The following is a 57671-nucleotide window of genomic DNA, read 5'->3' as shown; positions in this document are numbered from 1 at the left end:
CCTTCTAGATCTATGACATGTATTTCTTCAGCTTTATCTGCATCTAACTTTTGTACAGTTATATCTCTGATTTTTTCAGCTGTATACATGGTATTTGAAGTAGCTTTTGTATCCATCTTATTTAATCTATTACTCTCTATACTATATTCTATTGAATGATTTTACACAAATTTATATGGTATATGCAAAATACAAAAACGGTCGCGATGAATTGCAGACTGTTAAACAAAAATTTATAAATATGAATGCAAATTTTTTTCTAGAAAAAGCAATTAGTGAATACCAAACAAATGCATTTGAAATATTTTACTTCAATCTTTTTGAAAAAGAAGAACTCGAATACGTCACTAGTTCTATAATCTAATTTAAGTTACTTGACACTATATAGGCATGTTTCTTATCTATAATCCTGTAACCAAAAGTCATTATGTAAGCCTTTTTAGTCTAATATTCCATATTACTTCCCGGATTTCTTTACAAATATGCAAAAGTATTAGGCGCAGAAATTAACTTGTACTATCAAAAATCATGCAATCAAAATCCGTGCGCGCGCTTGCTTAAGGTAGCGCCATATCAAAATACTTTTTAGTATTCACAATCTTTGAGTTTTAACTGCGTCAGTTCTTATAAATGAGACCAATTGTATACCAAAGCGTGCCATACTTCAAGTGCCGCGTTATATTGAAATCCAAATAGCTTTTATAGCATAAATCTTAGGATTTATATGGATTGCATGCAAGCATTAGACGGCGCGTACTACTTGTACTCTCAAAAATCATGCCATGAAAATCCATAAGATTTTTGGCAATGTTGCCACACATAAATCATGCGCTTTTTAGAGCTATGATGCAGGCAACTACCTAATGTTTTTCGATATTCTGATTGCGCAACTAAGGCACTTATTGGATTTAGCACTGCTTCATCTACTCATGTTCTAGCTCTTCATTTAATAATATAATACATAAAATTGAAGGAACTGATAGCATGCTAGAAAATACAAAAAAATACGTCCATCCAACATTAGAAGCTATAACACCAGAAAATGAACAAAATATCGCTCTTGACATGCCAGATAGCGCTATAAGGATAGAATAATGTGTAGCAAAAAATCTTGAATCGCGACAAAGGAAGCACATGTAATGTATTAATGTGACATTACAAATGCTGCTGCAAAAACTTTCTGCTATGGAGACAGATGCCATCAAAAAGTCGTTTTTGACGCTGTTTACAAGAATTATGAATAATAGATTAGTAACTGCAGCCATAACCTCAGCTACAAGTAACACCTTCCAAAGCTTTGCAATTTTTAACAAATAAGCACCGGCAACTGTTCCAAAAGCAACTCCTATAACACTACTAACTTGTGAAAAACCAGCTATCTCTGGCTTAGAAAAGCCTATCTCTGTCAAAAATGGGATCAGCATTACATCTATAAATCCATCACTTAGCTTATAAAACGATACAACCGGTATGATATAATGTAAGCGAGGGATTTGAGAAACTGTGGAAAATGCATTATATACATTAGTGCGGAACCAACCGCCAAATGATGATATACAATGATCACCTCTTACTCTTTTATCATCTCTTGAAAAGAAAAGAGTCACCATACATACTAAAATTGGTATGATCATCACTAGAAAAACCAACCGCCAAGATATAAAAGAAGCAAGATATAAGCAAAAACCTCCAGCAAATAAAAACCCAACTCTAAAACCCCAAATTACAACTGGATTTCCAATAATCAACTTTTCTCTGGAAAATAGCTCCATCTTATATGCTTCAAGACATATATCATAGGTAGCACCAAAAAGTGATATTAGAAGAGTAAGTACAAACAGGCTCTTAATGTTACTCACGTCAAAAAAAGCTACAAATACCATACAGATGATCAATAGCACCTGCATAGATATCATCCATTCTTTTCTAGCACCAAAGTTTTCGGGAAATACTTTAATTCGACAAGAATCTACTAAATATGCCCAAACATATTTGAACGAATACGGCAACATTCTTAAAGAAAGAAGGCCTATAACTTCCAGAGAAACAGCGTGATCATTCAATAATGCAGTCACTGTAAGCACAAGCAACCCATATACAACACCACTACTTACGCTCATTAAAAAGCCGGTGATATAGCGATTTATAAACGCTCCGTTAAAGATAATACTCATAAGCTGATTTAATGAGCTAAGCTTAACATCTCTCGACTAACATCTCTTTAATCGATGCAATCGCCTTTGCAGGATTTAAATGTTTAGGACATGTCTTAGCACAATTCATTATTGTGTGGCAACGATAAAGACGCATAGAATCATCAAGAAAATCCAACCTTTCATCTCTAGCCTCATCTCTACTATCAACAAGCCATCTATAGGCTTGTAATAGTACAGCAGGCCCAAGGTATTTATCCCCATTCCACCAGTAACTCGGGCAACTAGTTGAACAACATGCGCATAGGATGCACTCATATAGACCATCCAACTTCGCTCTATCAGACTCAGACTGCAGCAGTTCAACACCTGAATGCGCTTCACTTTTATTTTGCATCCAAGGCTTTACTGACGTTAATTGTTTATAAAAATTTGATAAATCTGGTACCAAATCCTTTACAACAGGCATATGTGGAAGTGGATAAACTTTTACATCACCTTTTATCTCATCTATATGCTTAATACACGCAAGTGTATTAGTTCCATCTATATTCATTGCACAACTACCACACACTCCTTCTCTGCAAGAGCGCCTAAAAGTTAATGTGCTGTCTATTTCATTTTTTATATATATGAGCGCATCCAATACCATAGGACCATACTTTGTAGGGTCTATTACATAAGTATCTAATGTAGGATTCTCTCCCTCATTCCCAGCATATCTGTATATTTTAAATGTTCTAGAAACAGCACTATCTGAGCAAGAATATTCTTTACCCTTCAGAACTTTAGAATTTTTTGGCAATGTAAAATGAACCATAGACTACCCTAAAAACACTAGATGATATAAAAACATACACCATATATAGCGGATAGTATAACTTTTACGGGAAATGAGCAAATATTTTATGGCAATTGATAAATTTTGTCACCTTACACTAGCTCAGGAAATGAACCGGTAATTATACGCTGTATACTTAGATCATATAGAGTAATAGCTCTTCTGATATGGCCAAATTCCTCTAATGCCAACCTCTCAGATGACAAAAATCTCTCAGTATCAACTCCTCTATAGATAGCAGTATTAAAATACCTAGCTTTTAATGCAATTTTTTTTAAATAATCAGGTGTTGCAAGCAATCTTTTATCGCTTTGACTCAAATTATATAAGTCAATACCTCTAAAATTACGAGCTGATATGCAAAGATCCGCACTGTCTTTCACAATATATTGTAAACTATCCATCCATATCCTGAATCCCAAATACTTGAAAATTTCTATTTCCCACTGATTAGGTAATAGTAATATTTCCTTTCCATCCACATACCAATATTTCTTAGTTTGCAATACATCCTCTTTTTTACCTATAAAATGTATTACACATTCATCAGAAGAAATATTGATATCCTGCAATAATTTGATAAGAGTCGAAGCCCAAAGTAACGTGTCAGGAAAATCTTTTAACGCAATGAATATCGGATTTTCTTTAGGGAATACTAGTTTAAATTGCTGGATCTGCTGCTCTAAATTTAATGGATTATTAATTGGATCAAATAACAAATCCCCAAATAAATTCATAGAGCCAATAACATATATCAGTTTTGCATTTTCTATACTCAAGATTCTTTTGATGCCCATAATATGACCTATATGCATGGGCTGTCTTCTACCTATTGATATTATATATTTAGGTGAAACTAAACTGACATCACCTACATTATAAATATATTCCACAAGCAAGAACTGTAATGATTAAACAATTCGCTCTACTGCTATATTAATATAACATTAGCATTAGATTTTTGCGGCAAAATATACACAAAACACACATTATACTTAAATACACTTTAAAACACAAAATTCAACCAAATAACATAGCAGCTTGATAAAATGACACAGCAATTATATATGCTATTGCAGTCGACCACACACTGCTTAATATTGCCCACTTTAACCCTATTTCATTTGCTATGACAGCAAATACAGAAACACATGGAAAATATAATAATATGAATAACATGTATGCAAAAGCTGTTGCTTTACTACCAAAAGCTTCTCTTATTTTCTTGATTGTTGAGTTTTCAACACTCATCTCGTTTAAAAATTCTTGAGAACGAGAGTTATAATCATAGTCAAATTTAAAAATGGAAAAGGCACTTGCAAATGCACCTTTAATATTTTCTATAGTATCTGTAAATGCATCATGAAATAATTCCAAAAAGTTGCGACTCTCGTCGCTAATTACATTTTGGCTACTTGAGTATAAAGAATTCAGTGTACCAACCACTACTTCCTTTGCAAGTAACCCTGTTATAACACCAACTGTTGCTTGCCAATTCTCACGTGCAAGACCCATAGGCTCAAATACTGGAGCTATTATTTTGCTTGATGCAATTAATATACTATCGCAGCGTTTTTCTTCACCTTTTTCAATATTTTGCATGCAACTACTGACTTTCTCGCCACGCAGAGTAAAAATATTCAGCAAGTTTAATACAAAACAAATCAACACTATCAGCTTACCAGCACCAAATACAAAATCCTTGGCTCTCATATATGTTTTATCTAGCAAGCTTCGCATGCTTGGCAACTGATAATTTGGTAGTATCATTAAGAAATGTACGTCTGGAGTATTTTTTATCATCTTGCTGGTAATATGAGCTGTAATTAGCCCAGTTATTAAGCCAATGAAATATAACAACAAAATTATAATAGGACCGCTTGATGAAAAGAACGTCATATAAAATAGCACAAAAACAGAGAGCCTAGCACTACATGACATAAACGGCATCATCATAATAGAAACAATTCTTTTTTCTCTTGCACTTAAGGACCTGGTCGCAACTATTGCGGGAACATTGCAGCCAAAACCTAGTATAAGAGGAATAAATGCATGTCCGGAAAGCCCAACTTTATTCATTAATCTGTTCATAAGTAAAGCAGCTCTTGCAAAATAACCAAATTCCTCAAGCGCAGAAAAAATAAAATACAACGCAGCTATTAACGGAACAAAAGAAGCTACTACAACAATTCCAGAACCAATTCCATATGCAAGAAGTAAAATAGTCTCATCAGGCGCATCTAGCATATGCAACACTTTTGATGTACCATGCACAAATATAATTTCAGCAATAGATTGAAAAAATGACTGAAATGCTCCACCAAACAATATGCTAAAGCTGAAAATAAAATACATAACAAATGCAAAGATGACGATACCACAAAATCTATTAAGTAGTATCGCGTCTAACTTCTGCATAAACTGTGGCTTTTCACTCTCTTCCGTCTTAGCCATGACTTGTTCTAATATCGCATCTACACATTTATACCTAGAATCTGAGATTAAACTCTTCAGATCACTAGAAGCAGCAGTAATACCTGGAAAATAGCTTGCAACAATTGAATCTAAGTGTTCGGCTGAAAAATCACATGTTAGATTAATCCCTAATTTTTCAATTACTCCATAACCTTCTTCAACTAGTTTCAACGCAACCCAATGCTTTGAATAACCTATATTCTCATATGAAATAGAGCTGGAAACAGCATTAACAAGCGCTACCAAATTTTTATCGTAGTTTTTTATACTGTAGATATTATCACTACCTGCAACTACTTCTGACTTTTTTGCAATTAGCGCACATAAATTCAAAATTCCATTATCTTGTTTTGCAGAAATCTTCACAGTTGGAACACCAAGCAATTTGCTTAACTTATCAGCGTCAAGCAAATTGTAGTTAGAAACCAAATCAGCCATGTTTAACGCTAACACATGACACATACCCATCTCAATTAGCTGCATAGTAAGATAAAGCGAATAACGCATATTGCTGCTATCAACAACGTTAATCACAATATTTTTTTGATTTGTTTCTTTATCTTGCTCTACTTTATAAAAATTGGAAGACTCAATTTTCGCGAGTAATGCATCAATTGCAACCCTTTCATCTTGATTAGCTTGACTAGAAACAATAGAGATAGAAGATACACCAGGTAAATCAACAAGGTTAATTATATAACTGTCTATTATGAAATGCCCATGATGCTCCTGTACAGTTACACCAGACCAATTCCCTGTTTTCTCGCTTTTACCTGTAAGCAAATTAAAAAGCGTGGATTTACCTGAATTTGGAGCCCCGACTAAAAGAGCGCTAACACTATCGCTCATCGCTAAGCACCAATATGTGTTTAGCAACCTCATCATTTATAGCAAGCTTCATGTTATCAAGCTTCACTATTAGATTACTATAGTATCTATGTAAAACTTGTACAGATGAACCTGGAATAATACCTAAACGTATGCATTTCTCTAAAAGAGGTCCGCTGAGATCAATATATTCAACTCTAGCAACCTCACCTTTTTTAATTGAAGAAAGATTTACAGCAGAGCCAGCACAATGATCGCTCTCATTCTTCATAAAAAATTTCCTGAAAAAACTTAATAACTGCATAAGAACCTATAGCAATCTAGTAGTTTATAAGAACCAAGCCTGCATTTAGCAAAGGCTTAAGTTATACTAGGCTAATCCATATATAAAAAACCATTTTACAGTCGCAAAACAGCTCATATAAAGGGTGCCATCAAGTGCATTATACACCTATCGCAAATGATTTGCAATTGCAATTGCTATACAATATATAAGTCTGAAGCCAGATTAAATGCCATATGCTACAGAATCATTAACACTATTACCTCTTAAAGTCTCTTTAATTTTCAATATATCTTGAGCAACACTAGAATTATCGCTAATTTTACGTTCAATCTGCTTTATTGAATATATTACAGTTGCATGATCTCTTCCGCCTAATTTTTTTCCTATTTCCTGAAGAGAACAACTCGTCATATCTTTAGCCAAATAAGCAACAACTTGCCTAGCAAGCACAGACTTCCCAAAACGATGCTTTGTTAATATATCTGACTTATTCATATTATAAAAATCTGCCACTGCGTCCAGTATTGCAGTAATAGAAGGTTGCGATACAGAAAATGCAACAATAGCATCTCTAAGCAATGACTTAACATTTTCAAGCGTGATAGCAATACCCGCAAAACTACAATGCGAAAGAACTCTATATAGAGCTCCTTCCAATTCTCTTATACTGGTAGAGATTTTGTCTGCTATGAAATTCATTATTTTCGGATCTATCTCTGTATTCAATAACTTGGCTTTACTCTGCAGTATCTTTAATCTCAAATCAAAATCAGGATTTTGTATCTCAACAGATATAGAACTCACCAATCTAGATTTGATCCTAGCTTCCAGAGGCAATTGATAAGGCGGTCTATCAGATGCAATCACAATCATTTTATTAGCTTCAACTATTGCATCAAATGTCTGCGTAAATTCTTTCTGAGTACTATTTTTATCACATATGAATTGCAAGTCATCCAAGAGTAGTATATCTGAGGATCTTAGGTGTTCTCGAAACGCAAGCAGCTGATTTGCTCTAACAGCGTTTATATAGTTATTCATAAAACGCTCGACTCCAAGATATGATACTTTCTTCTCGGGATGATGAGAAACCATGTAGTTTGCTATAGCTTGCAACATATGTGTTTTTCCCATGCCAACATTGCCATGTATGTATAAGCAACGAGGCATATGTTTAGCCTGCAAAATTTCACTACATTGTATCAAGTTATATGCTGCATTGTACGCGATTTGATTACTACTTCCGCATACAAAATTCTCAAACGTAAAATGTGAATTTAGCTTAGAAGCTTGGGTAAAATTACATATTACTTTTGCAGAATCACTACCTGTGAAATAAGGATTAGACTCAACAATGTCACGCTTCACAACATCACTACATACTTGAATATCGAGACGCTCTATGCTCTTGTCTAGAGTTGTGATAAATTTTCGAATCTTCGCTAAATAATTAGTAACAACCCACTCGCGAACAAATTTAGTCTTAACCGTAACTATCAATATACCATCTTTCAGCTCTTTAAAAGCCATATCTTTGAACCAATGCTCAAAGATTGACTCTCCATATTCAGGCAAAAGCTGCTCAAGCACCTGATTCCAAATCTCTTGTCCATGAGACTCAACATCAACTATTTGCACTGCGTTACGGTTCATACGACCTTCCCTTTTTGATGCTTAAGAAATTTAAGAATACTCTCAATCAAGCTGCTTTACCTTCGCAAAGCAGAATTACACTTTCTGTGTGAAATGCTAACCGCAAATTTAATACGGTCAGGACTCAGTACACATAACAATCTTGATTAAAGATAAAACTTGATGTAGCTATTTACAAAGCCTCTACATATAAAACTAACTAAGTCATACTCAACTATTTCAATGAACAAATAACTTAAGTTAGTACTGTATTATTAGAACGCTAAGTCTGTCTCCATGGAAGAGCAGAAGCTTTCCAACCATTTATAAAACCTCTTTGATAATTCATATCCAACTCTCCTTCAAAACCATATTCAATATTATAACATCTGGTATAACCATTTCTCATCAAATAGACACCAGCTTCCATAGACCTAGCACCAGATCTGCACATCAGAATAATAGGTACGTTTAAATCAGTAATTCGACTCCTCACATCTTGCAGAAAATTCTCATTTTGCTGCATATCAGGCAAAGTCCTCCAGGATACGAAGTGAACTCTATTTTCACCAAATTGTACCAATGGAATACCTACAAATTTCCACTCCTCTTTTGTGCGTACATCCAACAAAACAACGTCGCTGTTTAACATCAACATATCCCAGGCTTCACTAGCAGAGACAGACTCAACTGAACCATCAGGTCTTGAAGATACAAACTTCGACAATCCATCTAAAATTCCCATAAACAAAGTATCTATCAAAAAATTATCGCACCTCAACACCGAGACACGAAACCCCTCTGGGCGACGGAGGGTAACATGCTTCAGTAATTATATCAAGAATTCATACGCTAAAATATATAACTTTAACATACCATTTCCAACCACAAACTAATGTTACAAATTTGGCAAGATTGCTTCTTATTTAATGAATCACCGATACACAGATCTATAGCTATGAAATAGTATGACAAACAGCTACTAATAGTTTAGCATCAAATAGCAATCGTTCATTTTTGTCGCACAATTAGATTTGGCTATTGCATCACAAGCTACATGTTAGATGCCCCTAGATATCATAAAACCTACAAACCTTAACAGATAACAGGACACAGTCTGCGGAATTGATACTATTTCAGCGGCAGTAAATTCAATCAAAAACAAACAAATTTATAATGACATATTTGCCTAACATATCATCAATCGTAAAGCCATTTTATATATCTTTTTCAAAATAAATGTATTGACTTGAGTCTCTACCAGGATGCTACTTGGTTCTAAACGAATTATGAATTTTCACATATATAAATGCAGCATTTTTCCAGGTTCTGTCGCATCTATTGATAAGTTCAGTGATATATAGTATAAGAAGTGCAAAATTAAAAATATGCCATTCCATATATCGCCAAAACTCTTGAGATATTTCAAAGGATTTTGTTCATCACCTGAAATAATAATGCTATTTGTGTATATGAGGTGTAGATTTTCGTTAAGTTATAGAGAACTTGAAGAGATGGCAAGTATTAGAGGGGCTAAAATAGATCATGCAACTCTTCAAAGATGGTTAATTAAGTTTTCTCCTTTGATAGATCAAAAGGTTAGACAACGTAAGAAAGCGGTTGGAAATAGCTGGAGAATGGATGAAACATATATTAAGGTCAATGGTAAATTGGTATATCTATATAGAGCAGTTGACTCCTGTGGCAATACTATCGAATTCTTACTAAGAAAACATAGAGATGCTACAGCTGCTAAGGCATTTTTTAAGAAAGCTTTTAAGAATAATGATCGTCCTGCAAAAATAGTGATAGATAAGAGTAGTAGTAATACTTCTGCTCTCACTGACTTTAATAAAAACTTACCTAAGAAACAAAAGATAAAAATATTCCAAAATAAATATCTGAACAATCTTGTAGAGCAAGATCATAGATTTATTAAAAAACGAGTCAAGCCAATGCTTGGTTTTAAGAGTTTTCGTAGTGCTAAGATTACTATTGCCGGTATAGAAAATATTCGTATTATTCAAAAAGGACAAATAGTTGGAAGCAATAACAATGTATCTACTTTTGAGAACTTTAAAATGCTAATGGCATCATAACATCTAAAATCTCATATTTCGTGTAGAATGCTAAATATACTCCATAGATGCGACAGAACCTTTTTCCATCTTGCCATGTAATTTAAAGGCATAACACTACATAAATAGACTTAGATGCGAAGAGAGACCTCTAGAATTTTTAAAAAATTATATGCAAAGTTGCATCCTAAAAATCAAACATAATATAAGAAGTGCTAAAGCATCAATTCCATCTAATATCTCTTCATAAACACCTTGTATCTATTCAAAGATCCAAAGCGCACAGGCATATTAGAAACCTTCCTTTTCTGGGCTTTTGCCTACTTAATAAAGCCATACATTGTAAAGCTTCACATATAGTAAAACAGCTACTTAAAAAGTATCAATTACTACCGGCTAAAGCGCGGTAGTTTGTGTAACGCTTGCAAAGCAGGTTAAAAGCGTAAACGCTAAAATTCTGATATTCTAAAATCATCTTTTTTGTGATGTTCCTCATGCTGTTCTATATATTTTTGCGCTTCTTCTGAATTCACATTGCCAACTGTCACAACAAAATACCCTCTGGCCCAAAGATGTTGTCCACAATACCGCTTACGGAGCAGTGCAAATTCCTGTAGCAACTTACGACTACTTATACCTTTAATATATTGCACAGCTTTAGATATTGATATACTAGGCGGAACCAATGCTAATATATGTACGTGATCAGGACTCATACTGCCACTAATTATATTTATGTAATTAGCAGCACATATTTCTCGGATTACTTCCCTAGTTCTAATCGCAACTTGCCCAGTTAAAGCTCTATACCTATACTTAGTACAAAATACTATATGATACTTTAGGTCATATAGGCTGTGGGATCATCTCCTATATTCCATTCGTCCTCCCTTAGCACATTTCCTAGATAACTAATACTAAAGTGTTCGCCTAAAGGCGAGGGTGTTAACCATATCACATATAACTACATAAAGAATGAGCATATGACTTACTATTAATACAACGAAATTTACTCTTCTATTCTATTGAAGTAATATTAACAGAACAGATATGAATTCACGCAAGAGTTGTATTCATTTGTAAAATAAGCAAATATTTCATTTGTCATGCTAAAACCAGTTACAGACTTGCAATTATTAATGAATACACGTTATACTGTCTGTACGTAGAAGCTTATACAGTGAGACGGCACAAAAAGATCTGCAATAACAATTAATATGTATATAAAGATGATCTTGAGATTTATAATGCTGCTTTGCAGCTCATTCGGCTTAATCTTCATAGCAACTGTTTTAATTGCAGCAGTTCTTATATCTGGCTACGACCAGAATTTTACGGGTATAATCGCCAAAGCATTTGGTAGTATAAGAGGTTTTTTCTCAGATGTCGGGATCAATATCCCAAATCTTGGCACCATTGATTTAGGCAAATCGGATCTCTTACAAAAGATAAAAGATGGTGCGTCTCAGGTTGATTTTAAAGGCAATGGCTCTTAGATTATTTTCTCATCATGAATGGAAACGGATTAACTGCTGCACAATCACAAGCGCATTTTGAAGGAGTAAAATCCGAGTTTCTTTCTGCCATCTCTGCACAACCCACACTTGATTTCAAGATAATAAACAGAGCGTTGGAGTTTGCTACCAGCGCACACTCCGGACAAATTAGAAATTCTGGAGAATTATATATCACCCACCCAATAGCAGTTGCGCAGATCTTAATAGATCTAAAGCTAGATACTAACTCTATAGTTGCAGCGCTATTACATGATGTAGTCGAAGATACTGACATTCTGATCGATGAAATAGAAAAAAACTTTGGAAATGACGTAGGAAAATTAGTATTTGGTCTTACCAAACTAGCAAAAATAGCATATCAACCAACACATATACGACAAGCTGAAGATTTTGGAAAGCTTTTAGTAGCGATGTCTGAAGACATAAGAGTATTGCTGATAAAGCTCGCAGACAGACTGCATAATATGAGAACACTATCTGCTGTCAAGAATATTGATAAACAAAAACGTACAGCATATGAAACAATTGAAATATATGCACCACTAGCAGAAAAGATCGGCCTGCATAACATGCAAAATGAAATGCAAGACCTCGCATTTGCAGCGCTTTATCCTGACATTAGAAATTCAATACTAGGCCGCCTCAGCTTTCTAAAAACAAAAGGTGCTGCGCTTGTAGAGGATATCAAAAAAGAAATCAAGGAATTGCTACAAAATTATAATATAAATGCTGAAGTAAGCGGTCGAGAAAAAACTTGCTACTCCATATGGCGAAAAATGGAGAATAAGAAAATTTCCTTTGAACAGCTAGCAGATATTATGGCATTTCGCATAATAGTCTCAGATGAAATTGAATGCTACAGAGTGCTCGGAATAATACATACATCCTATAAATGCATCCCTTATGGATTTAAAGATTATATAAGCAACAAAAAACAGAATGGTTATCAGTCGCTACATACTACGGTGATAGGGCCAAAAAATAATTGTATAGAGATCCAAATACGTACAGCAGAAATGCATAATATAGCAGAATATGGAGTTGCTGCACACTGGTCATACAAACACAACTCAGGTGTTATTACTGAAAAATTACATTTTCAGTGGATACACGAGTTGCTTGAAATTCTAAGACACACATCAAATCTTGGTGAATTTCTAGAAAACACCAAGTTAAACATGTATAAAGATCAAGTTTTTTGCTTCTCTCCGCAAGGTACTTTAGTGGCATTGCCTAAGAATGCAACACCTGTAGATTTTGCATTTGCTATTCACTCAGATATTGGACTCAGTTGCATAGGTGCAAAAGTGAACAATAAAGCTGTACCTTTAAATTCATTTTTAGAAAATGGAGATCAAGTTGAAATCATAAGAGGAGAGAAATTATCCCCTTCTCAATCTTGGGTGAACTTCGTTGCAACTGGTCGCGCAAGATCTGCAATTCGTAAATTCATTAAGCAAAATCAAATTGCAGAATTTATTAACCTCGGAAGAGTAATTCTATTTAATACACTAAAAAGTGTTGATATACCATATAATGAGCATGAGTTCTCAAAAATCCTGCCAATACTAAAGAAAAATTCTATAGATGACCTGTTATTTGCAGTTGGCAACGGAATGTTAAATGCACAGGACATTATTATGGCTATGGATGACTATAAAAATGGTTTTAAGGAACAATCAAACCCTCTGACATTTTTTGCAAAGTTAGGTATTAGAAAACTTGGTATTACAAAAAAGATACAGCAATCTCTACCAATAGAAGGCTTAATAGCAGGTATGACAGCTAGATTTGCAAATTGCTGCAATCCTCTACATGGCGATAGAATTGTTGGAATTATCACAGAAGGCTCTGGTTTAATGGTACACGTTGTAGATTGCAAGGTGTTAGATCGTTATATTCAAATGCCTGAAAAATGGGTTGGACTCTCTTGGAGTGATGCTGGCAACCTTGAATTTATCAGTAGATTAAATGTTGCTGTTACAAATAAACAAGGAAGCCTCGCAGAAGTTACAAAAGTAATCGCTCAAATGAGTAGTAATATCACAAATATAAAAGTAAAATCTAGATCACAAAACTTCTTTGAATTTTTAATAGATCTAGAAATAGAAAATCTTGAACAATTACAACATATAATTAGCTCACTTAGAAGTCTTGAGTGTGTATATTCAGTATCAAGAGTCATGGGTTATTAGGCACTACCTTCATAAGTGTACACGGCGCGGATTTTGAGAGCACGATTTTCTAGATCCCTGTCTCAAATACTTTTATATGTTTGCAAAGAAATTAACGAAGCAATATAGAAAATTAGGATAAAATGGTCTGCGCAAGTGGCTTTGTGAGCAGTACTTAGATTATAGGTTAATGCGAATGCTAATTATTTTATGTAGTTATATGTGATATGGTTAACACCCTCGCCTTTAGGCGAACACTTTAGTATTAGTTATCTAGGAAATGTGCTAAGGGAGGACGAATGGAATATAGGAGATGATCCCACAGCCTATATGACCTAAAGTATCATATAGTATTTTGTACTAAGTATAGGTATAGAGTTTTAACTGGGCAAGTTGCGATTAGAACTAGGGAAGTAATCCGAGAAATATGTGCTGCTAATTACATAAATATAATTAGTGGCAGTATGAGTCCTGATCACGTACATATATTAGCATTGGTTCCGCCTAGTATATCAATATCTAAAGCTGTGCAATATATTAAAGGTATAAGTAGTCGTAAGTTGCTACAGGAATTTGCACTGCTCCGTAAGCGGTATTGTGGACAACATCTTTGGGCCAGAGGGTATTTTGTTGTGACAGTTGGCAATGTGAATTCAGAAGAAGTGCAAAAATATATAGAACAGCATGAGGAACATCACAAAAAAGATGATTTTAGAATATCAGAGTTTTAGCGTTTACGCTTTTAATCTGCTTTGCAAGCGTTACACAAACTACCGCGCTTTAGCCGGTAGTAATTGATAATTGGCAACTCACGTTATAATATGATATCCAAGAAATCTACAGTAAACTAATTACAAACTTTATCTTCAAGTTTTGAATAAAAATCGATGACCGATAAGCTAAGGAACACTAAACATATACGTAGTAAAATAGAACAATTGCGCAAAGATATAGAACGACATAATTTCTTATATTTTAATCAGGATAATCCTGAGATTTCTGACATGGAATACGATATTCTTGTTGAGAAATTAAAAAATCTTGAACTGCAGTATCCTAAATTAGCTAAGGCACACAATGTTGGAGCACCTCCTAGCAATAAGTTTATTAAAAGAACACATACATATCAAATGTTATCGCTTGGCAATGCATTTTCACTTGAAGACGTAAGAGATTTTATAACACGTATAAAAAAATCAACCAGCTCAGAAGGTTTTATCCCACTAAGATGCGAACTTAAAATAGATGGACTTTCCTTTGCAGCAATTTATAAAAATGGAAATTTATCATATGCTTTAACCAGAGGAGATGGAACATTCGGCGAAGATGTGACTGCCAATGTCAAAATGTTAAGTAGACTACCGCATTCTGTGGATGAAAAATGTGATTTCGAAGTTCGTGGCGAGATATACATTAAAAAGCCAGATTTTCTAATTCTCAATCAAGAACGAGAACTCGCTGGCGAGTCTTTATTCGCTAACCCAAGAAATGCAGCATCAGGTTCTATGAGACAGCTTGACGCAAGTATAGTGAAAACAAGACGATTACATTATTTTATTTGGGGTGGTATTTTTGATACCGTCAAAACTCAATCAGAAATGTTAGAAAAATTTGCTAGCCTAGGATTTTGTATTGAGCAAAATTGGAAAATAGCAAATAGTCAGGAGGAAATAGAGGAATATTATGAAAGAATAGAGTCAATTAGGCATTCTCTTGAATATGATATAGACGGGTTAGTTTACAAGGTTAATCATATAGATCTGCAAAACTACCTCGGCACAACTGCTAAAGCTCCAAGGTGGGCAATAGCACATAAATTTTCTGCAAAGAGTGCAAAAACAAAAATTGAAGAAATAGTTACACAAGTTGGACGCACTGGAGCAATAACACCAGTTGCATTGCTTTCCCCGGTAAATATAGGTGGCGTTCTAGTCAGCAGAGCAAGTCTACATAATGAAGATGAAATAATAAGAAAAGATATAAGAGTAGGAGATATTGTAATTGTAGAACGCGCCGGAGATGTCATTCCATATGTGAAGGAAGTCATTACTGAATCAAGAAATGTCGAATTACCTAAATATTTTTTACCAAGCAAATGTCCATCTTGTGGAGCAAATATAGCATCAGATAATGATAGCGCGGCTATACGAAGGTGCACAAATCAAAGAAGCAAGTGCCGCGGGCAAATCATTGAATATTTAAAATATTTCGTCTCAAAAGCAGCTTTTAATATAGAGGGAATTGGAGCAAAACAAATAGAAGAATTATATGAGAATGGGAAAGTAAAAATAGCAGCAGATATATTTAGACTAGAGGAAAATGAAAGGCTACTTGAAAACAGCTTAAGTAGAGATTCACTACTAAATTTCCAAGGTTGGGGTAGAAAATCATTAGAAGCTTTATTCAGCGCTATTCAAAAATCAAGAAATATTTCGCTAGAGAAGTTTATATACTCACTTGGCATTAGAAGCGTTGGAAAATCAGCAGCGAAGTTACTCTCAGCTCGCTACTGCAACTTTGACAACTTCTTTTCTGCTGCAAAAAATTTAGATGAAGAAGATTCGATAGACATTAACGGACTTGGACCAATAACCACTGCAGAAATTAGAAAATTCTTTCAAGATCAATCAAATATAGCAGAGATAGTTGATCTTGTTAAATATGTAGCAATTGAAGAATACGCATCTTTGAACAACACTAATACATTGCCACTTTTTGGAAAGAAGATTTTGTTTACTGGCACACTCAAATTAAAAACCAGGGATGAAGCAGAAAAATTAGCGGTAGAAAATGGAGCCACAATAACAAGTAGTGTCACAAAAAATTTAGACTACCTAGTTGTAGGCGAAAACCCTGGTTCAAAGCTTCAAAAAGCTGTAAATATAGGCGTAAAAGTTATAGATGAAAACTCATTTTATGAGATCGCCGGTTCACTTAGTCTATCCGCCAAAAATTGATTTGCCACGCAAATAAATTTTTGTGAAGAAGTTACAGTTAAATGTGCAAAAAAAGTAGCCCAGGACTTAGCCCTGTGCTAATTTTTGTATATATTAATTCTCCTTTCACAAAATCCGTAAGGTTTTTGCGCTTATTATAACATTTCCTTACGGATTTAAAGCGTTATTTTTGCGCTCCAAGCACCATTTCATAATTGTTCCGAGAACTTTTGGCGCGCGTAACCTATATAACATTAAAGTCAAAGTTCTTTTGCATGCTCTAATCTTATAGCACTTGACAATACTCAATAGAGCTTATGTCAATCGCAACATCTTGCATATATTTAGCAGCAGCTTCTTTGATTAAACCGGTATCGTAATCAACTTGTTGACTTTGATGTAACTCACCATCTTCACTATACCTTTCAAAGACCATAGCTTTTACTTGCTCAACAGTATAGAAAAATTCCTGATTTCCATATTGATCTAAAGCAATATCAAAGATATGAGGCTGGACCAAATCATTATGAGACGATTTTACAAAAACCCCTGTATTCCACTGTTTTGCATCATTATAAAACGCTCCACTTTCTTTACTGTAATCATTATTTTCTATCGAACTATCTTTGCTTTCTCTTACTTCATCACTGCTGATATCTTCATCATATAAAACAAGATTCAACAAACCGGCTGGTTTATTATATATTGATTTCACAGTCAGCATATATTTTTTCGATAGTAAAATATGTTGATACGCCATATTTTTTAATTGGGTTACAACTTCTTCTTTACTCTGAATAATATCACTAAAAGTTTTATTATCTATATTTTCAACGCTAAATAATAAATTTGAGAGTTTTCACATAAAGATAGATAAGAGCTGTTCTTGATATTGTTTGAATATTTGTGTAATAGTAAGAGCGCACCAAAGCTTGATGGATCCGTATACCATTGACTCTTTTTTAGAAACGATTTTAGTGCGCCGTGTCATTCGGCATAAATGATGTCGCGTGTTGCTATTATCTCTCTCGATACATACTGTGCCAGACTTTCCAATCGTATAACGCTCTTTGGGTAAAATTTTAGAAAAAGCATCCCAATCATCCGTATAAAAATGACATTCTTTCAGATGACTCACTTTGTTGTAGAGCTTTTGGAATGTTGCAGTATCAATAATGCTTTCTTAACAGCTGTTTGAGGCTTCTTGCCCAGATCGCCCTCAACAAAATTTAGAACATGATCTGCACTTATAACGCTGTACACCCCCTCACAATGCCATTCTTTACAAAGATATCAGAGCAACATCCCTTACAACAAACCATAAAACCACTCTTTAGTTTTTAAAAAAGTGATCATATCATACTTCTATCTAATTGTGAAAACTCTCATAAATTTGCTGCTAAACTAGCTCTAAGCTCGTTGCAATATGATTGTAATTGCATACTATTTTGTGCAGTCGCAACAGCATGACCTATTTCTATATTCAGTAGATTTAAATGATCAAAAAGAACAAAAAGCTCAACAATGACATTTGGTTCCTCACAACCCAATGCTTGATTCGCGACTAAACTCAGCAAATCTCCTAATCTTTCATATGGTAAAGAATTGTATTTTTCTAAGTAATTTTTTAAAAACTGCACACAAACTTGATAATTCTTCACCTGTATTCTAATATTATCTAGAAGCTGGTCCAATAAATATATAACATAAACCTGTGCAACATTATTTTGCACTGGAACAGATTCATCACTAGCATACTCTTCTTTAATTCCATGATCACTTACTTTCATAGCATTATAGCCTTGAAAATTAACAGGAATACTATTTTGATTATCAATAGACCTCTTGCATAACCTCATTCTGAGGTAGAAATTCTTATAGAGTAGATTTTTGCAAAACGTCACCAAACAATGATCCACGTGAGTGTTTTTATGTTTTAGTGACAATCAAATCACAGTTTGGAACAGGTTATGCAAGAGGTCTAATATAATATTTTGCAAAGTTATTGATAGGAATATCTCTTTCTATCTCTGAATTTTTAATATCATGAGACTGGCAAAAGAAATTATTATAATATCTATATTGGTCTAACCATGTATGAGTTTGCATTGGCAATGATATATTACCAACTCTCTTATCAGATACTTGTTCCTTATCTTCAACAGACTCTTCTTTCAAGTCATTTTCAATATTCTCAGCAAAGCTACTATAACCTGAATTTCTTAGATTAGTGTCACAATCTTCATCTAACGCAAGCATATTAATGCCCAAAAGATCTTTAATCATCTTTTTTACTTCATGCTTTTTATGCAATTTAGCCGATATATATGCTTCTTTTGCATTAAAAAAATCATTCCACTCTTCGCTTCCATCAAGCGTTCTATTGTCATTCATTTGAATGTCATCATGTTCATGTAACACTTGCATATTAAAATCTAAAATATCTTCATTTGAATCTTGAACTCTATTGCGCTTTTCTATAAAAGAACTGGAATTATCCTTTATCTGTACACCTTCTAAATCTCCTTCATTTCTCCCAAGCCTAGTTATAGGTGTTTCATTATCTAAAACAATACGCCAGTTTTCATTTCTAATATCGGATAAATCGTTATTTTGCAGTCCATGCTCTTCAATAATATCCTCTTCTTTATTTACACTCGTGTCTGCCACAACTTCTTCTACTCTCTGAATATCGACTTTATCTTCTGTAAAGTTAATATCTTTGAGAGTTTTCACATAAAGATAGATAAGAGCTGTTCTTGATATTGTTTGAATATTTGTGTAATAGTAAGAGCGCACCAAAGCTTGATGGATCCGTATACCATTGACTCTTTTTTAGAAACGATTTTAGTGCGCCGTGTCATTCGGCATAAATGATGTCGCGTGTTGCTATTATCTCTCTCGATACATACTGTGCCAGACTTTCCAATTGTATGACGCTCTTTGGGTAAAATTTTAGAAAAAGCATCCCAATCATCCGTATAAAATGACATTCTTTCAGATGACTCACTTTGTTGTAGAGCTTTTGGAATGTTGCAGTATCACGATTGCCTGTAACCCAGGCAACTGTTCTCCTTGTACTACGATCAACTGCCTTAATGATCCAAATCTTGTTTTTTTTGAACCAATAAAATGCCACATCTCGTCGAATTCCATCTCCATAATATCCGAAGAGACAACTGGCTCCTGAGTCTTGCCCATCGCCTCTACTACCCAGCGATAAATTATGGACGGCGAATGCCCTAATATCTTGCCTAACATAGAAAAAGAGCCCCTACCAAGACTATATAGCATAACGCATAATGCTTTCTTAACAGCTGTTTGAGGCTTCTTGCCCAGATCGCCCTCAACAAAATTTAGAACATGATCTGCACTTATAACGCTGTACACCCCCTCACAATGCCATTCTTTACAAAGATATCAGAGCAACATCCCTTACAACAAACCATAAAACCACTCTTTAGTTTTTAAAAAAGTGATCATATCATACTTCTATCTAATTGTGAAAACTCTCAAGTATTTTTGTAGATATTTATCAATTACTACCTGCTAAAGCGCGGTAGTTTGTGTAACGCTTGCAAAGCAGATTAAAAGCGTAAACGCTAAAACTCTGATATTCTAAAATCATCTTTTTTGTGATGTTCCTCATGCTGTTCTATATATTTTTGCACTTCTTCTGAATTCACATTGCCAACTGTCACAACAAAATACCCTCTGGCCCAAAGATGTTGTCCACAATACCGCTTACGGAGCAGTGCAAATTCCTGTAGCAACTTACGACTACTTATACCTTTAATATATTGCACAGCTTTAGATATTGATATACTAGGCGGAACCAATGCTAATATATGTACGTGATCAGGACTCATACTGCCACTAATTATATTTATGTAATTAGCAGCACATATTTCTCGGATTACTTCCCTAGTTCTAATCGCAACTTGCCCAGTTAAAACTCTATACCTATACTTAGTACAAAATACTATATGATACTTTAGGTCATATAGGCTGTGGGATCATCTCCTATATTCCATTCGTCCTCCCTTAGCACATTTCCTAGATAACTAATACTAAAGTGTTCGCCTAAAGGCGAGGGTCTTAACCATATCACATATAACTACATAAAAAGCTCTTTTATATTGTGAACATAGCCTCGTGAACTAATGCAAGTAGATGATTTTAAATTCACTGCATAATAAGTTACAATATTAGAATTAACGCAAGTTATGTTACGTTTTTACAATGTATAATTACAAAATCAGCAGAATCTCTTTTACTTTATCTTATGCGTCTATAATCAATCTTTGATGACCAGCACAACTGATATATTTTATATATTCATCTATAACATATATTAAGAGTTAGTGATTCTTTCGTTCAAATAGATTAAGCTGATCACAGAGTAGTAACAATGAAATTAAAATTCTTGAGATATGATGAGATGTTGTTGGTATAAAAGTAAGGTTCGTGATTTGAATGACATCAAATTTATAAAGAAAAACTATCGCATCTATATGAAATAATGCATGCTATCTAGCAGATGTTTGATTCATTCCTGAAACTTAGTTATTATACTTCTTTAGCATAGACTAAAAAGCAGTAATTGAAGCATTTCAAGTTGTTATGCAATAATAGAAAAATACCAAATAAAGTATGGATGAAATTTATGCAAAATATTAAGTTAACATTACCAGAATTACCTTACTCACTTGATGCGCTAGCTCCATATATTTCAGCACAAACTGTAGATATACACTACAATAAACATCATCAAACTTACCTTAATAACCTTAATAATTTGCTACAAAACCACACGTTGAGTGGCAAGAAGCTAGATGATATAATTATGTTGAGCTACGATAATTCAAATGATGTTGCAATATTTAATAATGCAGCGCAGGTGTGGAATCATACATTTTATTGGAATTCCATGAAAAAAGGTAGCGGAACTCCAGTTGGAAAATTGCAAGATAAGATCAAAAGTGATTTTGGAAACTATGAGGCTTTCAAAGAAGAATTTACAAAAGTTGCTTTATCACAATTTGGTAGCGGGTGGGCATGGCTTGTTTTCGATCCATCAACAGAAAAGTTAAAGATCACAAAAACAGGAAATGCAAACCTTCCAATGATAAGCAGGCAACAAGCATTAATTACAATTGATGTATGGGAACATGCATATTACATTGATTATCAGAATAGGAGAATAGAATATCTGAAAAACCTTCTTGATAACCTAATCAACTGGGAATTTGCAAATCAAAACTTCTTGGCAATATAGTTAACATATGTGAATAATATAAGCATGTTAAATCCTTTTAAAAGCGCTGGAGTAGTAAATAATAAAACTAATAAAGAGGATGCTAAAATCCTAAAGAGTTGGTATCAAGAACGTTATGAATCCACCTTGATCCAACGCAATGTTCTTTTTCTATTGCTTACAGTTGCAATTGGAGTGCTGGCAGCTTCTGTTTTTATAATAGGCTATATAAGAAGCACAAGATCTATAGAACCATTTGTTATTGAAATAGAAAAAAAGACTGGCGTTGCAACTGTTGTTGATCCATTGACTGTAGCTGCTTACTCTGCAAATGAAGCAGTAAAAAGATATTTTGTAATGAAATATATATCTTCAAGAGAAGAATATTTCCAGTCTACGTTTTCTCAAAATTATTACACCGTTGTCAGGGTACTATCGACACCCAATGTATATTTTTCAGATTATAAACCAAAGTTCAGTTTGGCAAATCCAAATAGCCCATATAATATATATGGACAAGCAAGCACTAGAAAAATATCACTGAAATCTATAATATTTCCAACTGAAAAATCCGCACAAGTTAGAATAATGATGGAGGTTTCTGGCGCTGTTACATCAAGATCTGACAAAATTGTCTTTTTAGAATTTGATTTTCAAAACGTTGAGATGAATGAACAAGAACGTTTGATAAACCCTCTTGGCTTTAGAGTTACACTTTATAGGATTGAAGATGAGAGAATACAGTAAAATATTTTTTGTCATATGTTTTTTGTCCGTGCAATTTCCTGCTATGGATTTTGCACATGCAAACAAATCTATCACTACAGATAGTAGAATCAAAACATTTGTCTATAGTGAAAATGAAGTATTTCGAATAGTTCTCAATTATGGCTATCAAACTAGTTTAGAGTTCGCAGACGGAGAAGAAATTAACACCATTTCTGTAGGGAACAATTATGCATGGCAACTTTCTCCAGTAGGGCGCAGACTTTTTATAAAGCCACTCGAAGATGATATATTAACAAATATGACGATCATCACAAATAAACGCACATATCAGTTTGAATTGCAATCTAAGCTGCCGTATGGTGCTATAGATGACGAGCTTGTTTATGTCGTACGGTTCTTCTATCCAGATGAATATAAAGACACTATAAAACCTCAGCTAAGTAAAGTGAGGGAAACAGATACCGTTCCTGCTATCAGACCTTACAATTTCAATTATAGTGTTAACGGCTCTAACAATGCTTCCCCAACAAAGGTTTTTGATGACGGAATAAAAACATTCTTCTATTTTGGTAAGTATAGCTCTGCTAGAGCGCCAGTAATATCCTCTAAAAAAGATGGGAGGTTTTTAGAGTCATCTTTGAAAAAAGTGGGTAAATATTTTGTTGTAAACACAACTGCTGCTCAGTTTAGAATTTCGTTAGATGGGGAAGTTGCTGAAGTTACTAATAACGAATTTACCAAGTAATGCAGATGGATAAAGATAAAAACGATGTAAATGAGGAAGTGCAAAACACTCAAGAAGGTGAACAGAGTGCTCAAGAACCCACTCTTGGTAATTATAGCAAGAAGGAGCATGAATACCTACAGAATGAGGAATTTGACTCTCAAGACACAAAACACTCACCAAGTGAGCGCATAAAACCCTCAAAAACTGTTAATGAACAATTTTCTGCAGTGGCTGCAGCTCCTGCGCAGCGTAAGCTCATCTTAGTGTTTTGTATCATAGCACTTATAGTCACAATATATTTTCTCTTCTTTAAAAATGATGCAAGTAATAAATTATCAGATCAAGATGGAAAAACTTACTCAAACAAAAACGAAATAATGAAGGAAGCTGTACCCGTTCCTCGTGCACCTGAAGTACAAGCTTCCACTCCACAACCTGCGCCGAAATTACCTGATATACCAACTCTCAAAGAGCCGTCACCACCAACTCCTCCCCCTGCTCCACCACCTCTACCTGCAACCCCACCTGTTCAAAGTATACCGCTTCCAACAGCAAGTGGGCCTGACATCACAAAACCTTTTAATATCGATGACTTAGATAGCGATAAACAAAAAAAGTTAGAAGCAAGACGCAAATCTGGAATCATAGTAGTTGGCAGTGGTTCTGTTAAGTCGTTTATGGATACAAAAGACGATAAATCAAGCAAAAGTAGTGATTCATCTGCTGATGGCGATTCTAAAGAGAAAACTGATTTTTCTGGATTTTTAGGTTTTGGCAACGGATCTTTTGATGGTGGAACTATACAAAGTAGTCCTAGCGTCAAAGTAAATGCTACAAAAACAGAAGCATTAGATAGAACTCTATTGCAAGGCAAAATAGTGCATGCTGTACTAGAAACAGCTATAAACACTGATATTCCTGGAACATTAAGAGCACTAGTAACACGAGACACTTATGCTGAAAGTGGTAAAAGTGTGTTGATACCTAAAGGTTCAAGATTAATAGGTAGCTATCAATCAAGTATTGCAAATGGGCAGACTAGAGTAAATGTGGTGTGGGACCGTCTAATCAGGCCAGATGGAATTGATATAGCAATTGGGTCAGCTGCCACAGACCAATTGGGTAGAGTCGGTGTACCTGGCGATGTCGATACTAAGCTTTTTGAAAAACTCGCAAGCGCTTTTCTGGTATCTTATGTTATTCCTATAGCAGCAAGCAAATTGGATGATTCTACAACAACCAGCACAACATCAACCACAGGCGGTATACCAAGCGTTACTGTCACAGGGAGTACTACTGCAAATGCTATTAATCAAGGCACACAGCAATTTACACAAGTTGCAAAAGAGGCATTAGCTGCAAATTTCCCAACTCAACCTACAATTATTATAGACCAAGGAGTAAGAATCAATATACTAGTTCAGAAGGACCTAGTATTTCCTCCTTCTACCATTCTTAACAACACTGTGATAGGAAGATGAAGTTTACAGCGCTTGAGACATACCTTGAACCATTTAAATATATCTTTGCAGAGGATGGAGTAAGTGAAGTATCTATAAATAATCCATTTGAGTGCTGGATTGAGAACCGTGGCAACATGAGAATGGAAAAAATGCCAGAACTAGATTTTGACCATTTACGAGGCCTTGCACAGCTTGTTGCACAATCCACAAGCCAGACAATATCTGAAGAAACTCCACTGCTATCTGCTACACTTCCTACTGGCTTTAGGATACAGATAGTTATCCCGCCAGCTTGCGAAGCTGGAAGTATAGGGATTTCCATAAGAAAACCATCTGCGATGAATCTAGATTTAGATGGTTATGAAAAATTAGGTGCATTTGAACGCACTGTAATATCTGAATCCTCAGATCCGAATAATGATATTTTGCTCAAATTTCTAAAAGAGAATTCTATAAAAGAGTTTTTGTATCAATCAATATTATTTAAGAAAAATATAATAGTTAGCGGCGGAACTTCTACAGGGAAAACAACTTTTACGAATGCTATGCTAAAAGCAATACCACAAGAAGAACGCTTAATTACATGCGAAGATGCAAGAGAAATAGACTTAAAAGACCACCCGAATACTCTGCATTTGTTGGCTTCAAAAGGTAGTCAAGGTAGAGCTAAAGTCTCAACTCAAGACTTAATAGAAGCATGTCTAAGGCTTAGACCAGATAGAATAATAGTTGGAGAATTAAGAGGTGTTGAAGCTTTTAGCTTCTTGCGTGCCATTAATACTGGACATCCAGGATCAATCTCAACACTTCACGCAGATACTCCTAAAATGGCTATTGAACAGCTAAAACTTATGGTAATGCAAGCGGGGCTTGGGATGCCTCCCGAACAAATTAAAGAATATATAATGAATGTAGTGAATATCATAGTGCAGCTAAAGAGAGGTGAGCACGGAAAAAGATACGTCTCTGAGATATATTTTGATGCACTACATAAGGATGACTTAAGGTGACATAAATATGTGGAATGAAATTAAAAATTTTATAGCTGCTCTCTCATGCGGATTACTTTGTATAGTATTGTCTATATATTTGTCTGGTCTCATCTTCGCATGTACAGAATATGGAACTGCTAAAGCACTTTCACCGGAGTTTGTAAAGTCACTTGCACCATTTGATATCTTAATTAGATACTACATGTGGTGGTTTAAGTACTTAAGTAGCATCAACATATCATATAACAATTACTTTATCCCTCGTATAATCATCTCTTCTATAGTACCACTTGGAACATTCATTACGCTTATAATAGCATTTAAAGCAAAGATATATGCGCTTAGACCTTTTAAAGCAGAAGAATCTATTCATGGTGACGCCAAATGGGCATCTGAATCTGATATAAAGAGACTTGGCTTGCGCTCAAAGAAAGGTATGCTCCTTGGAAAAGATAAAAATGGCTTTTTAGTTGCAACAGGTTATCAACATGCGCTGTTGTTTGCACCTACAGGTTCTGGTAAAGGTGTTGGGTTCGTAATTCCTAATCTTTTATACTGGGAAGATTCTGTAATTGTACATGACATTAAGTTAGAAAACTTTGATCTTACCAGTGGATGGCGTTCTAAAATTGGCCAAAAAGTATACTGCTGGAATCCAGCAAACCCTGATGGAATCACGCACTGTTATAATCCAATAGATTGGGTCAGCCCTAAGTCTGGCCAGATGGTAGATGATGTGCAAAAGATAGCTAACTTGATAATGCCAGAAAAGGAATTTTGGAACAACGAAGCTAGGTCACTTTTTGTAGGGGTTGTGCTATATCTAATAGCAGACCCTAATAAAGTTCCATCATTCGGTGAAGTAGTGCGGACAATGCGTAGCGATGACGTCGTCTATAATTTAGCTGTAGTGCTTGATACAATGGGAAATGATATACACCCAGTTGCATACATGAACTTAGCTGCCTTTCTTCAAAAAGCTGATAAAGAACGCTCTGGCGTAATATCTACAATGAACTCTAGCTTAGAACTTTGGGCGAACCCTCTTATAGATACAGCTACAGCCTCTAGTGACTTTAATATTCAGGATTTCAAACGCATACCAACAACAGTATATGTTGGTTTAACACCAGATAACCTAAAAAGATTACAGCCTTTGATGCAGGTTTTCTATCAACAAGCAACCGAATTCTTGTCAAGAAGATTGCCAAGTAAAGAGGATCCATATGGTGTTATGTTTATGATGGATGAATTTCCAACACTTGGTAAAATGGAACAGTTTATGACTGGAATAGCGTACTTTAGGGGATACCATGTACGTCTCTTTCTGATTATTCAAGATACAGAGCAGCTAAAAGGAATATATGAAGAATCTGGAATGAATTCATTTTTATCAAATTCTACATACCGCGTTACTTTCGCAGCGAATAATATGGAAACTGCAAATTTAATATCTCAGCTCTGTGGAAATAAGACTGTTGACCAAGTATCTGCTAGCAAGCCTAAGTTTCTTGATTTCAATCCAGCTTCTCGCTCTTTAAACGTTTCTAAAACACAACGTGCTTTATTGCTACCACAAGAAGTGATAGCACTACCAAGAGATGAACAAATTCTATTAATAGAGTCAAGTGGTCCTATAAAATCTAAGAAGATAAAATATTATGAGGAGTCAATTTTCAAAAAACGGCTTTTGAAACCTATTGAGATTCCACAACAAGAACCATATGATCCAAGAACTAGCAAACGAAAAAAACAAGATGAAAGTGAAGGTAGTACTACAGCAATAATAGAAGCAGAAAATACCGCACAATCTTAAATTGTCTAGTTATACGCGCGCCAAAAGTCTCGAAAGTATGTATCAATTACTACCTGCTAAAGCGCGGTAGTTTGTGTAACGCTTGCAAAGCAGATTAAAAGCGTAAACGCTAAAACTCTGATATTCTAAAATCATCTTTTTTGTGATGTTCCTCATGCTGTTCTATATATTTTTGCACTTCTTCTGAATTCACATTGCCAACTGTCACAACAAAATACCCTCTGGCCCAAAGATGTTGTCCACAATACCGCTTACGGAGCAGTGCAAATTCCTGTAGCAACTTACGACTACTTATACCTTTAATATATTGCACAGCTTTAGATATTGATATACTAGGCGGAACCAATGCTAATATATGTACGTGATCAGGACTCATACTGCCACTAATTATATTTATGTAATTAGCAGCACATATTTCTCGGATTACTTCCCTAGTTCTAATCGCAACTTGCCCAGTTAAAACTCTATACCTATACTTAGTACAAAATACTATATGATACTTTAGGTCATATAGGCTGTGGGATCATCTCCTATATTCCATTCGTCCTCCCTTAGCACATTTCCTAGATAACTAATACTAAAGTGTTCGCCTAAAGGCGAGGGTGTTAACCATATCACATATAACTACATAAAATGGTGCTTGGAGCGCAAAAATAGCGCTTTAAATCTGTAAGAAAATGTTATAATAAACGTAAAAATCTTACGGATTTTGTGAAAGCAGTGTTTGCATGGCACATGAATAATAATATATCCAAAAAATTAGCGCATGGCCGAATTCTGTACTAATTTTTGCACATTTCACTTCTCCATAAAAATTTATTTGCTTGCACAAGTCAAATTTTCTAATTGGTTAAAAACATAAGCTAAGTATTCTCTTGGCTTATGTATTATTTTCTACACTATAGTAAATTGAGCTGAGGTTTGCGTATTAAAGAATTGAACCAAAACATACATATGTTATTACTTTTTTCCGAAAATCTTCGCTGTATGAGGATGCCATTTTCCTTTGGGTGTAACACATATCTATATATATACGCAAACTACAACTTAATTTACCATATATATTCGCCTACAAGTCCTAAAAGCTAAGAGCTTTATAAGAGCTTCAGGCGAATATTTCCCAAGCGGCGGCACTGGCACTGCATCAAAAATCTTCTATTTGATCACTCAAGATCAGTTTTCTTAGCAACTCTCGCATTTTTGAAGAAAGAATAATTGCAATTTAGCCATATAATTAACAAATTCTCCATAAAAATCTTTAAATATTTAATTGACATGGCAAGATCAATTTGTTTATAATACGTATCCCATATAAAATGCCAATCACCACAATAAAGCGGCAAAAATATGCGGCTTTCTCTTTATTATCAAGAGTTGCCAGCTAAAATAGAGACATTTAAAACTAATACGCGCAACGACCTCTACATTTATCGCATATTAATGTATTTTCAGGAATTTACTTATGAAACGCACAGAAAAGACAATAGATTTGAGACAGAGTTATGATGAAATCATTGCTCAGATGCAAAATGATAATTACCTTCTGCCTCCAAAGTGGCTGCAGAATGAGGAATTTTTCTTCCATATTTTGCAGCAAGAAGATGCTACAATTCTCGCAACTTTCTTTAAGGCCGCTCAAAATAATGGAGTAAGTATTAAACAAATTGAGAGTTTTCACAATTAGATAGAAGTATGATATGATCACTTTTTTAAAAACTAAAGAGTGGTTTTATGGTTTGTTGTAAGGGATGTTGCTCTGATATCTTTGTAAAGAATGGCATTGTGAGGGGGTGTACAGCGTTATAAGTGCAGATCATGTTCTAAATTTTGTTGAGGGCGATCTGGGCAAGAAGCCTCAAACAGCTGTTAAGAAAGCATTATGCGTTATGCTATATAGTCTTGGTAATGGCTCTTTTTCTATGTTATGCAAGATATTATGGCATTCGCCGTCCATAATTTATCGCTGGGTAGTAGAGGCGATGGGCAAGACTCAGGAGCCAGGTGTCTCTTCGGATATTATGGAGATGGAATTCGACGAGATGTGGCATTTTATTGGTTCAAAAAAAACAAGCTTTGGATCATTAAGGCAGTTGATCGTAGTACAAGGAGAACAGTTGCCTGGGTTACAGGCAATCGTGATACTGCAACATTCCAAAAGCTCTACAACAAAGTGAGTCATCTGAAAGAATGTCATTTTATACGGATGATTGGGAGGCTTTTTCTAAAATTTTACCCAAAGAGCGTCATACAATTGGAAAGTCTGGCACAGTATGTATCGAGAGAGATAATAGCAACACGCGACACCATTTATGCCGAATGACACGGCGCACTAAAATCGTTTCTAAAAAAGAGTCAATGGTATACGGATCCATCAAGCTTTGGTGCGCTCTTACTATTACACAAATATTCAAACAATATCAAGAACAGCTCTTATCTATCTTTATGTGAAAACTCTCAACAAATTATAGAAGGACAAAAATATAAAGCATTGAAGCTTGCAGTAAAAAATCAAAATCATCAGGTAATGGAGCTATTACTGGATTATGTTAACAAGGAAGGAGTAGACCTACAAGCAGTGCTGCAAGATGTCGAGCACATGCTTTTTATCTATGCAGTACAAAATGAGAATCATGAGGTGATGGAATTATTACTTGAGCAGGGAAGCAATGCTGGTATAAATATACAAAAAGCGCTGAAAAGCCGGGATTACTTACTCTTCCAGTACGCCGCACAGAATGCAAATCATGAGGTAATAAAATTATTACTTAAGAAAGGAAGCGATGTTGGAATAGACATACAAGAAGCATTGAAGACAGAAAAGTACACAACTTTTAGCGATGCAGCAAAAAATAAGAATCATAAGGTGATGGAATTATTACTTGAGAAGGGAAGCGATGTTGGAATAGATATAAAAAAAGTATTAAAAGCTAAAAGTTGTATGATTTTCTACTATGCAGCAGGAAATGAGAATCATAAGGTGATGGAATTATTACTTGAGAGGGTAAGCAATGTTGAAATAGACATAATAACAGTGCTGACACGCTGGACTCACTCATTCTTCCAATACGCCGCACAAAATGTAAATCATGAGGTAATAAAATTATTACTTGAGAAGGGAAGCGATGTTGGAATAGATATAAAAAAAGTATTAAAAGCTAAAAGTTGTATGATTTTCTACTATGCAGCAGGAAATGAGAATCATAAGGTGATGGAATTATTACTTGAGAGGGTAAGCAATGTTGAAATAGACATAATAACAGTGCTGACACGCTGGACTCACTCATTCTTCCAATACGCCGCACAAAATGTAAATCATGAGGTAATAAAATTATTACTTGAGAAGGGAAGCGATGTTGGAATAGATATAAAAAAAGTATTAAAAGCTAAAAGTTGTATGATTTTCTACTATGCAGCAGGAAATGAGAATCATAAGGTGATGGAATTATTACTTGAGAGGGTAAGCAATGTTGAAATAGACATAATAACAGTGCTGACACGCTGGACTCACTCATTCTTCCAATACGCCGCACAAAATGTAAATCATGAGGTAATAAAATTATTACTTGAGAAGGGAAGCGATGTTGGAATAGATATCAATTACTACCGGCTAAAGCGCGGTAGTTTGTGTAACGCTTGCAAAGCAGATTAAAAGCGTAAACGCTAAAACTCTGATATTCTAAAATCATCTTTTTTGTGATGTTCCTCATGCTGTTCTATATATTTTTGCACTTCTTCTGAATTCACATTGCCAACTGTCACAACAAAATACCCTCTGGCCCAAAGATGTTGTCCCCCAATACCGCTTACGGAGCAGTGCAAATTCCTGTAGCAACTTACGACTACTTATACATATAAGTTGGCTCCTTATATTTGATATTGCTTGAAAATTTTCCACCTGAGTTTTGATCAATTTCTCTTCGCACCTTGATCGCTGTAGACCATATTATATTACCAGCAATACGCACTGTTCCGTATATTTCTGGTATTACATTACCGTATAGCATAAGTGACTAAGGTGCTGACAATTTAATTGTATTAAAAACAGCATCATAAAGAGTATCAAATAAATCTATAGTTTTTCTAATTTCATTTTTTATCTTAAACCAGTAATGCTCTATAGGATTTAAATCAGGAGAGTAAGTTGGTAAAAATAATATGTAACAACCCACAGATTCAATTAACTCTTTCACTTTAGGATTCTTATGGAAGTTAATGTTATCCATAACAACAGTTTGTCCAGGTTTTAATTCTTTAATTAACATCTCCCTAATATAAGCTTCAAAGACCTCTTTATTGCAATTACCCTCAAATATTACGGGAGCAATAAGATTACAATTACAAAGACCAGCTATCATACTTATTCTAGTTTTATGTTGATACACCTTTTCCCCATAGCACCTTTCTCCTAAAATACTACAACCATATCCTTTACAAGCATTATCTTCTATTCCAGATTCATCAAGATATACTATTTTATCTCTTGTGATGGTTTTTATCTTTTCAATAAATTCATGTCTTAACGGAATATCTCTTTTCGGATGAAGATGAGTTTTTTTTATAGCTATAACCAAGTTTTTTTATCGCCTGTAAGATCGTTGTAGGTGATATATTACACCACTTCTTTGCTAGTTCTTTTGATGTCATAGCAATATTTAATTCAAAAAATTCTTTAAAATCTTCTAGATTTTTGATCTTATGACTGTGACCTTTTTGATAACCACTTGCTGCTTTCAAAGAACCGTGCTTATCTTGCAGAATTTTCCACTTATAGATAGTATCACGACTCACTCTAAATAGTTTACTCACTTTAGTGATTCTTGCACCATTTTCTAATGCTTCTATTACTCTTACCCTAAGTTCTATTGGATATGCTCTTGCCATAATTTTATGCTTTTTATTTCATACTCACTTTTTATATCTTAATTCCTAACTTTTGTCAGTATCTTAGTCACTTATGCTATATGTTGCACTTTGGTGATTGATATATGCAATCCCTGCAACACTCGTATCATTTCCACTAAATAATTGTTTATCTATTACACTTCCCAAAAAGCTACTAAAATATCTCCCAATAGTAGGAGCAAAAAAACCGCCTATAAGATTTTCACCTAATTTCTCACCTGTATTTCCCAGTATAATAGATGCCATAAATTCCTCGATTATTTTTAGTAAAATAGATGATTTTAGTTATAAGCTTTCCATGTGCAGCAGAATAAATACTGCTGCACATTCATCAAAGTTGTTTTACTAGCTGAGGTTTTTAGGTGCTGTGTCTTTGTTTCTTGAATACATGGCAGTTATATTCTTGAAAAATGCCATGAAAAACATGTTAGGATTTATGCGCATTACATTATATTGATAGATAAGATTCCAAAATTTTTATCTGAAAACCAAAAATTGCTAAGTAAATCTGATATATTTGATAAGTTAAAATTGCGCCTTCCGGAAGTATGCATCTTGAATTATATAGGAGAGCTAGATATAAATAAATCCACCAAGGATTATAAGAGTATATTCAAATTCTCCGCGAAAGATGATGGACTAATAAGGTTCTGATACTGTCTTAAAAAAACAAGCATTAAATTAGGATTAAAGCTAGAATTATTTTTAATTACGCCAAATACGGTATGTAGTCCATCCGTCAAAAATTAGCTCAGTATTCGGCCCTGCGCTAATTTTTGGATATATTAATTGGTCCTGTACCCCGCGCAAACACTACTTTCACAAAATCCGTAAGTTTTTTGTGCTTATTATAACATTTTCTTACGGATTTAAACACCATTTTGACACTAGGGGGCCATTTTATGCTTATTTCGAGACTTTTAGCGCGCGTAACTTACTAGTAACTTGCATTGTTAAAACACGAGCTTTTCACGATAAAGACAATAACATTATACTTTTGACGTTTGAGCTAGTATCCCTCTGCTATATTTTAATTATGCATATAAAAATTATAGCTTTAAAAGCATGTAATGCAGTATTCCGCCTGCTTTTACGTATTCCATCTCTATCTCAGTATCAATCCTACAAATCAGTGTTACCTCACTTTGTTTGCCACTTGGACTTCTTATAACACAACTTAATTCCTGTTTTGGTTTGACACTTTCGATATCTGATATATCAATATACTCATCACCTTTTAAGCTTAAATTATCACAAGTTATATCCTTAAGCATAAAAGGTATAATGCCCATGCCGACTAGATTTGATCTATGAATACGTTCGAAGCTTTCTGCTATGACAGCCCTAACACCAAGCAAACTAGGACCTTTTGCTGCCCAATCTCTAGATGAACCAGTTCCATATTCTTTACCAGCAAATATGACAAGAGGAACACCAGCATTTTTATATTCCATAGCAGCATCATATATACTCATCTGGGCACCATTCTTCTGATAACATATAGTGTAAGGGCCCTCCACGTTATCAAGCATTTTGTTTTTAATTCTTATGTTTGCAAAAGTTCCTCGCATCATAACTTCATGATTTCCGCGCCTTGAACCATATGAGTTAAAATCATTTTGTTGCACACCAAGCGATGTTAAATATATAGCAGCTGGACTATTCTTCGCAATAGAACCAGCCGGACTAATGTGATCAGTTGTAGTGCTATCTCCTAGGATAGCAAGAATCCTAGCACCAGAAATGGATGTAAGACTATTGCTATTTCCCATATTGTTAAAATATGGCGGACACTTTATATATGTACTGCTTGAATCCCAAGCGTAGTTAGTACTTGTTGAGCTGCTAATTCTTCTCCATTCTTCGCTGCCACCAAACACATCTTTATAGCTATTATTAAACATTTCTGCGTCTATAATATTCATAATAGATTTAATTTCAGCATCAGTTGGCATAATATCTGATAGGTACACTTCTTCACCGCTTGCGTTAGTAGCAAGTGGCTCTGTTGCAAGATTTACCATCACATTGCCAGCAATAGCATATGCAATACAAAGAGGAGGAGAAGCCAGGTAATTAGCACGTACTAGTGGGTGTATTCTACCTTCGAAATTTCTATTTCCTGACAAAACTGATGCAACCATCAAATTATTTTCTGATATATCACGCTCCACTTTTGGCAACAATGGACCGGAATTTCCTATGCAAGTAGTGCATCCATATCCAACAGTGTAAAAACCAAGCTGCTCTAAATATTTATCTAATCCAGATTTTTTCAGATATTCTGTAACAACTTGAGAACCAGGTGCTATAGAAGTTTTGACCCAAGGTTTTGAGGAAAGGCCGTGCTTTACCGCATTTTTTGCCAAAAGTCCTGCGCAGATCATCACAAAAGGATTTGATGTATTTGTACAACTTGTAATCGCTGCTATTACTACTGCTCCATCTTTTAAGCTGTTCATACTTTTCGAAGCAAGAGACATAACTTTTTTGCTACTCTTATGAAAGTCAGATAAAGATTCCTTAAAGTTTGAGACAACATCTTGCAGCAATACCCTATCCTGTGGTCTTTTTGGACCAGCCAATGTCATTTCCACAGCGTTTAAGTCTATCTCTATATGATCACTAAACTCCATTTCAGCATTGTCATCACGCCATAATAACTGTGTTTTAGCATACTTTTTGACAAGAGCAACTTGCTCTCTTGTTCTACCAGTTAGCTCAAGGTACTTTATAGTTTCATCATCTATAGGGAAAAATCCACAAGTTGCTCCATATTCAGGAGACATATTTGCAATAGTTGCTCGATCTGCAAGTGTGATTGATGAAAGTCCAGGTCCATAAAATTCAACAAACTTGCCAACTACTCCTTTGCTCCTAAGCACATTTGTTATAGTTATTACTAAATCTGTTGCATTGATTCCATGTTTCAGTTTGCCAACTAATTTTACACCAACGACTTCTGGTAATACCATGGAGATAGGTTGTCCAAGCATTGCAGCTTCAGCTTCTATACCACCTACTCCCCAACCAAGCACTGAAAGTCCGTTAATCATTGTAGTATGACTGTCAGTTCCAACTAACGTATCAGGAAATACCAGATATTTATTTGAATCACTTGAACTCCATACAACTTTAGCAAAAAATTCTAGATTAACTTGGTGACATATTCCAGTGCCAGGCGGCACGACTCTAAAGTTGTCGAAAGCATCTTGTCCCCAACGCAAAAATTCGTAGCGTTCTTTATTGCGATTCATCTCATTTTCGGTATTTGCAAGTAATGCAGAGACACTACCATATTTATCTACCTGAACAGAGTGATCTATTACAAGATCTACAGGAATTAATGGATTAATTTTTTTGGGATCTCCACCTTTTTTCAAAACTGCGTCTCGCATAGCAGCAAGATCAACAATAGCAGGAACACCTGTAAAATCTTGCATTAGCACTCTTGCAGGAAAAAATGCCACTTCTTGTTCTGATTTATTATGTTTTAACCAGTTCGGAATTGCTTGTATATCAGCAATAGATACATATTTTCCATCTTCGTGCCTAAGCAAGTTTTCAAATAATATCTTGATGGAATTAGGTAGTTTTGCTAGTTGAAAACCAAGCTTAATAGCCGCATCCTGCAAACTAAAAAATTGATATTCTTTTTTTTCGCCCTCTATTGTTAGAGCTGCTTTCACTTTCAAACTATCCACAGATTGCATATTTTCCCACTCAAAAAGATGAATACTATCTAAAGGGTAATAATATATAATGATAAATACCCTATCTAGTTAAGACGATAACATTTTTTAATAAAAAGTAACAAAGCATTATTTATGATTTGCGAAAGAAGTGTAAGTTATCAAAATTTTTTACATATATATGCAACTTTTCATCGCATATTTTAATTTATTATTTCTCTTAAAAAATGCTAAAAATTGAAATATAGAAGTAATTTTGATTTGACAGCATAGCATTTCTGCATATAATATTTCAAAAAATGAGAGTTTTCACATAAAGATAGATAAGAGTTGTTCTTGATATTGTTTGAATATTTGTGTAATAGTAAGAGCGCACCAAAGCTTGATGGATCTATATACCATTGACTCTTTTTTAGAAACGATTTTAGTGCGCCGTGTCATTCGGCATAAATGATGTCGCGTGTTGCTATTATCTCTCTCGATACATACTGTGCCAGACTTTCCAATTGTATGACGCTCTTTGGGTAAAATTTTAGAAAAAGCATCCCAATCATCCGTATAAAAATGACATTCCTTCAGATGACTCACTTTTTGTAGAGCTTTTGGAATGTTGCAGTATCACGATTGCCTGTAACCCAGGCAACTGTTCTCCTTGTACTACGATCAACTGCCTTAATGATCCAAAGCTTGTTTTTTTTGAACCAATAAAATGCCACATCTCGTCGAATTCCATCTCCATAATATCCGAAGAGACAACTGGCTCCTGAGTCTTGCCCATCGCCTCTACTACCCAGCGATAAATTATGGACGCCGAATGCCATAATATCTTGCATAACATAGAAAAAGAGCCATTACCAAGACTATATAGCATAACGCATAATGCTTTCTTAACAGCTGTTTGAGGCTTCTTGCCCAGATCGCCCTCAACAAAATTTAGAACATGATCTGCACTTATAACGCTGTACACCCCCTCACAATGCCATTCTTTACAAAGATATCAGAGCAACATCCCTTACAACAAACCATAAAACCACTCTTTAGTTTTTAAAAAAGTGATCATATCATACTTCTATCTAATTGTGAAAACTCTCCATCATTTAACTTATCATCTATATACAGCTCATCTTGTTGTTCATTTTGATGTCTCTGTGACTTAGACAGCACTCTAACTTTACCAGTCGCATAACCAACAGCACCTATTTGTTTAAAATACGCATGTCTACTAAAATCAAAGCCCCAAGGTAACATCGGCCTTGGAGGTGGCAATATATTACACCTAACCTCTATTTTATCACCGACATTCAGAGCTAAATTTTTCTCCCTTGTATTAATCCTGATCTTCACAGGACTTTTAGCCTGCTCCACTTTGTCTATACTTAAATCATAAAGATATAATCTCAAATCTCTCGATCTTACCTCTATATTTTCTATCTTGCCAATCACTAATACAGAATCAATCTTTGTATCTATCATATGTGTAAAAGCACTGTCACTTCTAAATCTTGCAGCTAGATAGCCGATAGATATACAAAGTACTGCAGCAAGAACGCAATAAAGAATTACATTTCTTTTTGAGCACATCATCAGTATATATAAACACACTAAAAGTATGAGTAGCTGGTACATTTTCATAAATGCACCAACATAGAGGAAATAGAGTATTCCGAGTCCTGCGAAGAAAGGAACCCACAGCAGCCTATTTTTTATTTCTTCAGAGAACCAAGACAAGTTTTGTAGTACAAGAGTTAATTGATATTAAAGCTTCACAAGTATAGTCAAGAACATTGAAAGTATTATAGAGTAGGTGTGTAGCACAATCTGAAGTTATATCTTTAGCACACAATTTTCAAACATTTTAGCAAGCTGCTGATTTTGCTTTCATAAATAATATAACGCCTTCAAATTCCCTGACTATATTTTAAAAATTAGGTTAAAAAAGTCTGCGCAAGTAGCTTTGACGAGCAGTGCTATTATATATTGCAATTTTTTTAAGTACAGAGACCAATTATCTTAATTTTACAAAAAAATATCAAAATTGCGAAAGCATCTCTATTTATAATAAGGCAGCATGACCTCTCCTAAAGCACTATATTTTATAGATTGCTTGCTATGATCTTGATTTTCTATTTCGATTTCAAAATTCCAATCTATAACATCACTTCCTATAGTAGAAATTTTCATATACATTTCTTTCGTCACTTTTAAAGCATTTTTACACCTTCGCAATCTCCATATAATCAGATTGATCAGAAAAAGGACTACTTGCTTGGACTATATTTAGCTCTTCATTTATTGCATTTATATCAATATCAAACGTATTATTTACCTTATTAAATTAGCACGAGTTGCCAATTAATATTAAGCATCTAAGCTACTAATTACCGGTAATGCGGATCAATAGATCTTTCATCAAATCATCAAAACCAGTACCTTGATGCAAAAACCTTTTTCATATGTTATTTTTATTTATTTGCAAAAACCCTCAAGCAACATATAGGGCCCTAAAATCTGCCACACAGCAAGCAATTAATTGGCAACTCGCGTTAAATTATATCAACACATATACTGCCGCTTTATATTAGACCTCTTTTGAAACTCTATTTCCTTTTTGAGAACTGGTGCGTTGATTTCGTGCCTAGGATCCTAAATGTATATCAAATACACTCCACTCCTTCTTGCGCCTAAATCTCCTGCCATTTCTTTGCCAGAAGCTAGTTTCAAAAGAGGCCTATCATTTATGCTATTGAGATGAAGGGATAATGGGCAATATTCTACTGATTTTCTTATAAACAGCAGAATATTTAAGCGGCGAATAGAACACACAAGCACAGACTAGCGGATCATCTCCCAGATCTCAATATTTTTGCTCGCAAATCAGCTTAAAAACCTATATTTTTTTAGAATATGTTAAATATTTGCGATATTTACAACGCTAGGCTGTATCTTGCAATCATTACATATAGCATTACCGGCAAAGTGCACAAGCATATCGCTTAATATAGTAAATTAAGTTGAAGTTTGTGCATATATATAGATGTGTGTTACACTCAAAGGAAAAATGCCATCCTCATACAGCGAAGATTTTCCGAAAAAAGTAATAACATATGTATGCTTTGGTTCAATTCTTTAATACGCAAACTTCAACTTAATTTACCATATAAGCAAAGGCATTGCCTTTGCTTGCACGCACTTTTAAAGAACAAGGTTTTTAGAAATTCGTTTTTAGTATGCTGCTTAAGGTGAGCTAGCAAGAGAGTCACAGAATATTCTCAGAATATTGTAGTGTTAGAGACAATCGATAGCTTTCATTCTGCATGCAACACACAGATTCCTTATGTCAAACTTGGATTTTGATAGGAAAATTAAGATGAGATTTAAAGCGAGCTATACTAGAATTACAGCGACGAAGAGCACACTTAAATTAAAAAAAAGACGAAGCTAAAGTGTTCTGTTATTTGTGGGATTTTGTATAAGCTATTAGCATGTATAGCAAAGGAAGTTAAAGATATTACAAACTGACATATGGTTTTAAACTTCAACTTCCTTGACTATAGTACAGCCCTATCATCCTCTTTCAGCTAGAGGATACTCTCGCCATACTTTATAAAATTGGTGCCTTTTAAAGACCACTCGTTACAGATTATTACACATACCACAAAATTCTTCCTAGCTCTTATTTGAAGTCTAACTTCGTATGTGTGCATAATTGAATACCAACTCTTCATTTTATCTGTGGTATATAGATCTCTTCCTATGAACGCACGAAACACACAAAGAGAATAATAAATAGAAATTTTTAACAAGCAGACTTTTCACACTCACAACAACATTGCTTGATGAGCTTGCTACCAATGAAAACTAACTATAAACCACACGTCTACGTGCAAGGGAATCATCCTTCTGAGTTTTTCAAATGATGGCAAGAAAAACCGCAAGAGCATACAACAATTAAACAATGAACAATAAGGCTACCTACTTTTGTTGTCACTGACAAAGCTACAACTACTAAAACCCTAAGCAACAGGGAAAGCATCATTTTTCCTGTTGCCCTAGAAACGCCAAATAGATACAAACATGTTATTATGAAAAAAATAGGAAAGACCTCTATATAGATTTAATCTCTTCTGTTTCCCATGATGCGCAACAAGGATATAAACAAATTTATGAAATCCATGTATAGGTTTAGAGCTCCAAATACAGCAACCTTTGAAACGTCAGCACTAGCACCACCAAGAGCATAGTAAGAATCCTTAATCTTACGAACATCATAAGCAGTAAGACCAGTAAATATCAATACACATATGAATGATGTAATGTAATGCAGCCCACTACTACGCAAGAAAATATTCACTAAACTAGCTATAATGACCCCAAACAACCCCATCATTAAAAATGAGCCAAAGTTTGTCAAATCTCGCTTGGTTGTATAACCATAAATGCTCATGGCACCAAAAAGTGAAGCAGTAATGAAAAAGACACGAGCTATGCTCTCACCAGTATAAGAATAGCATATTATAGCAACTGACACACCAAGCGATGCAGCATACGCGAACAAACAAGCTCTAGCAGCTTGAAAACTTATTGTGGCAGACTTTATACTCATGAACATCACAATGCCTATAGGAGCAAAAACCGCAACCCACCATATAGCACTCGACATAAGAGCCACAACCAACTGCGGAGAGGAAGCTATATAAATAGCAACAGCACCAGTTACAGCAAGCGCAAGCATCATGTAATTATAAACAGACAACATATAAGCACGCAAGCCCTCATCGAAGGTCGTATGCTTATCTGCTGCAACACTAGAAATATTCGATTTTAGCTTTATATAATCCATACCAATATCACAAAATAAAATTTTACAACAACAATCTAACATAATCTATCACAATTTGCAATCAGCACATTGATCAAAATTCGGCATTGCTAACTAAAGATAGATATCAGCAAGTCTTTATTAAAAAGCATTAGGATAGAGTTATAGATCATATCTATGGCCTTACTGTAACGTTTGGTTTTACGATGAAACCTGGCTAAATAGTGCCGTATTAATGAGTTGAATGATTCCACTAAAGACGTTTCTGCCTTAGTAGAATAGTGTTTTTTAGCAATCCTAAATTTTTCATAAACGTCGTAATGGTCACTGCATGATATCTCTATCTCGTAGCTACTTTGTAATCGCATGGCAATCGGAAGATAGGATGCAAAATCCCTGACAATGCTCACTTCAAAATCAACAACTTTATTTCTGTCCCTATCAACAGCAAGCCAAATGTAGACTTTGTTAGTTTTTTTGGCAATAACTAAAAAGCTCATCCAGCTCAATAATTGAGATTTGCTTGGCATCCTCAGGTATCGTAACATCATTCAGCCTTTGTTTTAGAAGCTTTGAGAATTTTCTAATCCACTTTATTATAAGTGAACTCGAGACCTTTTCTAATCTCTCGATTGATCTAATTCCAACTCCCTCCAGATACATACTAACAACCTTCATCTTTTTATTAAGGCTGTACTTTACTCTCATATCTCCAGACTTATAGCTCTTTTTACACTCTAGGCACTTATACCTCTGACGACCTTTAATATAGCCATTCTTTGTGCTTCCTATGCTGCCACAATGCTTACAACTTAACATATATAATGCTTCCAATATAACTTACTATCAAGGCAGTATACATATACGCGAATTTAAAAGCAAAATCTATTCTTGGTTAGCAATGCCCAAAATTCCCATGCATTTCTAAATTTATAAAAATACAGTGCCATTTTTATTCTATTCAGCTTTTTAAGCTATGTTTTATTCATAAAAGCTTAGGCAAACTAGATTGCTCAAAACACTGCAGGACACCAGTTGTGATTGATCGGCAACTCAATAGACTGCTTCTTAAAACAACTTGTTCCAGCCACAAATTGCTTTGTCGCACCGTGACTTCCTGAAGGATGCTTACTTATACACACTTCACTGAAACAAAAGTTTCAGAATGAACCTCATATTAAAAAGATAATTTCTTTTTAACATAGCTACCAGGCGCATCTTCTACTACCATTTTTTTATCAATTGATCTCTGTGGAATTTTAGCAGCCCCATGTTTTTGCATCCAGACTAACCAATCGTTCCACCAAGAGCCTTTAAATTCTTTAGCTTGCTCTAACCATACTTCTGGCTCTTTCCCCAGCTTTTCATTGGCCCAGTAGCAGTATTTCTCCTTGCTAGGATGGTTAATTGCGCCTGCAACATGACCTGAACCGCTCAGCACAAATCTCTTCTCGCCTGAATACACCGACGTTGCTTTATAAGCTGATTTCCAAGGCGCTATATGATCATCTTTTGTAGCAAGTATATAAGCTGGAATTTTTATATTTCTCAAGTCAATAGATATATCACCAAATTTAAGCGCGTTTGGTGCTACAAGAGCATTTTCTTGATACATTCTCCGCAAATAGAATGAATGCATTGCAGCAGGAAGACTCGTAGAATCAGAATTCCAGTAAAGTATATCAAATGCTCTAGGTGATTTTCCAAGCAAATAGTTATCTATAAAGAATGACCATATCATATCGTCAGCTCTTAGCATGCTAAACGTTTGATATAGATAATATCCATCAAGAATCCCATCCTTTGCCATTATACTTTCGATAAAGCGAAGCTCAGGCTCATCTATGAATACTCCAACATCTCCACATTCAGCAAAGTCCACCAGCGTCGTCAAAAATGTTACTGACTGTACTATATCAATTTTCTTTGCAGATAAATACGCCAAAGCTATAGCAAGGAGTGTTCCACCCAAACAATATCCAGCACAGTGTATTTTCTGTTCTTTTGTGATTTCTGCAACTTTTTTGATTGCAGTCACAGCGCCATCCGTCAAATAATCTTCAAAAGTTTTATGCGCAAACGATTTATCAGGATTCAGCCAAGATATCATGAAAACAGTATAACCCTGTTCTGTTAACCACTTAACATATGAGTTGGCAGGCTGCAAATCTAAGATGTAAAACTTGTTTATCCAAGCTGGAATTAGAAGCAGTGGTGTTTTATGCACTTCTTTTGTAACAGCTTCATACTGAATCAGCTGTATTAATTCGTTCTGATATACTACTTTTCCAGGTGTAACAGCTAAATTTTCTCCAACTGCAAATGCAGTTTTATCAACAGTTGGTATACTAAACTTACCATTTTTTTGTGCAGCTTTTAAATCTTGAAGAAGGTTTTCCATACCTTTTACAAAATTCTCGCCGTTGCTTGCAATCGCTTCTCTCATTACTTCAGGATTAGAAAAAGCAAAATTAGCAGGAGATATTGCATCACTAAAACGTTTTGTATAAAATTCTAGCTTTTTCTTTTGTTTCTCATCTGAAATATTTGAGCATTTAGCGATGTTGTTTAGCCAATCGGATTGCTTTATGTAAGTATCTTTCATAAATGCAAAAAATGGATTGTTTGTCCATTCTGAATCTGCAAATTTTCTGTTGTTTGAATCTGTGCTTTTTACCGAGGACAAGTTATTCAATGCACAAGAGGATGCAAACTGCTGAATCATAGGCATGATAATGGCAGGATTTGACCAAAACTGCATCACAGGAAGCATTACTTGCGAAAGCTCTTGTATCATAGAGCCTGGAGCATCGGCCTCTTGATTTGCGCAAATTGACATAAATATTCCCATCACTTCCTGATATTTTAGGTAAGCTGACGTAAGATTTGAGCTAAATTTTTGAAAATCATATACGCTTGGATCCATTGTCTGCATAACTTCCACTTCCTGGTATCTTGTGTTAAATCAAATTTTTGCCTTGAAGCCTTCTAAACGCCTTAAAATAAAAGTTGGCAGAGAATTTCAGGCAGCAAAAATGGCTTCCTAAATCCAATGAGGCATTAGCTAGTACTGGAGCTTATATAAAAACAATAGGAGCTGCAAGCAATAACAAACTATTCATGAGTACGCATGAATATTATTATGTAAATATCAAAAAGATATAAATACTTAAAGTTTTGATACTTGTTTTCTGCAACCAAACATATTAAGTTTTCTTTGCAATAATTACTTGCATGTAACAATGGAGAAATAAGGCCTTATCGTGTTAAATTTATTTTGCTAAATTATTAGCAAATTGATACAATCATACGGCGAATGTTGTTTCGCATGCTTGGTATTGGCATGTGCTTGCACTTCACTATTGCTAATTAAGTCGTTGTTAAGTGAAGTGTTTTTGAAAACTGGCGGCGCTTGTGTACTTGCGCGTGGCTTGATCTACCACTTGCAAACTTATTCACTATGCAATAACTCAAAAGTATTAACGTATAATTAAATAAAAGGATTTAAATATGCTTGCTCCAATTTTACTTTTTACTACACTAAATGGCCTTTGTTATGCGAGATTTACTTCATTTGATGATGCAGCAACGCTAATATCTACGTCAATAATTACCACAATTGCAGAAGATGGAAGTAGTGTAGTATTATCCGAAATAAAATCTAAAATCCTTAAAGAACAAGGAAGAGCCACCTATACAAATTTTCACTTTAATTACAATGCTGGAAGAAGCGAAGTTGAAATAATAGAGGCAAAAACTATATTTAATGGTAGTGAATACCATGTACCTAAAGAGAATATAGAAATCAAACCACTTGCTAGCGCTCCAAAGGGGTTTAATCAGCAAATGCAAGTTCTAATCGCATTCCCAAATGTTGAGGTGGGCGCTGAGATATACATAAAAGACGTTGAAAAATTCAAATCAATATTTGATGGCTACTTTAGCACGGGTATGTTGCTTAACTCTCCACTACAGAGCTTTAGCAGCAAGTTCATCTCAAAGATTCCATTACATATCAAAGTTAATGATCCGGAAAATATACTAGATATCGCGACAGGCAAAAGTAATTTCGAGAGTTTTCACAATTAGATAGAAGTATGATATGATCACTTTTTTAAAAACTAAAGAGTGGTTTTATGGTTTGTTGTAAGGGATGTTGCTCTGATATCTTTGTAAAGAATGGCATTGTGAGGGGGTGTACAGCGTTATAAGTGCAGATCATGTTCTAAATTTTGTTGAGGGCGATCTGGGCAAGAAGCCTCAAACAGCTGTTAAGAAAGCATTATGCGTTATGCTATATAGTCTTGGTAATGGCTCTTTTTCTATGTTAGGCAAGATATTAGGGCATTCGCCGTCCATAATTTATCGCTGGGTAGTAGAGGCGATGGGCAAGACTCAGGAGCCAGTTGTCTCTTCGGATATTATGGAGATGGAATTCGACGAGATGTGGCATTTTATTGGTTCAAAAAAAACAAGCTTTGGATCATTAAGGCAGTTGATCGTAGTACAAGGAGAACAGTTGCCTGGGTTACAGGCAATCGTGATACTGCAACATTCCAAAAGCTCTACAACAAAGTGAGTCATCTGAAAGAATGTCATTTTTATACAGATGATTGGGAGGCTTTTTCTAAAATTTTACCCAAAGAGCGTCATACAATTGGAAAGTCTGGCACAGTATGTATCGAGAGAGATAATAGCAACACGCGACATCATTTATGCCGAATGACACGGCGCACTAAAATCGTTTCTAAAAAAGAGTCAATGGTATACGAATCCATCAAGCTTTGGTGCGCTCTTACTATTGCACAAATATTCAAACAATATCAAGAACAGCTCTTATCTATCTTTATGTGAAAACTCTCGTAATTTCTTTCATGAATTGGATATATCTTTGAAAAAGCCTGTATACAGAAGTTTTATAGGAAAATCAGAAAATGGCGGAATCATAAACGAAGAAAAGCTGATAGTTGTTTCTCTCTCAAGTGAAAAGAATTGGAATACGCTAAGCGATAGAATAGTCCCTCATTATGAGAAAGTCTTATCACAAAAACTTCCAACAATTTTTGAGGAGATTGCAAAGCAAGCCGCTAAGTTTCAGAATGACATTGATGTGATAAATGCTGTCACATCATTGCTAAGTGAAAAAATCCAATATATGGGGGATTTGCGCTCTATATCTGGAGGATGGCTCCCAAGGGATCTAGAACAAATAGCTTCTTCTACAATAGGTGATTGTAAAGATATGTCTTCAAGTGCAGGAGCAATCTTGCGCAGCTTAGGCTTTAAAGTCAATTCTGCACTAGTTGCAAGAGGCTCAGATATACATCCAAATTACATAAGACTCCCATCTTTGGGCGCCTTTAATCATGTTTTTCTTAAAGTAACTGCAAAAGATGGAAGTGTATATTGGATAGAACCAACTCACGATATCAGCATGGCACAAACTCCCTTCGAAGACACAGCTGGAAAAATGGCGCTTGTGCTTGATACGCAGAGCCCATCATATGAACGTGTTTCTTATATAGATTATGAGAACGCTGTATCTTTTACCGAAAAGAACATAACATTACTTAGCGAGTCAAGAGCACTTTATGATATTGAGCTCTCGCTACAAGGGGCATCTGCATCAAGATATACAGCAACTGCTCTTTACTTCTCTAATGATGTGATAAAAGATGGGCTTACTACAAGATTTAGCAGAAAAAGTTTGAATAAAAATGATATAAAGTATGTAGAACTTCCAGATCTCAAGTCAAGGATAGTGCAGGACTTGCTGTTTAAATTTTCTTTTAATACAACGAATGCATTTTATAAAACCAATTTTGGCTTGGGAATGAACCTTGAATATCTTTATGATCTTGAAGAGTTATTTAAGAATTCAGAAGAAAGAGTCACAGATATTTTAATGACTCCGAGGACAACAATACAAAAAACATTATTAAAAGGAATGGTTGTGCCTAATACCGAGTCTCTGAACTTCAATGCTAGCAATGACTGGTTTGATTTAAGTCGAAATATAAGCCACAGCAGCAACGGCACAGAAGTACTTACTAAGCTGGTTATGAAGCATGCAATAATACCAAGTGAGTTTATAGCAACAGAAGAGTTTCAAGAATTAAGAAATGATTATCTGGAAAATTTTTCAGATTCTTTCCTTCTTGTTGAGCCGCAAATCCACCTAGATCAGTGTAGTATGGTGGATCAGTGTGGTATAGCATTATAGAGTGTAGATTTATTCTAATAAAGCTTTAACGCTAGTACTAAGCTGCATACTAATGTAATTTGTCCAGTACCTAAAACACTACTTTTGCAAAATCCGTAAGTTTTTGTGCTTGTTAGAACATTTGCTTACGGATTTAAAGCGCTATTTTGACACTCTGAGCAGCATTTTATGCTTGCTCCGAGACTTATGGCGCGCGTGCAATTGTAAAAATTGATATTTTTAGCAAAATCCGACGCTTGAAGTTGTTATAGCTAGATGTTATAACAACTTTTCAATTATGCAATTTTTTCTGATTTTTCAAATATTTATAGAAGAATAGTGGCAATGACAAAAGTGGTATTGTTTTGCGCGAGTTTACGAGTGACTCAACTTTTTATTACAACATGTGATATTTTCCTAAAGCATGTTTTTCAAATGTTACAATATTGCGCCGCTAGCTTTCTGAGAGTTCAAGCTGTATATAATAGATCTTTTTCGAAGCAGGCTTCTGGCAGAGGAATGGTAGGGGATTTATGCGCAGAGTGCGGGAGTGTATTTGATATACATGAGAATCTTAGCACGAAATTGACGCGCCAATTGTTATCAGAAGTAGAGTTGCGAAAGAGGTCTAATGTTGCATCTTATAGGATATTTATCTTAATTCTGTTTCTTGCTACGCTAAGCAGTAATTGCTATGCTAGATTTACATCGCTTGATGACGCTGCGGTTATGCAATCAACATCTAGAATTACAGAGATTGCGGAAGATGGAAGCTACACTACCTTATCTACAAACAAATTTAAAATTCTCAAAGAACAAGGAAGACAGTTCGCGAATTTTCACCATCATTACAACGCTGGAGACACTGAGATTGAAATAATAGAAGCAAAGACAATCGTAAATGGGCGAGAGTATAATGTACCTAAAGAGAGTATAGAATTTAAGCCGCTTGCTAGCGCTCCACATGGATTTGATCAGCAAATGCAAATCCTAATAGCATTCCCAAATGTTGAAGTAGGTGCAGAAATACAATTGAAGACTGCTTCAAAATCCAAAGCGCCACTTGAAGGGTATTTTTCTGACTATATTGTACTTGATACACCATTCCATAGTTTAAACCATAAGTTTATTTCGAAAATTCCATTGCATATCAAGATTAATGATCCAGAAAATGTACTAGATATTAAGAAAGATAAAAGCGATTCTTTTAACGAACTGGAGATATTTTTGAAAAGGCCTGTGTACAGAAGTATCATTGGACAATCAGAACAAGGTGGAATCATAAACGAAGAAAAGCTGATAGTTGTTTCTATCTCTAGTGAGTCGGATTGGAGAGCATTAAACAACAGAATAGTATCTAATTATGAGAAAGTCTTATCACAAAAACTTCCAACAATCTTTGAAGATATTGCAAAGAAAGCTGCAAAGTTCAAAAATAACGTTGATGTGATAAATGCTGTCACATCATTGCTAAGCGAAAAAATCCAATATATGGGAGATTGGCGCTCTATATCAGGAAAATATTTCCCAAGAGATCTTAAAACAATAGCTTCTTCTCAAATAGGTGATTGTAAAGATATGTCTACCAGTACTGGTGCTATCTTGCGCAGCTTAGGTTTCAAGGTTAATTCTGCGCTAGTCAATAGAGGCTTTATGCATCCAAATTATATAGGACTTCCTGATCTGGATGCATTTAATCATGCATTTCTGAAAGTAACCGCGAAGGATGGGAGCGTATATTGGGTAGATCCAACTAACGATATTAGTATGGCACAAGGTATATTCAAAGACATAGCTGGAAAGATGGCGCTTGTGCTTGATATGAAAAGTCCATCCTATGAGTGTGTTCCTTATATAGATTATAAACGTAATATATATTGCAGCAAACAAGATGCAAAATTGCTTGGTGAATCAGGTATGCTTTTGGATATTGAGCTATCGCTACAAGGAGAAGATGCATCAATGTATACAGCAGCTGCTCTCTACCTTTCTGATGATGAGATAAAAGATAGGGTTATTGCGCAATTTGCTGGAAGAAGTTTAGATAAAAAGGATATTAACTATGTTGAGCTTCCAGATCTTAAGTCAAGGATAGTGCAGGACTTGTTATTTAAATTTTCTTTCAATGAAAATAACTTGTTTTCTAAAACAAATTTTGGTCCTGGAATATCACTAGAAAGTTTTGATATACTTGATGCATTGCTTAACGCTCCAGAAGAGAGAGTAACTGATGTTTTAATGCCAGGGCCAGAAACCACAATACATAGAACATTATTTAAAGGAATGATTATACCTAATATTGATGCTTTGAGCTTCAATATTAGTAATGATTGGTTTGATTTAAGTCGCAGCCTCAAGTATAATGGCGACGATACTGAGCTGCTAACTAAGTTTGTGATAAAGCGTATGATAATACCAAACGAATTCTTAAAAACAGAGGAATTTCAATCTTTGAAAAATTATTATTTGAATGCTTTCTCAAATGCTTTTTTAATCCTAAAGCAGCAAAACAGTAAATATAAGGATAGAAAGTAGGTAGTTGTTTATGCTGGTCACTAGGTTTGCGCCAAGTCCAACGGGTTTATTGCATGTGGGAAATATAAGAACTGCACTAATAGCTTGGCTCAATGCTAGATCAAGTGGTGGACGATTTATTCTTAGAATAGATGATACAGATAGCGTTCGTTCATCAGTTGAATATATTGAGGCGATAAAGGAAGATCTGAGCTGGTTAGGAATCACTTGGGATGCTTTCTTTATGCAATCTGAGAGGGTTGAAAAGTATGAAAAAGCAAAGCAAAAGCTGATAGAAACTGGGCGACTTTACCCATGTTATGAAACCACAGAAGAACTAGAGATTAAAAGAAAAACTCTGCTTTCTAGAAATTTACCACCTATATACGACCGTGCCTCTTTGCATCTGACAGAGTCAGAGAAAGGAAAATTAGAAAGCACAGGAATTAAACCACATTGGAGATTCTTGTTGCAAGGCAATAGGATATGCTGTCATGATATGGTGCGAGGATTAATCGAGTTTGATACAAATAAATTGAGTGATCCTATTCTTGTTAGAGCAGATGGCACAATGACCTACGCAATAGCATCTGTGATAGATGATATAGAATTTGGCATTACAGATATAGTACGCGGAGAAGATCACATATCAAACAGTGCAATACATACTCAAATGTTTGAGGCTTTAGGTTCCTTTGCTCCTAATTTTGCACATATCTCACTTTTAAAATCCAAAGAAGGAGAAATGTCGAAACGTGTAGGTGGATTTGACATACGTTCTATACGAGAAAAAGGTATAGATCCTATGGCAATCAACAGCTTTCTCGCAAAGCTAGGAACATCAGAGGCGCCAGAAAGCCCATTTACTATGGAATCGTTGATAGATCAATTTTCTCTAGGTAAATTCGGAAAATCTGCAGCAAACTATGAATATCTAGATCTTGAAAGAGTAAATCGCAAACTGCTGCATGTTGCAAAATATGATGATGTAAAAGATAAGCTTATCACTCTTGGCATGCTTGACGTTGATGCAACATTTTGGCAAAGCGTTCAGTTAAATATTACGACGCTTCAAGATGTGAAAATTTGGCATGATATATGCAAAGCAGTTGTAAAACCTGTAATAATAGATTCAGATTTTACTGCAGCAATTGTGGAATTATTACCTGAGTCTGAATTTTCTAATGACACTTGGGATTTATGGATAAAACGCATAAAACAAGAAACCGGAAAAGCTTCAAAGGATTTATTTTTGCCGATTCGTCTTGCATTAACAGGAATGGATAATGGACCGGAGCTGCAAAATCTGTTGCCACTTTTAGGGCGCAACAAAGTCATAGCTAGACTAAGCGGTATTGCTGCTTAAAATAGACAATAACCTCGGAAGGGGTATAAAATGCTGCTCGGAGTGTCGAAATAGCGTTTTCAATCCGTAAGAAAATTGTTATAATAAGCGCAAAAACCTTACGGATTTTGTGAAAGTAGTGTTTGCTAGCATAGGACCAATTAATATATCCAAAAATTAGCGCAGTGTAGCTCTAATGGCTAATTTTTGCACATTTCACTTCTCTACAAAAATTTATTTGCGCAAGCGAATCAATTTTTTGCGGATAGAATTGCTATGACATATGCAAGCGCTATATCATTTTCGTCAGAAAGCGATAAGTGGAATTTGTAGTTGCTCCACACTCTGCTTTCTATGTTGATGTATGGCGCACCAACTTCATCTTTTCGCACCTCTATTTCTTTAAATGATAGCTTACCTATTCCTATACCAAGTGCCTTGGCACATGCCTCCTTTGCTGCGAATCTTTTTGCAAAATAAGAATAATACACCAAATTCTCAATTTTTGGTCCAAACTCTATCTCATAATTTGAAAATATTCTACTTATAAATCTCCTACCAAACCTCTTTATACACCCTTCTATTCTCGATATACTCACTATGTCACAGCCTATCCCAACAATCTGTATTTGCACCTCTACCTCATAAAATGCAGCATATTTTTAGTTATCTATAATATTTTAGTCCTTTAACACATCAAAATGCTTGGAATCAAAGCCGTAGTTATTCACAACTAAGCACTTGCTTTGATAAAGAATAAGGAAAAATGCGATTAACTAGGGCCACATCTAACTTCCATTTTCAAGTTTTTAGTGTATCATATACACTGGCTGGACTTAATATTAGATTTTTAACTGTCTTGATCTTCCTAAACGAAATAACAAGTCTTAGTGTTTTTATTCCATTAATACTTTTGACTTAGGTATATCTTGCATTGTTAAATTTTAACAAATAGGACGCGAGAATTTTATGATTTCCGGCTTTTTCGCAGCTCTACATTCCATTAAAAATCTATGTAGAGACGCTAAGTTATTTCCCAAATAGGCTTGATTGCATGACACAAGAAAAGAAAAGTGACAACAAAAAAACCCTCAGTATACATTCTGGCAAGCTCGGACTTGCCAGTCAAGATGCTTCTCGAAATTTTGGTATGAAGACCGATGTGACTTATTCTAGAGTACAAACTGGAAAAAGCAATAACAACACAGTAATGATTGTGACCAAAAATAAAGGGACTAGAAGTGGTGTCGCTGCTCATTCTATAAAAACATCACTCACGCAGCGTGAACAAGAAGATCGCATAAATGCTCTGCTTTCAGCAGAACGGGAAAAACGCGAATCAGCTTTGCCTCATGAATCTAAAACAGCATCTGATACTCAAAACCCTGAAGTTGCTGCTGCACCTGAAGAATTTACAAACGTAGAGCTAAGTGAAAACTTGCAGTCTGACTTAAAGAATGATGTTCATGAGCAAGACACTCTTCCTAAAGAAAGCGAAGCTGATGTAATAAATAAGTCAAGCGAAGCTGATTGCACTGTACAACAAAAAACTGCCGATTTAGAGGAACCAGCTAAAAAAATAGTAGATGCTTTCGACTCAAAAAGAAGTGATAGCATCAAACTAATGATTAGTAGCAAAGGTAAAGTTAGAAATCTCAATAATATCAACGTTGAATCTAAAACCTCATCTCATTCCGATGAAAGCTCTTCGAGTGCAAAGCAAACGAAAGAGCAAATAGAAATCAAGAAACCTGTGAGCAAAAAGGATTCCGAGCTGTCAACCATAAGAGAGAAAGATAAAGATGTCGAAAGTACGACTGCATCCAAAAAACATGTTGCTGTTAAACGTGCAAGTAAAAAGATTTCTGTAGCAAGCTTACGTATATTAGAAAGAGAAGATGACGTTGATGGCATAACGATAGGACATCACGCACGTTTCAGAAAATTAAAAAACAAAGCTGCTAAACAACAGAAAAATGTTGTTATTGAGAAGGTAATTCGCGAGGTTATGATTCCCGATGCTATTACAGTACAGGAATTATCTAATAGAATGGCAGAAAAAGCCGCAGATTTAGTCAAAGCTTTGATAAAATTGGGAATAATGGCAACAATCAATCAAGCAATAGACGCTGATACTGCTGAATTAATAGTTTCAGAATTTGGTCATATACCAAAACGCGTGACAAATGCTGAACTTGAAAGAGCAATTTTCTCAGAAAGTGAGGATTTTGAATCCACTCTTGTACCAAGAGCACCAATAGTTACAGTGATGGGGCACGTTGATCACGGAAAAACTTCGCTTTTGGATGCGCTCCGCTGTACAGACGTTGTGACCGGAGAATTTGGTGGGATTACACAACATATTGGTGCTTATCATGTGTCTTTGGAAAGTAAACACAGTATCACGTTTTTAGACACTCCAGGTCACGAAGCATTTACCGCAATGCGTATGCGCGGTGCTAAAGTGACGGATATAGTTGTACTTGTAGTAGCTGCAGATGATGGAATCAAAGAACAAACAGTTGAGGCAATTAGCCATGCGAAAGCTGCAAACGTTCCAATTATTGTCGCAGTAAATAAGATCGACAAAAAAGAAGCTGATGTTCAAACTGTAAAATCTGCAATGCTCGTTCATGGTCTTATTCCAGAAGAGATGGGTGGAGATACTATGATAGTTGAGGTATCTGCAAGAAATAAGATTGGACTGGATAAACTAGAGGAAGCAATATTACTACAAGCTGAGCTGTTATCTCTGAAAGCAAGAGAAGAAGGCTCTGCAGCTGGAGCTGTTGTAGAAGCAAAAATGGATAAAAACAAGGGTGCTTTAGCGACACTTTTAGTTCTAAAAGGCACTTTGAAGGTAGGAAACATAGTAGTCGTCGGAAATTCGTATGGTAAAATACGAGCGCTGATTAATGATAAAGGCGAACATTTAAAACAAGCAGGCCCATCTATTCCAGTTGAAGTGCTCGGTCTAAATCAAGTACCATCCGCAGGAGATGAATTTATTGTTGTTCAAGATGAACGCCACGCTAGAGAATTGGTTGATTTCAGAATCCAGAGAGAAAGAGCTAAAAAATTCATTGCAGGTCACTCTTCAATGGATCAGTTATTCCATAAAGTACAACAGGCTAAAATAGAAGAATTACCGCTGATAGTCAAAGCAGATGTAAACGGCTCTATAGAAGCAATCGTCTCTAGCCTAATGAAATTCTCTAATGATGAAGTCAAGATACGATTAATGCATTCTGGCGTAGGTGCAGTAAATGAATCTGATGTAACACTCGCTGCAACATCAAACGCACTTATACTAGGCTTCAACGTTAGAGCGAACCATCAAGCTAGAAATCTAGCAAAACAGTTCTGCGTTGATATTAAATATTACTCTATAATATATAATTTGATTGATGATATTAAGGCTGCTGTTTCTGGCATGCTTGCCCCTACCGTCAAAGAAAAATTATTAGGTTATGTAGAAGTACGTCAAGTATTTGATCTAACTAAAGTTGGTAAAGTAGCTGGTGGATATGTTACCGAAGGCGTAGTACAACGCAGTGCAAATGTAAGATTAATTAGAGATAATATAGTTATACATGAAGGAACGCTGAAAACTTTGAAACGCTTTAAAGACGATGTCAAAGAGGTAAAAAGCGGATTTGAGTGCGGACTTGCGCTTGATAGATATGATGATATAAAGAGCGGTGATAAACTTGAGGTTTTCTTAGTCACTGAAGAAAGCAGATCTTTATAAAAAGGAATTTTATAAATTTAATTGAACTATTTATCTTTCCAATGTAATGATAAAAAATTTTGAGTGGCAGATTGCATGCCGCTATTTATTAACAAAAAAAAAAGACGGTTTTATTTCTGTTATCAATACCCTTTCATTAATTGGAATCGCGATAGGTGTTAGTGTTTTAATTATAGTAATGTCTGTAATGAATGGATATGAAACTGAGCTTATTAAGAGGATTTTAGGCATCAATGGCCATATCACTATTATGGCACCAGGCAATAGACTTATGTCATTTGATAAGTCACTATCTCAGCAAATTCAGGATATTCCAGGCATAAAATTTGTAGCGCCAATCATCACTGATCAAGCTATGGTTATGGGTAGAAATGCAACCGGAGTTGTGATCCGCGCAATTGATGGAGTGGATTTAGAACAAAAGCCAATCATGACAAATTCTTTATTAGGTGAAGGATTTAGTCCTTACAGGCGTGGAGAAGGCATTCTCATCGGAGTAGAACTTGCTAAACAACTTGATGTTTCTGAAGGGGATAGCATTAAACTAATATCGCCTGAACTTGATAACCTTGCAATAGGTGCTATACCAAGAGCAAAAACCTTTAAGATCGTTGGGGTTTTTGATTTTGGTATGTGTGAGTATAATAGTAGCATTGTATTTATGCCGCTAAAGTCTGCTCAGTTATTTCTAGGAATCAACCAAAAAATTAGTGGTATAGAGGTTATATTGCACAAACATACCGATCTGCAGCATATAAAAAAGGCAATATCTCAAGTTCTAGAAAGTAATTCTAAAGATCTTGTAATAGTTGATTGGACACAGCAAAATGATTCACTAATGAATGCATTGCGTATAGAAAGAAATGTTATGTTCTTCATACTTTCCCTCATTGTTGTTATAGCCGCATTCAATATTATAACTAGCTTAACAATGCTAGTTAATGATAAAAAAACAGGAATCGCTATATTTAAAACAATAGGGATGGATCAATCTTCAATAGTAAAGATATTTATGTTATGCGGCTCTATAATAGGAATTACAGGAACTATAATTGGCTGCATTTTGGGAGTGCTTTTTGCGATCAATATTGAAAAAATCAGAGAATTTCTTGAATCTTTAACAGGCATTACATTGTTTGACCCTGTAATATACTTTCTAACTAGTCTTCCGTCAGAACTCTCCTTTGTAAATGTAATGTTTATTTTCTTAATTTCAGTATTTCTATCACTTGTTGCCACAATTTATCCTGCTATAAAAGCATCAAAACTCTCTCCAGTCGTAATATTTAGATCTAGTAGCTAAGATTGGTATTTCATGATTATTGTCACTATTTGTGCTTCTTAATTTCAGGCACTGCAGGCAAAATAATTGTATAGACCTTTCTATCCTGATTCTCTATATTACTTCGTTAATTTCTTCGCAAATATATAAAAGTATTTGATTCAGAAATTAACTGGTACTCTAAAAAATCGTACTATTAAAATTCATGCGCTTGCATTTACTTGAGCACAGAGCCATATTTTTACTATGATTTTTACTGAAATTAGAATATATTGATAGTATACTCGTCACACTTCAAAAATTGGTGTCATCAAAATGTTTCTTTAATAAATACTAACTCTTCATATATCTGTGGATATTTAACTCTTAAGTATTACTTGAATTATATTGATTTATTACTAATTATGTCCCCAACAAAATTGTAGTTTTTTGATTCACGCTATAAATGCCGAAACTTCACAAAGCGTTTCAAAAATATTTTTTAGAAGTATGAAATTTTTAAAACATTGATCATGTTGTTTTAAAGATATACTTCTAAAATTTATTTTTTGTTGCGCATAGTATAACTACTGATACGACGAAATTTTGCGTGAATATAAATAGCATTACATATTACAAAATATTCTTGTTATAAATAGTTATAATGTGAATGTGTGTAAAACGCGCTATCTTAAAATTATAGGCTGTTTTATTGATCATGACCGAAATGAGGTAAAAATGGATATACACGAATATCAAGCAAAAGAGATACTTAAAAAGTACAACATTAATGTTCCAAGTGGAGGGCTTGCGCTAAGCGCTGATGCTGCAGTTGATGTCGCAAAAAACTTACAGGGTAATGCCTGGGTAGTTAAAGCACAGGTACATGCAGGCGGCAGAGGAAAAGCTGGTGGCATAAAACTTGCAAAAAGCATTGATGAGGTACATTCTTTAGCAAGTCAGATACTTGGCATGCGTCTTGTCACAAAACAAACTGGGAAAGAGGGTAAGCTTGTCAGGAAGATATACATAGAATCCGCCTCTGAGATAGATAAAGAATATTATCTTTCTTTGGTCTTAGATCGTAATAGCGCATCCATCGCAATAATATTTTCTTTGGAAGGAGGGATTGATATAGAGGAGGTAGCACATAAAACTCCAGATAAGATTATTAAGGTGCACGTTGATCCTGCTATAGGACTGCAAGATTTCCATATTAGGAAGCTAGCTTTTGGCGCTGGATTTGATGTTGCAACTGCGAATAAATTTGCATCTGTGCTA

General features: G+C 35.1%; 53 protein-coding genes and 4 pseudogenes (2 of these 57 cut by a window edge). 25 read left to right on the top strand and 32 right to left on the bottom strand.

Annotation, left to right across the window (positions count from 1 at the left end):
- The 8 genes from rsfS to AACK98_RS02845 all read right to left on the bottom strand — a co-directional run.
- Window positions 1-116, bottom strand: the 5' portion of a protein-coding gene (rsfS, locus tag AACK98_RS02880) for a ribosome silencing factor (RefSeq protein WP_339042160.1). 235 nt of this gene lie to the left of the window's left edge; 116 of the gene's 351 nt are visible here — the first part of the coding sequence; its start codon is at window positions 114-116; its stop codon lies off the left edge, out of view.
- Window positions 117-923: 807 nt separating this feature from the next.
- The gene (locus tag AACK98_RS02875; protein ID WP_339042158.1) at window positions 924-2174 is read right to left on the bottom strand and encodes an MFS transporter; all 1251 of its coding nucleotides are present in this window, start codon (window positions 2172-2174) and stop codon (window positions 924-926) included.
- A gap of 22 nt (window positions 2175-2196) precedes the next feature.
- Window positions 2197-2973 carry a succinate dehydrogenase iron-sulfur subunit gene (locus AACK98_RS02870; protein ID WP_339042156.1) on the bottom strand — a complete coding sequence of 259 codons (777 nt, stop codon included), beginning with the start codon at window positions 2971-2973 and terminating at the stop codon, window positions 2197-2199.
- Between the two features lie 113 nt (window positions 2974-3086).
- Window positions 3087-3887 carry a hypothetical protein gene (locus AACK98_RS02865; RefSeq protein WP_339042154.1) on the bottom strand — a complete coding sequence of 267 codons (801 nt, stop codon included), beginning with the start codon at window positions 3885-3887 and terminating at the stop codon, window positions 3087-3089.
- Window positions 3888-4014: 127 nt separating this feature from the next.
- Complete coding sequence (feoB, locus tag AACK98_RS02860) at window positions 4015-6318, bottom strand: ferrous iron transport protein B (RefSeq protein ID WP_339042152.1); 2304 nt, start codon at window positions 6316-6318, stop codon at window positions 4015-4017.
- Window positions 6308-6601 (bottom strand): FeoA family protein, encoded by a 294-nt coding sequence (locus AACK98_RS02855; protein WP_339042150.1) that lies wholly within the window; start codon window positions 6599-6601, stop codon window positions 6308-6310. Before AACK98_RS02855 ends, feoB begins: the two co-directional genes overlap by 11 nt.
- A gap of 204 nt (window positions 6602-6805) precedes the next feature.
- A complete protein-coding gene (gene dnaA, locus AACK98_RS02850) occupies window positions 6806-8236 on the bottom strand; it encodes a chromosomal replication initiator protein DnaA (RefSeq protein ID WP_339042148.1) in 1431 nt (476 codons plus the stop codon).
- A gap of 262 nt (window positions 8237-8498) precedes the next feature.
- Window positions 8499-8978: a rhodanese-like domain-containing protein gene (locus AACK98_RS02845; RefSeq protein ID WP_339042146.1), complete on the bottom strand. Its 480-nt coding sequence runs from the start codon at window positions 8976-8978 to the stop codon at window positions 8499-8501.
- A 625-nt stretch (window positions 8979-9603) separates the two neighbouring features.
- On the opposite strand from AACK98_RS02845, the gene AACK98_RS02840 reads away from it, so the two are divergent.
- Window positions 9604-10314 carry an IS6 family transposase gene (locus AACK98_RS02840; protein ID WP_339042144.1) on the top strand — a complete coding sequence of 237 codons (711 nt, stop codon included), beginning with the start codon at window positions 9604-9606 and terminating at the stop codon, window positions 10312-10314.
- 428 nt (window positions 10315-10742) lie between these two features.
- Here AACK98_RS02840 and tnpA (AACK98_RS02835) read toward each other — a convergent pair.
- A pseudogene (gene tnpA, locus AACK98_RS02835) lies at window positions 10743-11144 on the bottom strand (IS200/IS605 family transposase); the annotation flags it as partial.
- A 384-nt stretch (window positions 11145-11528) separates the two neighbouring features.
- Here tnpA (AACK98_RS02835) and AACK98_RS02830 point away from each other — a divergent pair.
- From AACK98_RS02830 to ligA, 4 genes and pseudogenes are all read left to right on the top strand, one after another.
- Window positions 11529-11789, top strand: coding sequence for a hypothetical protein (locus tag AACK98_RS02830; RefSeq protein ID WP_339042142.1), 261 nt, complete (start codon window positions 11529-11531; stop codon window positions 11787-11789).
- 14 nt (window positions 11790-11803) lie between these two features.
- Window positions 11804-14005: a bifunctional (p)ppGpp synthetase/guanosine-3',5'-bis(diphosphate) 3'-pyrophosphohydrolase gene (locus AACK98_RS02825; RefSeq protein ID WP_339042140.1), complete on the top strand. Its 2202-nt coding sequence runs from the start codon at window positions 11804-11806 to the stop codon at window positions 14003-14005.
- 308 nt (window positions 14006-14313) lie between these two features.
- A pseudogene (tnpA, locus tag AACK98_RS02820) lies at window positions 14314-14715 on the top strand (IS200/IS605 family transposase); the annotation flags it as partial.
- A gap of 156 nt (window positions 14716-14871) precedes the next feature.
- Window positions 14872-16941, top strand: a complete 2070-nt coding sequence (gene ligA, locus AACK98_RS02815) for an NAD-dependent DNA ligase LigA (RefSeq protein WP_339042138.1) — start codon at window positions 14872-14874, stop codon at window positions 16939-16941.
- A gap of 265 nt (window positions 16942-17206) precedes the next feature.
- Here the strand turns inward: ligA and AACK98_RS02810 are convergent, their stop codons facing one another.
- The 8 genes and pseudogenes from AACK98_RS02810 to tnpA (AACK98_RS02775) all read right to left on the bottom strand — a co-directional run.
- Entirely contained in the window at window positions 17207-17644 is a 438-nt protein-coding gene (locus tag AACK98_RS02810) for a hypothetical protein (protein ID WP_339042136.1), read from the bottom strand.
- Window positions 17645-17779: 135 nt separating this feature from the next.
- Window positions 17780-18058, bottom strand: a complete 279-nt coding sequence (locus tag AACK98_RS02805) for an IS1 family transposase (RefSeq protein WP_339042134.1) — start codon at window positions 18056-18058, stop codon at window positions 17780-17782.
- Window positions 18055-18183 (bottom strand): hypothetical protein, encoded by a 129-nt coding sequence (locus AACK98_RS02800; RefSeq protein WP_339042133.1) that lies wholly within the window; start codon window positions 18181-18183, stop codon window positions 18055-18057. Before AACK98_RS02800 ends, AACK98_RS02805 begins: the two co-directional genes overlap by 4 nt.
- A 122-nt stretch (window positions 18184-18305) precedes the next feature.
- Window positions 18306-18779 carry a hypothetical protein gene (locus AACK98_RS02795; protein ID WP_339042131.1) on the bottom strand — a complete coding sequence of 158 codons (474 nt, stop codon included), beginning with the start codon at window positions 18777-18779 and terminating at the stop codon, window positions 18306-18308.
- Window positions 18780-18888: 109 nt separating this feature from the next.
- Complete coding sequence (locus AACK98_RS02790; RefSeq protein ID WP_339042129.1) at window positions 18889-19656, bottom strand: hypothetical protein; 768 nt, start codon at window positions 19654-19656, stop codon at window positions 18889-18891.
- On the bottom strand, window positions 19653-19913 hold the full coding sequence (locus tag AACK98_RS02785; protein ID WP_339040668.1) for an IS1 family transposase: 261 nt from the start codon (window positions 19911-19913) through the stop codon (window positions 19653-19655). The genes AACK98_RS02790 and AACK98_RS02785 overlap by 4 nt, the downstream gene beginning before the upstream one ends.
- Before the next feature lie 13 nt (window positions 19914-19926).
- Window positions 19927-20310, bottom strand: coding sequence for a hypothetical protein (locus AACK98_RS02780; RefSeq protein ID WP_339042127.1), 384 nt, complete (start codon window positions 20308-20310; stop codon window positions 19927-19929).
- Window positions 20311-20522: 212 nt separating this feature from the next.
- Window positions 20523-20924 (bottom strand): annotated as a pseudogene (gene tnpA / locus AACK98_RS02775) (IS200/IS605 family transposase); the annotation flags it as partial.
- Window positions 20925-21595: 671 nt separating this feature from the next.
- Between tnpA (AACK98_RS02775) and AACK98_RS02770 the strand changes: the two are divergent.
- The 6 genes from AACK98_RS02770 to AACK98_RS02745 are packed head-to-tail and all read left to right on the top strand — an operon-like array spanning window position 21596 to window position 27904.
- Window positions 21596-22198, top strand: a complete 603-nt coding sequence (locus AACK98_RS02770; protein ID WP_410520012.1) for a superoxide dismutase — start codon at window positions 21596-21598, stop codon at window positions 22196-22198.
- A 9-nt stretch (window positions 22199-22207) separates the two neighbouring features.
- Entirely contained in the window at window positions 22208-22924 is a 717-nt protein-coding gene (locus tag AACK98_RS02765; protein WP_339042123.1) for a type IV secretion system protein, read from the top strand.
- Between the two features lie 28 nt (window positions 22925-22952).
- The gene (locus AACK98_RS02760) at window positions 22953-23651 is read left to right on the top strand and encodes a TrbG/VirB9 family P-type conjugative transfer protein (RefSeq protein ID WP_339042121.1); all 699 of its coding nucleotides are present in this window, start codon (window positions 22953-22955) and stop codon (window positions 23649-23651) included.
- 5 nt (window positions 23652-23656) lie between these two features.
- Window positions 23657-25114 (top strand): TrbI/VirB10 family protein, encoded by a 1458-nt coding sequence (locus AACK98_RS02755; protein WP_339042119.1) that lies wholly within the window; start codon window positions 23657-23659, stop codon window positions 25112-25114.
- Entirely contained in the window at window positions 25111-26106 is a 996-nt protein-coding gene (virB11, locus tag AACK98_RS02750; protein ID WP_339042117.1) for a P-type DNA transfer ATPase VirB11, read from the top strand. Before AACK98_RS02755 ends, virB11 begins: the two co-directional genes overlap by 4 nt.
- A gap of 7 nt (window positions 26107-26113) precedes the next feature.
- On the top strand, window positions 26114-27904 hold the full coding sequence (locus tag AACK98_RS02745) for a type IV secretory system conjugative DNA transfer family protein (RefSeq protein ID WP_339042115.1): 1791 nt from the start codon (window positions 26114-26116) through the stop codon (window positions 27902-27904).
- A gap of 109 nt (window positions 27905-28013) precedes the next feature.
- Here AACK98_RS02745 and tnpA (AACK98_RS02740) read toward each other — a convergent pair.
- A pseudogene (gene tnpA / locus AACK98_RS02740) lies at window positions 28014-28415 on the bottom strand (IS200/IS605 family transposase); the annotation flags it as partial.
- 951 nt (window positions 28416-29366) lie between these two features.
- On the opposite strand from tnpA (AACK98_RS02740), the gene AACK98_RS02735 reads away from it, so the two are divergent.
- The 4 genes from AACK98_RS02735 (at window position 29367) to AACK98_RS02720 (ending at window position 31553) form a co-directional block, all read left to right on the top strand.
- Window positions 29367-29588: a hypothetical protein gene (locus AACK98_RS02735; RefSeq protein WP_339042113.1), complete on the top strand. Its 222-nt coding sequence runs from the start codon at window positions 29367-29369 to the stop codon at window positions 29586-29588.
- A gap of 106 nt (window positions 29589-29694) precedes the next feature.
- Window positions 29695-30078, top strand: coding sequence for a hypothetical protein (locus AACK98_RS02730; RefSeq protein ID WP_339042111.1), 384 nt, complete (start codon window positions 29695-29697; stop codon window positions 30076-30078).
- A 13-nt stretch (window positions 30079-30091) separates the two neighbouring features.
- Window positions 30092-30352, top strand: coding sequence for an IS1 family transposase (locus tag AACK98_RS02725; RefSeq protein WP_339042109.1), 261 nt, complete (start codon window positions 30092-30094; stop codon window positions 30350-30352).
- Window positions 30353-30428: 76 nt separating this feature from the next.
- Window positions 30429-31553 carry an ankyrin repeat domain-containing protein gene (locus AACK98_RS02720; protein WP_339042107.1) on the top strand — a complete coding sequence of 375 codons (1125 nt, stop codon included), beginning with the start codon at window positions 30429-30431 and terminating at the stop codon, window positions 31551-31553.
- An 11-nt stretch (window positions 31554-31564) separates the two neighbouring features.
- Here AACK98_RS02720 and AACK98_RS02715 read toward each other — a convergent pair whose 3' ends face one another.
- The 13 genes from AACK98_RS02715 to AACK98_RS02655 all read right to left on the bottom strand — a co-directional run bounded on the left by AACK98_RS02715 (window position 31565) and on the right by AACK98_RS02655 (window position 44243).
- Window positions 31565-31723, bottom strand: a complete 159-nt coding sequence (locus tag AACK98_RS02715) for a transposase (protein WP_339042105.1) — start codon at window positions 31721-31723, stop codon at window positions 31565-31567.
- A gap of 20 nt (window positions 31724-31743) precedes the next feature.
- Window positions 31744-31908, bottom strand: coding sequence for a hypothetical protein (locus tag AACK98_RS02710; RefSeq protein ID WP_339042103.1), 165 nt, complete (start codon window positions 31906-31908; stop codon window positions 31744-31746).
- A 6-nt stretch (window positions 31909-31914) separates the two neighbouring features.
- Window positions 31915-32785 (bottom strand): IS630 family transposase gene (locus AACK98_RS02705; protein ID WP_339040258.1). Its coding sequence is split into 2 segments (ribosomal slippage): window positions 31915-32460 and window positions 32462-32785, totalling 870 coding nucleotides; the frame shifts between segments, so codons are not numbered across the junction.
- A 63-nt stretch (window positions 32786-32848) separates the two neighbouring features.
- Window positions 32849-33052, bottom strand: coding sequence for a hypothetical protein (locus AACK98_RS02700; protein WP_339042101.1), 204 nt, complete (start codon window positions 33050-33052; stop codon window positions 32849-32851).
- An 803-nt stretch (window positions 33053-33855) separates the two neighbouring features.
- Window positions 33856-36519: an aconitate hydratase AcnA gene (gene acnA / locus AACK98_RS02695; protein ID WP_339042099.1), complete on the bottom strand. Its 2664-nt coding sequence runs from the start codon at window positions 36517-36519 to the stop codon at window positions 33856-33858.
- A 288-nt stretch (window positions 36520-36807) separates the two neighbouring features.
- Window positions 36808-37086 (bottom strand): IS1 family transposase, encoded by a 279-nt coding sequence (locus AACK98_RS02690; RefSeq protein ID WP_339040270.1) that lies wholly within the window; start codon window positions 37084-37086, stop codon window positions 36808-36810.
- Window positions 37049-37465 (bottom strand): hypothetical protein, encoded by a 417-nt coding sequence (locus AACK98_RS02685; protein ID WP_339042097.1) that lies wholly within the window; start codon window positions 37463-37465, stop codon window positions 37049-37051. Before AACK98_RS02685 ends, AACK98_RS02690 begins: the two co-directional genes overlap by 38 nt.
- A gap of 89 nt (window positions 37466-37554) precedes the next feature.
- Complete coding sequence (locus AACK98_RS02680; protein ID WP_339042551.1) at window positions 37555-38124, bottom strand: DUF4131 domain-containing protein; 570 nt, start codon at window positions 38122-38124, stop codon at window positions 37555-37557.
- Between the two features lie 423 nt (window positions 38125-38547).
- Complete coding sequence (locus tag AACK98_RS02675) at window positions 38548-38697, bottom strand: hypothetical protein (protein WP_339042095.1); 150 nt, start codon at window positions 38695-38697, stop codon at window positions 38548-38550.
- Window positions 38698-40612: 1915 nt separating this feature from the next.
- On the bottom strand, window positions 40613-41380 hold the full coding sequence (locus AACK98_RS02670) for a Bax inhibitor-1/YccA family protein (RefSeq protein ID WP_339042093.1): 768 nt from the start codon (window positions 41378-41380) through the stop codon (window positions 40613-40615).
- A gap of 47 nt (window positions 41381-41427) precedes the next feature.
- A complete protein-coding gene (locus tag AACK98_RS02665) occupies window positions 41428-41817 on the bottom strand; it encodes an IS1 family transposase (protein WP_339040210.1) in 390 nt (129 codons plus the stop codon).
- Window positions 41786-42136 (bottom strand): hypothetical protein, encoded by a 351-nt coding sequence (locus tag AACK98_RS02660; RefSeq protein WP_339040208.1) that lies wholly within the window; start codon window positions 42134-42136, stop codon window positions 41786-41788. The genes AACK98_RS02665 and AACK98_RS02660 overlap by 32 nt, the downstream gene beginning before the upstream one ends.
- 358 nt (window positions 42137-42494) lie before the next feature.
- On the bottom strand, window positions 42495-44243 hold the full coding sequence (locus AACK98_RS02655) for a class I poly(R)-hydroxyalkanoic acid synthase (protein WP_339042091.1): 1749 nt from the start codon (window positions 44241-44243) through the stop codon (window positions 42495-42497).
- Between the two features lie 83 nt (window positions 44244-44326).
- Between AACK98_RS02655 and AACK98_RS02650 the strand changes: the two genes are divergently transcribed.
- The 7 genes from AACK98_RS02650 to gltX all read left to right on the top strand — a co-directional run bounded on the left by AACK98_RS02650 (window position 44327) and on the right by gltX (window position 51399).
- On the top strand, window positions 44327-44482 hold the full coding sequence (locus AACK98_RS02650) for a hypothetical protein (RefSeq protein ID WP_339042089.1): 156 nt from the start codon (window positions 44327-44329) through the stop codon (window positions 44480-44482).
- Window positions 44483-44827: 345 nt separating this feature from the next.
- Window positions 44828-45406, top strand: coding sequence for a DUF3857 domain-containing protein (locus tag AACK98_RS02645; RefSeq protein ID WP_339042087.1), 579 nt, complete (start codon window positions 44828-44830; stop codon window positions 45404-45406).
- 106 nt (window positions 45407-45512) lie between these two features.
- Complete coding sequence (locus AACK98_RS02640) at window positions 45513-45896, top strand: hypothetical protein (protein ID WP_339040305.1); 384 nt, start codon at window positions 45513-45515, stop codon at window positions 45894-45896.
- A complete protein-coding gene (locus AACK98_RS02635; RefSeq protein ID WP_339042549.1) occupies window positions 45800-46171 on the top strand; it encodes an IS1 family transposase in 372 nt (123 codons plus the stop codon). Before AACK98_RS02640 ends, AACK98_RS02635 begins: the two co-directional genes overlap by 97 nt.
- Before the next feature lie 37 nt (window positions 46172-46208).
- Window positions 46209-47540: a hypothetical protein gene (locus AACK98_RS02630; protein WP_339042085.1), complete on the top strand. Its 1332-nt coding sequence runs from the start codon at window positions 46209-46211 to the stop codon at window positions 47538-47540.
- Between the two features lie 708 nt (window positions 47541-48248).
- A complete protein-coding gene (locus AACK98_RS02625) occupies window positions 48249-50054 on the top strand; it encodes a DUF3857 domain-containing protein (protein WP_339042083.1) in 1806 nt (601 codons plus the stop codon).
- Window positions 50055-50064: 10 nt separating this feature from the next.
- On the top strand, window positions 50065-51399 hold the full coding sequence (gene gltX / locus AACK98_RS02620) for a glutamate--tRNA ligase (RefSeq protein WP_410520011.1): 1335 nt from the start codon (window positions 50065-50067) through the stop codon (window positions 51397-51399).
- Window positions 51400-51629: 230 nt separating this feature from the next.
- On the opposite strand, the gene acpS is transcribed toward gltX, so the two are convergent.
- Window positions 51630-52013, bottom strand: coding sequence for a holo-ACP synthase (gene acpS / locus AACK98_RS02615; RefSeq protein WP_339042079.1), 384 nt, complete (start codon window positions 52011-52013; stop codon window positions 51630-51632).
- Between the two features lie 419 nt (window positions 52014-52432).
- Between acpS and infB the strand changes: the two genes are divergently transcribed.
- The 3 genes from infB to sucC form a co-directional block, all read left to right on the top strand.
- Complete coding sequence (gene infB / locus AACK98_RS02610) at window positions 52433-55129, top strand: translation initiation factor IF-2 (RefSeq protein WP_339042077.1); 2697 nt, start codon at window positions 52433-52435, stop codon at window positions 55127-55129.
- A 46-nt stretch (window positions 55130-55175) separates the two neighbouring features.
- Complete coding sequence (locus AACK98_RS02605; RefSeq protein WP_339042075.1) at window positions 55176-56432, top strand: lipoprotein-releasing ABC transporter permease subunit; 1257 nt, start codon at window positions 55176-55178, stop codon at window positions 56430-56432.
- Between the two features lie 696 nt (window positions 56433-57128).
- On the top strand, window positions 57129-57671 hold the 5' end (the start) of the coding sequence (sucC, locus tag AACK98_RS02600) for an ADP-forming succinate--CoA ligase subunit beta (RefSeq protein ID WP_339042073.1). Its footprint extends 621 nt past the window's final position; 543 of the gene's 1164 nt are visible here — the first part of the coding sequence; its start codon is at window positions 57129-57131; its stop codon lies beyond the right edge, outside the window.

The sequence above is a fragment of the Candidatus Lariskella endosymbiont of Hedychridium roseum genome (genome assembly GCF_964020185.1).
Taxonomy (GTDB): Bacteria; Pseudomonadota; Alphaproteobacteria; order Rickettsiales; family Midichloriaceae; genus Lariskella.
Note: the sequence above shows the minus strand (reverse complement) of the source record. Positions and strands in the feature narration are given on the sequence as shown.

Excerpts from the sequence above, each read along its gene's own strand:
- AACK98_RS02875 (WP_339042158.1), bottom strand. The coding sequence starts at position 2,174 with ATGAGTATTATCTTTAACGGAGCGTTTATAAATCGCTATATCACCGGC.
- AACK98_RS02870 (WP_339042156.1), bottom strand. The coding sequence starts at position 2,973 with ATGGTTCATTTTACATTGCCAAAAAATTCTAAAGTTCTGAAGGGTAAA.
- feoB (WP_339042152.1), bottom strand. The coding sequence starts at position 6,318 with ATGAGCGATAGTGTTAGCGCTCTTTTAGTCGGGGCTCCAAATTCAGGT.
- AACK98_RS02855 (WP_339042150.1), bottom strand. The coding sequence starts at position 6,601 with ATGCAGTTATTAAGTTTTTTCAGGAAATTTTTTATGAAGAATGAGAGC.
- dnaA (WP_339042148.1), bottom strand. The coding sequence starts at position 8,236 with ATGAACCGTAACGCAGTGCAAATAGTTGATGTTGAGTCTCATGGACAA.
- AACK98_RS02840 (WP_339042144.1), top strand. The coding sequence starts at position 9,604 with ATGCCATTCCATATATCGCCAAAACTCTTGAGATATTTCAAAGGATTT.
- AACK98_RS02825 (WP_339042140.1), top strand. The coding sequence starts at position 11,804 with ATGAATGGAAACGGATTAACTGCTGCACAATCACAAGCGCATTTTGAA.
- ligA (WP_339042138.1), top strand. The coding sequence starts at position 14,872 with ATGACCGATAAGCTAAGGAACACTAAACATATACGTAGTAAAATAGAA.
- AACK98_RS02810 (WP_339042136.1), bottom strand. The coding sequence starts at position 17,644 with ATGCTGACTGTGAAATCAATATATAATAAACCAGCCGGTTTGTTGAAT.
- AACK98_RS02795 (WP_339042131.1), bottom strand. The coding sequence starts at position 18,779 with ATGAGGTTATGCAAGAGGTCTATTGATAATCAAAATAGTATTCCTGTT.
- AACK98_RS02785 (WP_339040668.1), bottom strand. The coding sequence starts at position 19,913 with ATGTCATTTTATACGGATGATTGGGATGCTTTTTCTAAAATTTTACCC.
- AACK98_RS02755 (WP_339042119.1), top strand. The coding sequence starts at position 23,657 with ATGGATAAAGATAAAAACGATGTAAATGAGGAAGTGCAAAACACTCAA.
- virB11 (WP_339042117.1), top strand. The coding sequence starts at position 25,111 with ATGAAGTTTACAGCGCTTGAGACATACCTTGAACCATTTAAATATATC.
- AACK98_RS02745 (WP_339042115.1), top strand. The coding sequence starts at position 26,114 with ATGTGGAATGAAATTAAAAATTTTATAGCTGCTCTCTCATGCGGATTA.
- AACK98_RS02735 (WP_339042113.1), top strand. The coding sequence starts at position 29,367 with ATGAAACGCACAGAAAAGACAATAGATTTGAGACAGAGTTATGATGAA.
- AACK98_RS02725 (WP_339042109.1), top strand. The coding sequence starts at position 30,092 with ATGTCATTTTATACGGATGATTGGGAGGCTTTTTCTAAAATTTTACCC.
- AACK98_RS02720 (WP_339042107.1), top strand. The coding sequence starts at position 30,429 with ATGGAGCTATTACTGGATTATGTTAACAAGGAAGGAGTAGACCTACAA.
- AACK98_RS02710 (WP_339042103.1), bottom strand. The coding sequence starts at position 31,908 with ATGCTATACGGTAATGTAATACCAGAAATATACGGAACAGTGCGTATT.
- AACK98_RS02700 (WP_339042101.1), bottom strand. The coding sequence starts at position 33,052 with ATGGCATCTATTATACTGGGAAATACAGGTGAGAAATTAGGTGAAAAT.
- acnA (WP_339042099.1), bottom strand. The coding sequence starts at position 36,519 with ATGCAATCTGTGGATAGTTTGAAAGTGAAAGCAGCTCTAACAATAGAG.
- AACK98_RS02680 (WP_339042551.1), bottom strand. The coding sequence starts at position 38,124 with ATGTACCAGCTACTCATACTTTTAGTGTGTTTATATATACTGATGATG.
- AACK98_RS02670 (WP_339042093.1), bottom strand. The coding sequence starts at position 41,380 with ATGTTAGATTGTTGTTGTAAAATTTTATTTTGTGATATTGGTATGGAT.
- AACK98_RS02665 (WP_339040210.1), bottom strand. The coding sequence starts at position 41,817 with ATGAGCTTTTTAGTTATTGCCAAAAAAACTAACAAAGTCTACATTTGG.
- AACK98_RS02660 (WP_339040208.1), bottom strand. The coding sequence starts at position 42,136 with ATGTTAAGTTGTAAGCATTGTGGCAGCATAGGAAGCACAAAGAATGGC.
- AACK98_RS02655 (WP_339042091.1), bottom strand. The coding sequence starts at position 44,243 with ATGGATCCAAGCGTATATGATTTTCAAAAATTTAGCTCAAATCTTACG.
- AACK98_RS02645 (WP_339042087.1), top strand. The coding sequence starts at position 44,828 with ATGCTTGCTCCAATTTTACTTTTTACTACACTAAATGGCCTTTGTTAT.
- AACK98_RS02625 (WP_339042083.1), top strand. The coding sequence starts at position 48,249 with ATGCAATCAACATCTAGAATTACAGAGATTGCGGAAGATGGAAGCTAC.
- gltX (WP_410520011.1), top strand. The coding sequence starts at position 50,065 with ATGCTGGTCACTAGGTTTGCGCCAAGTCCAACGGGTTTATTGCATGTG.
- infB (WP_339042077.1), top strand. The coding sequence starts at position 52,433 with ATGACACAAGAAAAGAAAAGTGACAACAAAAAAACCCTCAGTATACAT.
- AACK98_RS02605 (WP_339042075.1), top strand. The coding sequence starts at position 55,176 with ATGATAAAAAATTTTGAGTGGCAGATTGCATGCCGCTATTTATTAACA.